The following is a 47895-nucleotide window of genomic DNA, read 5'->3' as shown; positions in this document are numbered from 1 at the left end:
CCTCGAAACCTTAATTTTATTCTGACCCAGAACAGGATCGAGCCATTATCACTTCCTCAAAAGTGGAAATATATGAGGCTAAATAAGAAAATTCCGTTACAACGCAAATGGCTCATTTCCTGTTTACCTTTGAACCAGAAAAGGGTATTTTTAGATGGTCTAGGTGTGTCATCAAAAGGAACAAAGAAGTATCACGATATGACCGAGATACGTAACTTCAGCATTATCGCCCACATTGATCATGGTAAATCCACCCTGGCCGACCGCCTCATTCAGCGGGCCGGTCTGGTGGAAGAACGGGATTTCCGCGACCAGATTTTAGACACCATGGACCTGGAGCGAGAACGAGGCATTACCATAAAAAGCCAGACCGTCAGCCTGCCTTATAGAGGCAAAGACGGGCAGGAGTATATCCTCAACCTGATTGATACTCCCGGGCACGTGGACTTTTCCTATGAGGTCTCCCGGGCTCTGGCTTCATGTGAGGGCGTGCTCATCCTGGTGGATGCCTCCCAGGGGGTGGAGGCCCAGACCGTGGCCAACCTCTATGCCGCTATGGAACACGATCTGGTGATCATTCCGGTGATTAATAAGATTGACCTTCCTTCGGCCGATATCGAGCGGGTCAAGGAACAGATAGAGGTGGACCTGGGGCTGGATGCAGACCGGGCCATCCTGTGTTCCGCCAAGGAGGGGATCGGGATTGATGAGGTTTTTGAGGCCATCGTTCAGGAGATTCCTCCGCCGGATCGAGACGAGGACGCCCCGCTTAAGGCCCTGATTTTTGACGCCAGCTATGATCCGTACCAGGGTACGATTATCAGCTGCCGGATTTTCAGCGGGACCGTTCGTCCGGGTGACACTATCCAGCTCATGTCCAATGGGGCGACCTACAGGGTCGAAGAGGTGGGCGTTTTCAAGCTGGGCCGGGTGTCTCAGAAAGAGCTTTACGCCGGATCGGTGGGTTATATGATTTCCGGCATCAAGACCGTAAGCGATACCAGAATCGGCGACACCATTACCCTTGATTTGCGGCCAGCCCCTGAACCTCTGCCCGGTTTCAAAGAAGCCAAGCCCGTGGTCTTTTCTTCCATCTACCCCATCTATGCGGACGATTACCTGTCGCTGGCCGAGGCACTCGAAAAATATAAACTCAATGACGCCTCCCTGGTCTATCAAAAGGATTCCTCAGCCGCTCTCGGCCAGGGCTTTCGCTGCGGCTTCCTGGGGCTTTTGCACCTGGAAATCGTGGCCCAGCGCTTGGAAAGAGAATTCGGCCAGGGTATCATCATGACCGCGCCCAGCGTCAGGTACCGCCTGGTTCTCCAGGACCGAGCCAGCGTTGAGATTGACAACCCGCAGTATTACCCGGACCCGGCCGCCATAGAGCGGGCAGAAGAACCTTATATCAGGACCAGCATCCTCATCCCGGAACGCTACATGGGCACGGTTATGAAACTCTGCCTGGAGCATCGCGGCGTTAATTCCAGGTTCCACTACCCTACGCCCGGCCGGATCGAAATCAACTTCGATATACCGCTGGCTGAAGTGGTTTATAATTTTTACGACAGACTCAAAACCGTGACCCAGGGTTACGGTTCCTTTGATTACGACTTCCTTGATTTCCGTAAAAGCGACCTGGTCAAACTCGATATCCTGGTCAACGGTGAGAGGGTGGATGCCCTGTCGCTGATCGTGCATCGCGATCGTGCCCGGCTGCGCGCGGTTCAGATCTGCGAGCGGCTCAGGGACGAAATCCCGAGGCAGCTTTTTAAAATCGCCATCCAGGGGGCCGTTGAAGGCAAGATCATCGCCCGCTCGACCATCTCGCCCTTTAGAAAGGACGTCACCGCCAAATGCTACGGCGGGGATATCACCAGAAAGCGGAAGCTGCTGGAAAAACAGAAAAAAGGCAAAAAACGCATGAAAGCCGTCGGCGCGGTCATGATTCCCCAGAGCGCCTTTCTGGCCGTCCTGAAAACCGACCATGAATGAAAACCCGCTTCCCGGTTTATATGTGCACGTCCCTTTCTGCAATTCAAAATGCCCTTACTGCGACTTCTACTCGGTAACCGCGACCTCCCTTATTCCAGCATGGCTGAACGCCCTTGAAAAAGAGGCCCATTTTTATAAGGATAGATTTGAAGCCTTTGATACGCTCTATTTGGGGGGAGGCACTCCAACGATCCTTGATGACCGCCAGCTGACCCTGCTTATGGAAACCATTTTGCACGCGTTTCATTTTGCCTCGGACGTGGAAATCACGATTGAGGCCAATCCTGAGGGAGTCACCCCTGAAAGGCTAAATCATCTTATGGAACTGGGTATCGGGAGAATCAGCCTGGGGGTGCAGTCCTTTGATCAAGACGACCTTTCCTTTTTAGGAAGAAGACATGCGGTTCGGGATGCAGGGGAGGTCCTGGAAAGGATTCGGTCCGCAGGGGTTGCCAACCTTGGGGTGGACCTCATGTATGGATTTCCCGGGCAGGTTGAAGAAAAATGGCTTCATACCCTCCAGAAAACGCTAAGTTATAAGCCCGAACATCTTTCCTGCTATCAATTGACCTTTGAAAAAGGGACGAAGTTCGGACAGATGAAAGAAAAAGGTCTCATCAGGCCGCTTGATAAAAAAGAGGCCGGAAACTTATTCCTTCTCACCTCCCGCTTCCTTGAAGAAAACGGCTACATTCACTATGAAATCTCGAACTTCGCTTTGAAGGAGGAGTATCGTTCCCGTCATAACCAGAAATACTGGCGCCACGTGCCTTACCTCGGACTGGGGCCTTCGGCCCACTCGTTTGAGGCTGGTGTGCGGTGGTGGAATGTCCGGTCTGTCAAAGTCTACTGTCAGAAGCTTAATCAGGGTAAAGCCCCGGTTGAAGGCCGGGAAAATCTTTCTGAGGAACAGCTTGGGCTGGAAAGGGTTTACCTGGGTCTCAGGACCAGGGAAGGGATAGGCCTGTCAGATATTGATGATCACCCCCGCCTGGGCCCGATACTGAATCAGTTATTAGGAACCGGGCTGGTGATGCTGATTGAGGGTCGGATCGTGCCCACTGTGGAAGGGTTCCTGGTGGCGGACAGCCTGCCTCTTCAGCTTGTGGACTAGATTTAATTTAAGATTAAATATTTTCGCAGGGTTGACAGAGATCGCCGAGAAATTTCATTTCCCATGGCTCTCAAGCTGGAAATTGAAAACGAGAATACTGTCTCTTAAGCTCTGCGCCTTCTGAGCGATCTTCACGGTGAGTGTTTTAAGCCTGATTTCCCCCCTGAGGGGCCGTCATATGCACCGTGACCTGCTGGAAGGGAATGACCCAGCCGTAAATATTGCAGGTGTCCACGCAGGTCCGCTGAATGGCCCGGCGAAGGAGTTCATACTGAGACCCTTGACCTTCCCTGACACGGGCCTTGATGACGATATTCATGGAGGAAGGCCCGACCTCTTTAAACTGAACCTGGATAGAGTCTAAAACCTCGCCATACCCCTCCTGTTTTAGCCCATCCGTAACAGCTTGATCGAAAACCTTGGGGATCTCGGTCGTGACGATCGGCTGATGCCGGTAGTCTATCCCAAAGGTCACCGCGAGCTCGAACCCGCGAGAGAGGCTCGTGGGGGCCTGGGCCAGATAATCCTGGGTGCGAAAGGTCATGGTTCCCCCTTCAAACAGGTCCAGCTTCACCATCTCCGGTGTTTGAATTTCTACCTGACCGTAAGACCCATCCGCCAGGACGACCCAGTCCCCCTGCCTGGAGGGAAACCAGGGTTCGTCCGGGGCGATTGGGCGGGACCGGAGTTCCAGGAGGTCTTTTAAAGGCAGCCTGATCTGACCGCCGGACAGTTCCCGGTTGTTCAGGACCGAGAAGATGTTTATACTGGAAGCCTCGTAAGGGATGCCCTTATAGATCACTCTTTCGCCCTCTCTGACTGGTCCGAAATTGAGGATCAGCCTGGCCTGATTCCAGACCAGAGGGACGGCCTGCTTGGAAGCCCAGGCCAGCCCGACCAGGAAAACGATGGCCAGGGAGAGAAGCACCCAGTCCCCGAAAAAGTAAAGCACGGCCAAAAAGGCCAGGAAGGATAGCAGGGCGCTAACAAAAATAAACAATAGGTCAAACAAGCGCACGGAAAAAGTGCGGTTTGCCTGATGAAAGGGGCTGTGCTTCTGGATCAATCTGTGAATCGAGTGTAAGACAAACCAGCAGAGGATAAAGGCCAGGAAGGACAGGATCACATTGCGGCCGCGGCTCTTGAAAAAAATCCGGAGTATCTCCCGCAGGGACACAGACAGCGGCTTTTTTTTGCCCAGCTCCCACTCCATCTGCCGCGAGGCAATGTTCACCCGGGCTTTGGTTTCATGGTACCTCATCTCCCAGTCTTTCTTCAAATCATTCAGAGCCAGCCTAAGCTCCTGGCTGTCGGTCTGAGTCAAAAGCGTTTCGATATGGTAAATCGCCTTCCGGATGACCGGAAGCTGCGACTTGAGTGTTTTGATCTCACTTCGTTTTCTTTCAAGTTCACGAGGCCGGGAGGTCATTTTTTTCAATTCTGTGATTAACGGCCCTAGGAGTTCGGTCAGCTCTTCACTCCAGTTCAGTTCTTCTTTTTCCTTCTTCTTAAAGGCATCCAGGTTCACCTCAGTGGCAGCCTGATTGAAACTGTTCACCAGGTTCATTTTTTTAAGGCTCAAGGCATTTATCTGCCTCTTCAGGTCTGCCTCCCGCCCCACTCCCTGCGGACTCTTCAGCTCGTGCTGCACCGAGGCGATCTGGGCGGAGATTTCATTGATTGACTTAAGCAGTGAATCCAGGCTTTGAATTTTTTGCTGATATTCTTTTTCCTTATCAGTCGGTTCAGCCTGGACGGCAGCGGTTGAAAGGCCCAAGAGCAAGAAGAAGATAGCGACTTGAAAAAATATTTTTTTCATTGCTTACCCCTTAGCCATAGTGTTTCTAATGATTATGGACATGATAGCCGACCTGGCGGCCCTGTTACAAGAGGCATCTGGCACTTTTAATCCTTTGGGTTTACTTCTAAGAAAAAATCAATATATATTACATCAAAGGAGTCTTCTTTGGGGGAACCATTTTAAAAGTCCCTTCAAATCCCCTCCTAAAAGAACGAGCAATGAAGCGATGACGATCACTTCAAGGATTTGGCTTTTTCACCTGGTCATCCCTTTTCGTACTTCACAGGAAATAGTCACGGTATGCCGCAGTCTGATCAAGTCATAATCCAGAAAGAACAATCTCCAGGGAAGGGTGTCGCTTCATCCAGCGATCTGCTGGACATCCCGATCAGGCGGGCCATTTTTTCTTTGGCCTGGCCCATAAGCCTCGCCGTCCTGCTCCAGAACCTTGCCACCACGGTTGACCTGATCATGGTCGGGCGGCTGGGCACGGCTGAACTGGCCTCAGTCGGCTTCTGCGCCATGATTTTCTGGACCATTTCAGCGCTGGTCTTCGGGATTGAAATCTCAGTCACGGCCATCGTGGCCAGAAACATTGGCGCAGGCAGACCAGAAGAAGCAAGCCTCGGGCTGGGAATGGCTCTGACCCTTGGTCTGGCTGCCTCGGTTGTGACGGCAATTCTCGCAGCCCTTCTCACCCCCTCGATTTTAAGGCTCTTCGAAGTTGAACCGGATGTCTTTCGCCTTTCGGTTTCCTACTTCCGAATCCTCAGCTTCGGCCTGATATTTCTCGCTGTCATGGCCATCTGCTCCGGTGCCTTACGAGGGGCCGGGGACACGCGCACGCCCATGTTTATCGGCCTGATTGCGACCCTCATTCACATCGGGCTGAATTACGTGCTTATTTTCGGTAAGCTCGGTCTGCCGGCGCTGGGCGTCAAGGGAGCGGCCACAGGCACACTGCTTTCTTATCTGGCTGCCGCCATTCTCGGTCCGGCCCTGCTTTTCTCAGGCCGCTTAAGGATCAAGCTCTCTCGGCAGGATTTCGGGTGGAGTTCCCGCCGCGCCCGTCAGGTTATCCGTCTGGCCGTACCTGCGGCCCTGGAGCAGTTTGTCCTTCAGATAGGTCTGCTGGCTTACGCCAAGTTCATTGTAGCCTACGGGACACTCGTGCTTTCCGGTTATCAGGTCGGGATGCAGGTTCTCTCGCTTTCCTTTATTCCTAACGGCGGCTTTGGCATGGCGGCCGCGACGCTGGTCGGTCAAAACCTGGGTGCCAATCGCAAGGAGAACGCCAAGAAGGCGGGCTGGCTTTGTGCCTTCTGGGCCGTATCTGCCATGTTTATCCTCAGCGTGGTTTACGTCCTGACCGCAGGCCGCATTGCCTCAATCTTTGTCAGCGATCCTGAGGTCATCGCTTACGCCGTGTCATTCATTCGGGTCGTGGCCATATGCCAGGTCGGGATAGCTATTAATTTCACGCTTGCAGGCTCCCTGCGCGGCGCGGGGGACACCCGGACGCCGCTTTTAATCACGCTTCTTGGCATGTACGGTTTCCGGATTCCAGCCGCTTATATCCTTTCCGGTCCAATGGCCATGGGAGTTGGAGTCGTTTTCAGCCTGCTGATTTACGATTACATCATCCGGATCATAGCCATTCTGATCCGGTATAAACGCGGTCGGTGGCTGGAAACAAAGCTCTAATCTGGGTTGGAAGTTGAATAAGTCAGGGGGGAACTTTTTAGTCAAAGTTCCCCCCTGAAAAAAAACAACCATCCTTACCTGACAGGATAATCATGCCCCTGGCAAGGCAACACGAAGCCCTTGCCTCTTTCAACCACGTATTCAGCCAATTGGTAGTAAGCCCGGCGAAGAAAGCGGGCCGGGAAGCGGCTGGATTTGACTCGAGCGTAGATCACGTTCTCCTGGCCGATGGTCAGAGCGGCGGGGTCCAGTTCCTCCTGGCTGCCATCGTTGAGAGTAATGAGGTATCTCTCCGGCACTTGATCGTCAGCCGGGCGATAGTCAAGACGAATGATGACGAAAAAGGTATCTTCCACTTCAACGAAGCATCGCTGTCCCCTGAAATTAATGATGTACCGGCCCTTTTCGTCCAGCTCGACGTGATCCGTCAGGAGGCGGTTGATGCCTTCATGGATCATCTCGGCGCCGAAGTGCCACATGCGGCCTTCCTTGTCCACGTGGATAAGGCACGGCGGGAGATTATCCGGCCAGTCTTTCGGGTCCATGCTGAAAGGTTCGGCTTCTTTGTTCATAGTGAATATTTTCCTGGGAGTTATCGCTTCTGGCTATCGAGTACTAAGGTGACCGGGCCGTGGTTGACCAGGTGGAGCTGCATCAGGGCCCCAAATCGCCCGGTGGCGGTGGTGACGCCTGTTTCGCTTACTTTTTTGACAAACTCAAGGTAGAGCTTTTCGGCCAGCTCGGCAGGGGCGGCCTCGACAAAAGAAGGCCGGCGCCCTTTGCGGCAGTCGCCCCACAGGGTAAACTGGGAAACAATCAGGGCCTGGCCGCGGGTGTCCAGGAGAGAGCGGTTCATTTTGCCAGCCTCATCGGAAAATATACGTAAGTGGACGATTTTCGAGGCCAGGTATTCCACATCCTTAACAGAGTCCGCCTGACCGACGCCCAGAAGGATGACCAGCCCGGGACCGATGGCGCCAACCTCTTCGGCCTCAACCAGAACCCTGGCCTGGCTGACACGCTGGATGACGGCCTTCATATGCCTGCTCCTATGTAAAGACCACGGCCTTCAGCCGCAACCCTGCTTACTCGCTGGCCAGGTCTTGCTCCATGACCCTGATGATATCTAGGCTCAGCATCTCCTTCATGGTGCGCAGGCTCTCCCGGTCCTTGTTGAACGCCTTGGCAAAGGCAAGGACCTCGTCCATGAGATCATCGAGATGGCAGGCCTTTACAACGATGTGGTGCTCCTCACACTCCCGGGCCGTGAGCCGTTTCCCGGTGTACTGCATCTCGATGAGCTTATACATGGGAATGGCTTTTTTCACGAGCGCGTTGAGGGTCTGGGTAAAGGGTATCTTGATGTCCACTTCCGGGAAGCAGAACCAGCCGCGATCCGAACGCATGAACCGGAAATCAAAGGCGCAGGCCATAATGGCCCCGCCGGCAAAGGCATGACCGTTTATGGCGGCCACGGTGATCATGGGGTAGGTGAGTATGCGCCTAAAGAGGGCGTACATCTGAGATTGAAACTTCTTATTTATCGCTGCGCCGCCTTTCTGCACGGCCGGGATAAGCCAGTCAAGGTCAATGCCATTTGAAAAGATTTTTTCATGGGCTGATGTAACTACCAAGGCACTGGCCTCGGTCTCTCTCTCGATCTCATCCAGCATCTTGAGAAAGGCCTCAAAAAAGGAGAAGTTGAACCTGTTTTCTCCACTGTTCATGGTCACCACGGCCACGTTTTCATCCAGAGTCAAGTCAAACAAGCCCATTTATTTTTTCCTCCTTACATTTCTCCCTGCGCCAAAGGCATTATTTAACGCTGGCCTGAATAAAAGCGATGATATCCTGGGTGTAGGTTCCAGGGCCGAAGACGGCGGCAATGCCTGCCTCCTTGAGGTCGGGAATATCTTCCTCGGGAATTATCCCGCCGCCGATGACCAGTATATCTTCAACACCCTGTTCCTTTAAAAGCTCCATGACCCTGGTAAAGAGGTAGTCATGAGCCCCGGACAGCACGGACATGGCGATGACGTCCACATCCTCCTGAATGGCGGCGGAAACAATTTGGGCCGGGGTTTTTCTGATGCCGGTATAGATCACTTCCATGCCCGCGTCCCTAAAGGCCCGGCTAATGACCTTGATGCCTCGGTCATGACCGTCCAGGCCTGGCTTGGCTGTGAGCACGCGTATTTTTTTTTCATTTGTCATGTAAGCACCTCGCCGAACGTGAGAGAAGCTTCCGGGTCATATCGTGACCGAGGCTTCATACTCGCCGAAAACTGAACGAAGGGCGTTGCAGATTTCGCCTAAAGTGGTGTAAGCCCTGACCGCCTCGATGATGGGAGGCATCAGGTTGGCCTCACCCCTGGCCGCCTTGACCAGGATTTCAAGGCTGTGGTTCACGGCGGCCTGATCCCGTTTGGTTTTGAGTGTCTTCAGCTTTTCACATTGCTGCTCTCCCACCACCGGATCAACCCGCAGCAGGTGCGAGGGCTGAGCCTCCTCGGTCTGGAACTTGTTGATGCCCACGACGACCCTTTCGCCGTTCTCGACCGTCTTCTGAAAATGATATGAGCTTTCCTGGATCTCCTTCTGGATATAACCGTTTTCCACCGCGGCCACGGCCCCGCCCATCTCCTCAATTTTCTGGATATACTCCCTGGCCTCAGCCTCAATCCGGTTGGTCTGGTACTCAATGTAGTAGGACCCGGCCAGGGGGTCCACGGTGTCGGTCACTCCAGTCTCATAAGCGATGACCTGCTGGGTCTTGAGCGCAATGGAGACCGCTTCTTCGGTGGGCAGGGAGAAGGCCTCGTCCATGGAGTTGGTATGCAGGGACTGGGTCCCGCCCAGGACCGCGGCCAAGGCCTGAAAAGCGACCCGAACGATATTGTTGGCCGGCTGCTGGGCCGTCAGGGTGCACCCCGCGGTCTGGGTGTGAAACCGGAGCATGAGAGAGCGGGGGTTTTCCGCCTTGAAACGTTCTTTCATGATGCGCGCCCAGAGGCGCCGGGCGGCGCGAAATTTTGCAATCTCTTCCAGGAAGTCCAGATGGGAATTGAAGAAGAATGAAAGCCGCGGCGCGAACTCATCCGCCTTCAGCCCGGCTTTCAGGGCGGCTTCTACATAAGCAACGCCATTGGCCAGGGTGAAGGCCACTTCCTGGACCGCGGTTGATCCGGCCTCCCGGATATGATAGCCGCTGATGGAGATGCTGTTCCAGCGCGGAACCTCCCGGGTGCAAAAGGCGAAAATATCGGTGATGATACGCATGGAAGGCTGGGGCGGGAAGATGTACGTCCCTCGGGCTGAATACTCCTTCAGGATATCGTTCTGAATAGTCCCGGTCAGTTTCTCTCTGGACACACCCTGCTTCTCTCCAACTACGATATACATGGCCAGCAGGATCGCAGCCGGGGCATTGATGGTCATGGAGGTGCTGACCCTGTCCAGAGGGATGTTGGCAAACAGAGTCTCCATGTCGGCCAGGGAGTCAATGGCCACACCGACCTTCCCGACTTCACCCCGCGCGACTTCGTCGTCCGAGTCATAGCCGATCTGCGTCGGCAGGTCAAAGGCCACCGACAGTCCGGTTTGGCCCTGCTTGAGAAGGTACCTGTATCGCTCGTTTGACTCCTCGGCCGTACCAAAACCGGCATACTGGCGCATGGTCCATAAGCGTCCCCGGTACATGGTCGGCTGGACCCCTCGCGTAAAAGGATACTCACCCGGGAAACCCAGGTCCTGTTCATAATCGAATGCAGCCAAGTCGTCTGGAGCATAAAGCCGATCAATAGGAAGTTCCGAGAGGGTAGTAAAGTTTCCCTTCCGTTCCGGCCTCTTGGCTAAAGTCTTTTCCACCTTAGCCTGCCAGGCTTCCTTACTTTTTTTAATTTCGCCATTGTCCATGGTTCTGTACCTGCTTAGATTCTCAGTGCCTTTGCTTTAAAGTGGAATATTACCATGCCGGCGGGCGGGCCGACTGGCCTTTTTCCGCCTCAGGGATTTCAGGGCCCGGATGAGTTTGAGCCTGGTGTCTTCTGGCATAATAATCTCGTCAATATAGCCTTTTTCAGCGGCCTTGTATGGGCTGGCAAAGGTGCGGCGGTAATTATCAACCAGTTCCTCTCTGATCTTTTCCTGCTCCTCGGGCGGGGCATTCTCAATTTCATGCCGAAAGATAATGTTGACCGCGCCGTCAGGGCCCATGACAGCGATCTCAGCGGTGGGATAGGCATAATTGATGTCCCCGCCGTGGTGTTTGCTGGCCATGACGTCGTAAGCGCCGCCGTAAGCCTTGCGCGTGATGACCGTAATTAAAGGCACGGTGGCTTCACAGTAGGCGTAAATTATCTTCGATCCGTGCTTGATAATCCCCCCATGCTCCTGGGCCACCCCGGGCAGATAACCTGGCACGTCAACAAAGGTCACCAGAGGAATATTAAAAGCGTCACAAAAACGGACGAACCGAGCGCACTTATTCGAGGCGTCAATATCAAGGCAGCCGGCTAAAAATCTGGGGTTGTTGGCGACGATACCCACGGGATAACCGTCCAGGCGGGCGAAGCCGGTGATCATGTTCTGGGCATGACGGCGGGAAACCTCGAGGAAGTGACCGTCGTCCACCACGGCCGTGATGATCTCCTTCATGCGGTAAGGCTTCTTGGGATTGTCCGGGATGATGTCCCTCAATTTCATCTCCACCCTTTCAGGGTCATCGCGACACTCGATCCGTGGCGGTTTCTCCGCGTAGTTTGATGGCAGGAAGGCCAGGAGATCCCGGACCAGCTTCAGGGCCTCTTTATCATTGTCAGCCAGGAATTGAGCCACACCGCTGGTGGTATTGTGCCGCATCGCCCCGCCCAGGTGCTCTGCATCCACCTCCTCGTGGCTCACCGTCTTAATGACCTGGGGTCCGGTAATGAACATATGGGAGGTCTTGTCAACCATGATCGTGAAGTCGGTAATGGCAGGGGAATAGACGGCCCCTCCGGCGCAGGGCCCCATGACCACTGATATCTGGGGGACCACTCCCGATGCGAGGACGTTGCGTTTGAAAATCTCGCCATAGCTGCCCAGGGACTCAACCCCCTCCTGAATCCGCGCTCCGCCCGAATCGTTGAGACCAATGACCGGCGCGCCGTTAGCCACGGCCATGTCCATGATCTTGCAGACCTTCTCACCAAAGGCCCCGCTGAGTGAGCCGCCGAAAACGGTAAAATCCTGCGAAAAAACGTACACCAGACGGCCGTCAATCGTGCCATAGCCTGTAACCACCCCGTCTCCAGGTATCTTTTTCTTGTCCATCCCGAAATCGGTGCAGCGGTGGACTACAAAGCGGTCAAATTCTTCGAACGTTCCATCGTCCAAAAGGAATTTTACCCGCTCCCGGGCGGTCATCTTGCCTTTCTTGTGCTGGGCGTCAATTCTATCCTGGCCGCCGCCCAGAAGGGCCTCTGCGTCACGCCGTCTTAATTCCTCATATTTATCGCTGTTTGCCATTTTTTGGCTCCTATCTGACTGTTGTATAAAGCCTTCCAGCAGAGTTTAGCATAATCAAATCATGTTCGGCCAAATTATAAAAAAAAGGAGGCTGTGGCAAGTTTTTTTTAGAGGCCGGCAGGGAAAGGAAAACACTGGCAAGGCCACCGCTGCTTTCGCAGCCGCAGACCCGTTGCAAGTTTTGTAAGGGAAAATAAGACCTTTAAAACAACTGATGAAAATAGGATAAGAAAAAACCGCCTGCTACGGCAGACCCGATAACACCGGCTACGTTCGCTCCCATGGCATGCATGAGCAGGTAGTTCCGCTTGTTTTCCTGCTGGCCCATATGCTGGACGATCCGGGAGCTCATGGGCACCGCTGAAACCCCAGCCGCGCCGAGCATGGGATTGAAAGGCTCCTTTGAAATCCAGCTCATGACCTTACCGAGCAGAACCCCGCCGGCCGTGCCAATGCAAAAGGCGAGCAACCCTAGGGCAAGCACCATCAATGTCCGGGTCTGGAGAACCTTATCCGCTGGCATGGAGGCTCCAATACCCAGCATGAGCAGGATGGTGATGATATTGACCATCTCGTTTTGAGCGGTCTGAGAGAGGCGCTCGACCACTCCGCTTTCCCGGAAGAGGTTGCCCAGCAGGAGCATGCCGACCAGGGGAGCGCTTTTAGGAATGAGCAGGATGATGATGATGGAGGAGTAAATAGGGAAGAGGATTTTTTCTGTTTTAGAGACTTGCCGCGTCAAGGGCTTCATCAGGGTTTGTCTCTCTTTTTTGGTGGTTAAGGCCCTGATGATGGGCGGCTGAATGATGGCTACCATGGCCATGTAGGAATAGGCCGCCGTGGCGGTAATGCCCATGATTGCCGGGGCCAGCAGCCCGGTGGTGTAGATGGTAGTCGGGCCGTCCGCACCGCCGATAATGCCGATGGAGCAAGATTCCCGGAGGGTGAACCCCAAAAAGATGGCCCCGGCAAAGGCGGTGTAAATGCCGATCTGAGCGGCCGCCCCCAGGAGAAAGGCCCTGGGGTTGGCGATCAGCGGCCCGAAGTCGGTTAAAGCCCCGATCCCGAAGAAAATGAACTGAGGCAGGAGCGTCCAGGTGTAGAGGCCGTACTTGAGGATGATGCCCAGCACGCCGGCCATGCCCGGTGCCAGGCCCGGCTCAGGCTGGGTGGTCAGACCGGTCAAAGGTAAATTGGCCAGGAGCATCCCCGCGCCGATGGGCAGCAGTTCATAAGGCTCCCACTCCTTTTTTATGGCGAGGTAGATGAATCCCAGACCGACCAGAATCATAACGATCTGGCCCGGGTTCTCAAGCAGGGAGGAGAAACCGGTCGTGATTCCAAACATGGCTAACTACCATTTTCTTCCTTTTTCGAGTTTTCGATTTTCTGTATGAACTTGCCCATGGCCCAGGTGACGGCGGCCAGAAGGATCATAATAAAAAAGACCACGAATAGTCCGTTGCCAATGATTCTCAGCGCCTCGGGCCACACGTTTCGGCTGAATTCATACGCGGCCAGTTTGTAACCGTCCTCAGCCGAGGTCAGGACGACAGTCTCTCTGGTTTCAGCCTGGCCGGTGAAGGTCGTCTCGTAAACCGCCAGAAGGTAATCCCCTTCTGGCAGATTGGCAAAGGCGTCCGCCTTCTCCACTTTGGCTAACCGGCGCGATTTGAACTCCCCTACAGATTCTCTTTCAGAAGAAACCCGGTCGCGCCACTGAGGCTGGGTTTCGGTCTGCCTGAATTGCGGGGCAATAAGCTCATATGCCTGGGTATATTGATGCTGATCCATTAACTCCAGAAATGACTGGCAGAGTTCATCGGCCGCTTCTGGTAAAGAAGGCTCCTCAGCCATAACCGATCCTGAAAAAGCCGATAAAAAAAGCCAGATCAGAAAGATGAATATAATTCTTGGGGTCATATCAAGCACACAAGTTATAAAAAAAAGCAGTCGCCCGAAAGTCTCTTTAAGTAAGATTGTTTCAGGCGGCCACTAAAAAATGATTAAGTAAACATTAATACTGGGGTTTTACCGGCCAGGGGTTACTCCAAGGTCATGAGGACTGCATCGGCCTCAACCGAGTCGCCAACCTGGACCATGATCTCCTTAACGGTGCCGTTATCCGTAGAAACAACCGGGATTTCCATTTTCATCGCTTCGAGCGTGACCACCTCATCGTCTTCCGCTACCTGATCGCCAACCTGAACTTTAATCTCCAGTATCTTTCCGCTCATCGGTGAAGTTATCTCCGTCATTTACTCGCCTCCTCAATGGTGTAATCAGGCTCTCAGGTTATTCTCCATATTCAAGCCATGCAGCGCTCACCATGAGGCCGAGGCTGGTTAGAGAACCCTGTAGCTTGTTATCTATATCTTTCCGTTTTGTCAAGCATAAATCGTTTGCACCTTCCATAAATGAGTGATTTGATTTCTTAATTTTTAGAAAGAACCTCTTGAAATACCCGGTGATGCAGCTCGTGGGGAACGCCGCCTGGATCGAGGGGTCTCAAAGGTGTGAATATATCGAGGGACGCGTCCCTTGTTTTGAAAAACGATCCCCCGCGCTTTTCAGTAATTTTCGCTGACTTTGGTGGACAGGAAACAGAAAAGAATATAAATTATGCTTTCACGAATATCGAGAAAAAAGGAGGAGGGCCATGAGTTCCAAGGTATTGATGATCATATCTACAGGCGAAGCCGAGAAGGCATTGACCGGGTTGATGTATGCCTTCAACGCGATACGTTTCGGCTGGCTGGATGACGTCAAGGTCATCTTTTTCGGGCCATCACAAAAACTTCTGGTGGAGGATGAGCGTGTCAGCCGGGCGGCCCAAGAGATCAAGGCCAAAGAAAAGCCATCGGTCTGCAAGTATATTTCCGACCAGGACGGAACCTCTGAAAAGATAGAGGAGCTTGGATTGGAGGTAGTCTATGTTGGCCCGGTAATATCTGACTTCATCAAGGATGGATATGCCCCCATGGTCTTTTAAAAGTTGTAAGGCGCTCCCGAAAAGACCCTTGACCGTGATATTTCGCTGCGGCGGTGATATCTGACTCTTCAGATCTTACCTTGACATTGAAATGACCTGATCTTACTATTTTTTTCGTGAGGTCAGACAGCTGATGAGTAATCCTGATCCATATGAGGCCCTGGGGGTGTCCAAGGATGCTTCTCAGGAGGAGATAAAAAAGGCCTACCGCAAGCTGGCCCGGCTTGAATTGGAGGTCAAAGGGCGAGGCCGCAGGGGCCGGAACCCGGATGATTAAAGGCTGGCTCCGCCCCCTCCTGCTCCGTCCTCTTCTATTCCTACTGCTATTTTTTCTGGCCGGTCTTTCATGGGGCCCCAGGCTGGTTCCGCTGCCCTTTTGGCTCTGGCCCCTCGCCGCTCTGGCGACGTTATTTTTTATCCTCTGGGTCCTGAAGCGCTACCGCTTTCCCCTGGCTGTTGCGGCCATGGCCTTTGTCCTGATTAGCCTGGCGGCCGCAGCGACCGTCTTTACCCCTCCCGAAGATGCAGGCCATGTCTATCAGTACCAGGACCAACCGGGGCTGGTCTTTGGCGGCTGGGTGGCCGAGGCGCCGAGGCGGACTTATAGCCGGACGCGCCTCGTGATATCGGCCCGGGAAGTCCTGGTTCCGGGCGGTCACTCGGCCCCGGTAAGCGGCCGGATCTATCTGACCGTTTCGAGCGAGCATCTGATCGTCAAACGAGGAGATTGGGTTCGTTTCCCGGCAGTCCTGAGAAAGATCAGCGGTTTCTCCAACCCGGGCGGGTTTGACTACCAGGCCTTTTGGGCCGCTCGGGGCATCTGGGTCCAGGGATTTTTAAAGGACCCTCGCCTGCTGATTGTTATAAAAGCCCCGGATTGCATTCCTTCTCCGATCCTTCTTCTCGACAGATTTCGAAATAACTCGGCGCGCTTCCTTGATCAGGCGATGGCCCAGCCGGCCCGCGGACTGGTCAAGACTATGCTGCTGGGAATTCGGGACGATATCGAGCCGGAGGTGAAGGAGGCCTTCAGACGCCTGGGGCTGGCCCACCTTCTGGCCATCTCCGGTCTGCATATTGGCCTGATTGCGGCTGCATCCTACTGGCTCTTTCTGAAGCTGCTCTTGCTCTGGCCCGGCCTGGCGCTTCGCTTGAACCTGTTGGGTCTTTCCATTCTCCTGTCCCTGGGGCCGGTCATCCTCTATACCGGCCTGGCCGGGGGAAGGCCCTCCACCGTACGAGCCGCCATCATGGTTGGTGTCTTTTGCCTGGCTTTTCTTCTTAGTAAAAGGAGAGACCTCCTGACCGCCCTGGCCGCGGCGGCCTGGGCCATCCTCATCTTCCAGCCCGGGGCTGTTTTCAGCGTCTCCTTTCAGCTCTCCTTTGCCGCGGTCGGCGCCATTATAATCATAGCTCCACGCCTCACGGATTTCTCCCAGGCCCGTGTGGACCCCACGGCCGGAGACGCGGTCCGAAGGCCTTTATTGGGCCGGGTGCGGGCCATGGCGAGCATTACCATAGCAGCCTTTCTAGGCACGGCCCCCATTGTGGCCCACCATTTCAACCAGCTGCCGCTCCTGACCTTACCAGCTAACCTGATCCTCACCCCCTTGATCGTCCTGATCATCATCCCGCCGGGACTCTTTGGCCTGGTGCTGGCGCCGATATTCCCCTGGGCCGCGAAAATCATCTTTCTGGGGATCGAACGGATGCTCTGGATTCTTCTGGCCACCATCGAGGGCGCGGCCTCCTGGCCCTGGGTCAACCTGACAGTGCCCAGCCCTGGTCCGGTCTTTATCATTGGCTATTATCTTCTCCTGATAAGCCTCTTTTTGATCCGACCCATAAAAAAAGCGGCCCTGGTTTCCATTCTAATCATGGCCGCCTGTATCCCCATCCTGCTCTGGCCCGATATCTCCCGTTCCATCAACCCTCAGCTCACGGTTACCATGCTCGACGTCGGTCAAGGCAACGCGGCTCATGTTTCATTCCCTGACGGGACCGAGATGATGATTGACGGCGGCGGCTTCCCCGGTTCTAGTTTTGACCCTGGAGAAAACATCATTGCCCCGTACCTGCTTCACCAGGGTGTGACTCGCTTGAATATCCTGGTCCTCAGCCACGCCCAAGCGGATCACTTTTGGGGTCTTACCTATTTGGCTCAAAACTTTAAGCCAACAAAGTTCTGGTCTAATCATGAGCCAGGCGCCTCAGACCTTTACCAGGAGCTGATCAATGTCATAAACAGCCGGGGTCTGAAACAGCCGACCCTGGCAGACCTTTACCGGCCCCGGCATTTCGGAGCGGCCAGGGTGCAGGCCCTTCACCCGCCCCCGGACTTCTTAAAGCTTCAAGCCATGGGAAAGCGCCAGCCACACCTCAACAACAACTCCCTGACCATCAGAATCCAGTTCGGTCAGATAGCCTTCCTCTTCCCCGGGGACCTGGAAATGGAGGGCGAGGCCGAAATCTTATCCCGGCAGGGGGATAAGCTTCGAGCCGATGTGCTCCTGGCCTGCCATCACGGCGGGCAGACCTCCTTGACTCCGGCTTTCCTCAAGGCGGTTAAGCCCAGGCATGTCGTTTTTTCAGTTGGCCGGTATAACCGCTTCAGCCAGCCTGCGCCGGAGGCCTTAGCGCGCGTCAGAAAAATCGGGGCCAGGGTCTTTCGCACTGATCGGCAGGGCGCGGTGATCTTTGTTACCGATGGAAAGACACTCAAGGTGAAGACGTGGAAATGAGAGGTAAGCGCTGGTTATATTTTGAGATTATATGATAAAATAGTACCTGAAGGGGATAGTAGCCTAAACCACTTGACATGTTAAGTTTACTTTTTATAACATCGGTTTTGTAAAATAGTGGGTGAGAGAATCTAAAATCGGAACATGGATTAAGAGACACATGACTCAAGAAAACACTTGACATTTTTTAAGAATTGACTTTAATTGAATTTAAATTATAATCTTTTATATAACTCTTGATTCTAAATTCACTATATTGGCCCGAGATTCATCACCTAAATGTTTTACTCCTTAAATAAAGTGGCGCATATTGATAATAATGGGTAATTAGATTTTTCAAATATTGTGGTGAATCGCATGGGAACAACACAAAAAAGCCTGATCAATTATGAGAATCCGCCTGTCGTTGAGGTGGTATGCGGCATCCTCTTCGAATCCATTCATAATTTTCTTGCCCCCCATATTGGTCTTCTTTGGGAAAAATTTAGACCCGAATATCCTGAATGTAGGGAAGCCCCTCCTTTAACCCCAACGATTGAGACGTTTGAACGTGAACCCAGTAGTCGAAAACTAAAATTTGAAATTTCTGAAACACCACCTCTTCCAAGAATTTGGTTCGTACATGAAAATGAAAATGGACTAATTCAGGTACAACGTAATCGGTTTTTATACAACTGGCGGAAAATACGGCCTAGTGATGAATATCCACGATATTATTACGTTATCGAAATGTTCCGCAAGCAGTTATCGCAGTTTAAATCATTTTTACAAGAAAATAACCTCGGCGAAATTTCTCCCTTGCAATACGAGATGACTTACATAAATCATATTCCACAAGGAGATGGCTGGGACTCAATTAAGGACATTGGAAAGCTATTCCCGGATTTCGTATTCAGAAGAAAACGAGGGCGATTCTTGAATGAACCGGAGGCGATTAATTGGCGAACAAGTTTTATTTTGCCTAATCAGGCTGGTCGTTTTCACGTTACTATCCAGAAAATCAGAGAAAGCGAGACGAACCGTCCAATATTAGTATTAAACTCAACTGTTCGAGGAATCGGAAATGATAAATCTACTGAAGGAATGTGGGAATGGTTCGACCTCGCCCACGAATGGATAGTTTATGGCTTTGCAGATTTAACTGCTAAGGAGGTACAAAAAACAATATGGGGCTTGAAAGAATAGAGGAATATGAAGATAAAAGTCAAACATTGGGGTATTCACCAGGAGTCGAGAAAGATCCTGAAAAGACCTACACTGTAGGCGAGGAAACTAAGCCTGAAGAACCAACATCCAGTTCCATCCATTGCCGAGCTATACCTACGGATGCTTCCCTAAGAGAACAAAGCTTATACGTTATAGAAAAGAGCTTTTGGATTATTACACAAGGGTATCAACAACTTTACAGCAGGTTCTATGACGCACCCGAAGAAGACACTTTTTTTCAACGTAATAGTATAGCAACGATGGACTGTGAAACTGAGCTTCAGCAACATGAAAAAGAAGAGCCTATTACCTTCCGAGGTATTTTTAACCCTCCTTATAAAAGAAAAATCTTGTTCTCAAAAAGAATTAAAATAAAAACGGCTGATCTGCCTCGCTGGAAACCAAAAATAACTATCGATAGACGTAGCCTTGAAATAAATAATGACTGAAGGATGGTATGAATTAGTTAATGCAGATGTCCCTATTACCCAGGGAGATTTAATATTTAGTTGTCCCGTGATTGGTTGGCAGTCTGATACTATTGATTTACAGGGTAAAGAGTATACAGAAGTTCTTGATTCAGCATCGGATGTCATAAGTGCCGATGTTGTGGTTCTGACTCAGGCATGTGATTTAGAACATTCCAAAGTTGCTAATGTAATTCTTTGCCCTCATTTTTCGTTAAAAGAATATAAATCGGCATGGGAAACTGAAATGAAAAACAGGAATAACAATCCTTCCCCAAAAGCATGGCGAAGTCACTGTAGTGACATTTGCGATGGTTTTATATGGAATCTAGCCATGCTGAACAGTTTTGAGAATAAAGATTATAAACTTGATATTCGCGTAGTTGATTTCCATGACATTTTTACTATCCCTCGCATTTTCCTTGAATCTTTGCTCAAACAGCGAGATGAATATAGGTTTCGTTTGCTTCCACCTTATAGAGAACATTTATCACAGGCCTTTGCACGTTTTTTTATGCGTGTAGGTCTTCCAATTGAAATCAGTAAAGAAAAATTTACTATTTCATAATAAAATATTGTGAGTTATCTGTCTTTAAGGCCCACAAAATTTTCTTAAGAAAATCAAAATAACAACAATCGGCTGAAGGTTGACCTGAAATCCCTCCACTTCAGCCAGCCTGCGTCTGAAGCCCTAGCCCGCGTCAGAGAGGTCGGGGCCAGGGTCTTTCGCACTGACCGGCAGGGCGCGGTGATCTTTGTTACCGATGGAAAGACGCTCAAGGTGAAGACGTGCCGATGAGAAATAGGGGGGAAGGATTTTAAATCTCACCTGATTATGACCACGATATCGAACTGGGAGGACCAGGTTATGGGGGCCAGTTTTTTAAGTTCCGGGATGCGGTCGCCCAGACGGCGCGCCCGGGCTTCTGCGGTGGGCTTGTAATAGATGATCGTGACACCGGCCTTTTGGGGTTTATCCTTGACCAACGTCACCGGGTAGCCCATGGCTTCGAGGACGTCCCGAAAGACCTGGCCCATGCCACTTTTACCGCTCTCGTTGATGATCGCCAGATTCAGACCGGTCCTCTTTTTAACCTTGGATGCAACCTTGACGGGCTTGGGTTTGCTGATTTTTGGCGGGCTGGGTTTCTTTTGAGGCGATGTTTTGGCCGGAGTTTTCTTGGGCGGCTGAGGCTTCTTGAGAGTCCTGGTTCGCACGGTAGCCACGGAAGGCGTTTTACCCGCGGGACCAATCTGCACCTTTTCCGCCTGTCCCAGCTCAAGCTGCTTCCATCCAGCGCCTGCCAGATTTGATTTGTCCAGTTGAGGCGGCTTGACGGGTTTCACCTTGTCCCAGTTTTTATCCAGCGTCTGCCACTTTGGTGGAGGAAGCTCGAACTTTTTAGCAGCAACCTTGACCGCTTCACCGGGCGCCAGGATAATGGTAGGCTCGGTGGTGGTAGTGGTGGAAGTGGTGGAAGTGGTCATTTGACCTGGAGCCGAAGCAGAAGGCAGGGCCGCCCTTTGAGCCTCTGCTTCCACCGATTCTGCTGAGGCAGGGTGTTGAACCGGCTGAGAAGTGGTCGTGAAGACAGGTTCGGCCTTGGCCGTCTTGACCTCAAACTGACCGGGCAGCAGGATGACCGGCTTGGAAACCTTATTCTGAACCGGCGCCTGAGGAAGGTCCGGGCTCGGCTTTGACCGCAGCAGCCCTAAGGCAATAAAAGATAGGGTCACCGCTGACAGAAGGACAATCAAAAAAAGGTTGAGACCGATTCCAGAAAATAGACGGCTTGCCGGTCTTTGGCCTTCTGGATCGTCCTGATGCGTCATGAAAAGGCCCTCGGGAAATTGAATATAATTTTAGATTGTTGTATCATGAATATCCTGATATAGCAAGGATAAAGAGAAGTCGGGTTAAGTAGGAGGCTTGACTCTTTTTGCTTCTTGCCTTAAATAAAAAACGAGCATTTAAACTCATGACCCAAGAAACATTCGAAGTAAATAGCCACATTGACGGCATCGAGGAGATGAAAATCCCGGACGAACTCCCTCTGCTGGCTGCCAGGGATGTAGTCATTTTTTCTCAAATGATCCTGCCTCTCTTTGTGGGAAGGGAAGCCTCCATCAAGGCTGTCGAAGAGGCCATGTCCAGAGACCGCCTCCTCATGCTGGCCACCCAGAAAGACCAGACCCTCGAGGACCCTGCGCCGGAGGACATCTATGACGTCGGGACCGTGGCCATAGTCATGCGGGTGCTCAAGCTGCCAGACAGTCGCCTGAAAGTCCTCATCCAGGGCCTGGCCAGGGCCCGGATTACGGAATATATTCAACATGAACCTGTCTCCCTGGTTCGCATCCAGCGCTTCCCGGACGTGGAAGACCCCAGGATGACCCTCGAGGTCGAAGCCTTGATGCGCAATGTTCGGGAGCAAAGCGAGCAAATCCTCTCCCTCAAAGGCCTCCTGTCGCCCGAGGTCGAGGCGATTCTCGATGACGTCGAGTCCCCGGGCCGACTGGCAGACCTGATCGCCTCCAATCTCAGGCTCAAGGTCGAGGCGGCGCAGGAGATTCTCGAGATTCTCGACCCGATTGAACGACTGAACCGGATTAACGAATACCTGAGCAAGGAACTCAAGGTCTCCACCATGCAGGCCAAGATTCAGTCCGAGGCCCAGGAGGAAATGAGCCGCTCGCAGCGGGAGTACTACCTCCGGGAGCAGATGCGGGCCATTAAGCACGAACTGGGAGACTCGGAAGACCGGACTGAAGAGACCGGCGACTTTCGGGAGAAAATAGCCAGGGCCAGGATGCCTGAGGAAGCCAGCAAGGAGGCGCTCAAACAGGTGAACCGGCTGGAGCAGATGCACCGTGACGCGGCGGAAGCCTCTATGGTGCGGACCTATCTGGACTGGCTGGTTGAGGTGCCATGGTCCAAAGGCACGCGGGACAAGCTGGACATCAGGAAGGCCAAACAGGTCCTTGATGAAGATCACTATGGCCTGGAGAAAGTCAAGGAGCGCATCCTGGAATTTCTGGCGGTTCGCAAGCTCAATAAGAAGATGAAGGGGCCGATCCTCTGCTTTATCGGGCCTCCGGGGGTGGGGAAGACCTCCCTGGGCCAGTCCATTGCCCGGGCCCTGGGCCGCAAATTCACCCGCATCTCTCTGGGCGGGATGCGGGATGAGGCCGAGATTCGCGGTCATCGCCGCACTTACATCGGGGCCATGCCCGGACGAATCATCCAGGGTTTGAAAAACGCGGGCACCAACAACCCTGTCTTCATGCTGGATGAGGTGGACAAGATCGGGAGTGACTTCCGCGGCGATCCGGCGGCTGCCCTCCTGGAGGTCCTGGACCCTGAACAGAACCACTCCTTTTCAGATCATTATCTCAATATTTCTTTCGACCTCTCCAGGGTCATGTTCATCACCACGGCCAACGTGATTGACCCGATTCCTCCAGCGCTTGAAGATCGCATGGAGACCATCCATCTGGCCGGGTATACCGAGGATGAAAAGCTGGCCATCGCCCGGAACCACCTCCTGCCTCGGCAGATACAGGCAAACGGTTTGAACAGAAGCCACCTCATCATTTCAGACGGCGCCGTCCTGAAGATTATCGCTCAGTATACCGAGGAAGCCGGGCTGCGCAACCTGGAACGGAAGCTGGGGGCCATCTGCCGCAAAGTCGCTCGCCGCATCGCTGAAGGCGAGAAAGGGCCTTTCAAGATCAGCAGCGGCAACCTGCATCAATACCTGGGGGTGCCTGAATTCCTGCCCGAGCCGGGCCAGGAAAAAGGGGAGATCGGCGTGGCCACCGGAATGGCCTGGACTCAGGCCGGTGGAGAGCTGCTTTACATCGAGGTTACGACCATGCCGGGCAAGGGAAACCTGACCTTGACCGGCCAGCTTGGGGAGGTGATGAAGGAGAGCGCCCAGGCCGCGTTGAGCCTGGCACGCTCCCGGGCCAAGAAGCTCGGGCTGGACCCGGATTTTTATGAGAACCTGGATATTCACATTCACGTGCCAGCCGGGGCCATTCCCAAAGACGGACCCTCAGCCGGGGTGACCATGACCGCCGCCCTGATTTCCGCCCTGACCAAACGCCCGGTGCCTCGGGATATCGCCATTACTGGTGAGATCACCCTGCGAGGCAAAATCCTGCCCATCGGAGGACTGAAGGAAATCCTGCCCATCGGAGGACTGAAGGAAAAATCCCTGGCAGCCCTTCGGGCCGAAAATATCCATGAGGTCATCATTCCCGAGCAGAACCGGAAAGACCTGGCTGAACTGCCGCTAAAGATCAAACGCAAACTTAAGTTTCATCTGGTCAGGGACCTGGACCAGTTCCTGGATATGATCTTTCCGCCACAGGCGCAGAAGAAACCCGGGCCCACAGCCTCCAAAGGCAAAACCCAGAAGCCGGCGGCCACAGCCTGATTTTATCTGCGGACTCAAGGAGGCATTTCATGACCACCATCGCCTTTGCCGGCGGACTCAAGGAGGCATTTCATGACCACCATCGCCTTTGCCGACTGTCTGGCCGGAGTCAGTGGAGACATGTTCTTAGCGGCCTGCCTGGACCTGGGACTGCCTCTTAATACACTGAAACAGGAACTGGCCAAGATCGCCCTGAGCGACTACCAGCTTGAAGCCTGGACCGAACTGAAGCAGGGCCTGTCCGCGCACCGCTTTCAGGTCCGCCTTGAAGCCAAGCGCCATCACCGTCCGTATAAGGAAATTAAGGCCCTTGTTTCAGAAAGCGGCCTTTCGGACCGGGTCAAATCCAGCGCCCTGGCCGTCTTCGAGCGCTTAGCCCGGGTCGAGGGCCGGATTCATGGTATCGAACCCGCTGAAGTCAACTTCCATGAAGTCGGGTCGGTGGACTCGATCGTGGACGTGGTCGGCGCGTGTATAGGCCTGGAATACCATGATATTTCCCGTCTTTACGCCTCCACCCTCCCCCTGGGTTCCGGCTGGGTTCAAACCGCCCACGGCCGCCTGCCTCTGCCCGCTCCGGCGACCCTGGCCCTCCTCGAAGGCGTTCCGGCTTACGGAACCGGGATTGAAGCCGAACTGGTCACGCCGACCGGCGCGGCGATCCTGGTCAGCCGTGTGGCTGAATTCGGCCCCATGCCAGCCATGACCATCACCAGGACCGGGTACGGGGCTGGCGCGCGAGACCTGCCAGACCGGCCTAACCTCATGCGCCTCGTTCTGGGAGAGGCTGCGGAGGATATCCCCCGGGAGAGGCTCATCGTGGGTGAAACCAACCTGGACGATATGAACCCTGAGATCCTGCCTTATATCATGGACCGCCTTTTCGAGGCCGGGGCGCTGGACGTCTGGCTGACCTCGATCCAGATGAAAAAAGGCCGGCCCGGCGTCAAGCTCTCCCTGCTGGCAAGACCGGGGGACATTCAGAACCTCCTTGGGATCGTCCTAACCGAATCCTCCACCCTCGGCGTCAGGACCTTTCCGGTGGAGCGTCCGGCCCTGGCCCGCGAAATCCAGACCCTGACCACGCCCTGGGGCGAGGTGGCGGTCAAGTCTGTCACCAGGGGAGACCGGATCGAGCTGATCCCTGAATACGAGGCCTGCCAGCGCATCGCCCGGGAAACCGGCCTCCCGCTGAAGGAGGTCTATGACCGCGTCAAGGCGCTAGGCATCAAGCCCCAGGAAAAGTGAAGGCGCATCCGGGGGAACCCTTTGTTTAAAATAGAGCAATTGCCAAAAAAATGTTCCGAAACAGGTTCTGAAGCCAGGAAGCCAAAAGGAACATATTTTCATATAATTACTATAACTCCTCAATCGAATACATTTCTCACCACCGCTTGCTCAATAACGACATCAGGGATCCATATATCTTCTCCTGCATGTCCTCATCCGCAGTGCGGTGTTCGATCATTTCCCAGATAAAGTTTTCACGCTTCTTTATAAAATTCTCAAACTTATTGAAAATGCGTTTGCATTCATCTTCTTCATGCGGAATACGAACCAGGCCGCGCACGCCAGAATTTGCAACTAAGATTACAAGTGAGTCCTGCGCTGGAAGCTTTGTTTCAACTAGAGCAAGACGCTTCTCGCCTTTCATAAAAGCAACACCATGCTCGGCGAAAAGGTCGCGATAAGGCCTTGGCGAGCCTTCGAGCGGAAGATCAAAAGTATCGAAAGATTTAGATTTGTTAATGAAGTCAGGATCGTACTGTTGGAGTAAGTGGTTTTCTGTTTCCTTAATTTCCTGATAGATTTGGGCCGCAATTTCACCTGGCCGGGCTGGACCCCGCCGCTTGGCTTTCTTCTTATTGGCTATGGCCTTTTCTTCCTTCTGGCGGGTTCGCTCGAAGAACTCGCGAAGGTAATCGTAAAGCTCGTCTATTAGCTCCTGGCGGCGTTTCTTGGACCGTACCCCCAACATTTGAAGAACCGCGTCATCCAATTCCCGACGGTCGGGCATATCCAGTTCGGACTCGTTAGAGAGCTTTCCGAGTTCATCTATTTTCCCCGCCTGGGTATAGGACATTTGCCGGAGACGACGCTCGGAGAGGAAATACAGGGCTTTGCGCTGCTTGAGCTTGGTAAATGCATTGGCTACTCTGTTTCGTGATTTTTCTGTGGCTTTCGTAGGGTCGGGAATTTGCATAATGTTCATGTCAACTACTTCGGTTTTTAGACTACCCTCAACGCCAACCGGTCTACCGTACTGGAATTTCGATAAGACAACGATAGACGAATTAAGAATCCCTGCAATAACCGATGCTTCTACTTTAGCAGACAAATGAAGATCATATAAATTGCAATTACATTGGAGGTTATAATCATTGATTGGAGTGATGTGCTTATATTGCTGTGCCTTGCAAATAAGATTCTGATCATTTACTGGGGCAATATGTCTGTATTGTTGTGCCATAGGCCAAAACAGGCTACCTCGTTTATGGCCCGTTAGATCATACCATTCTCTTTCAGCAGTAACGCGTGCAGCGCACGTTGATCCTTTGTGGTAACCTTTTTCTTCACCCCACTTTATGTAATCGAGGACATACGTTCCTTTAAGCTGTGAACGTTTCTTGCTTACAAGGAGAATTTGACGGGCGCAATTTTCAGGTGTAACGGTAAAGCCGTCTATTTCCATGAGGCTGTGCACTTCCGGTTCAAGATATTTCGCTTCGATAGGTCTGATTTCGCTGTAATCTTCCCCGCAAAAGACGAGTTTAACCTTGCCTGATTCAACCTTTTTTCGCGGCACTCCAAAAGTGTCTTCGAACTCAAACGAATCTTCATATCTTGACAGGCATTCTGCACTCCAATCTTTAGGAAAGAAGAAAACGTCTTTTCCGCTTTTCACTCCAAATCGTACTTCGGCTAGCTCCCCTAATGGCATAAAGCGCGTACCATAGTTATCAATGATCTGAAACCACAGGTCAGGCGCTCTAAGGTACATGCCCCATTTGCCGCCGTAGTAATCCCCTATCTGACTTTCTGGATCATCGTTTCCATGGTCTTTAGATTTTCCCATGATTACGCCTAGCCGGACACCCTCATTCCACAAATCACCCTGCCGGACCAGGCGAGCGCGGTATCGCTCATTGACGGTGTTCTTTTTTAGGGAAAGGATTTCATCCCGAAAGCTATTGGCAGCTTGAACCGCTCCGGCCGTGGTTCCATCATGGGCAAGGATTTCGCCAATTGGACGGCGAAGCTGAACAAAGCGGATGATGTTGTTCATACGTTTTTTTTCGTCATGCTGGCGGCGTAAGATAGTAACCGTTGTGGCAACGCGGGCCCCAACAAACCATGGCTCTTCGATACTTTCAAAGATCGCCTTAATCTCAAAATCCTGGAGAATCCATTTCTGCAAACGGAAGCCGTATTCCACATCTAGCCACTGGCTGGAGGTTAGGAGGCACAGATAACCGTCTTCCTTAAGGAAACTTGAGGCATGGGGCCAGAAATAGCAGTGAATGTCGCTTCGCAAAGAAAAATCTGCGTGACTCTCTTTTTTAACAAGCCCTTGATAATATTCTTTAGTGCCAGGTTCTGGTCCCCCGTCTCCTTTTTTCTTTTTGGCCTTTGGAATATCTTCCTGCCGAAGGTACGGAGGATTCCCAATTACAGCATCCAGAAGCGGGATTTCTACTTTTCGGTGCTGGATGGCCCCCATACCGTGTGTTTGAATACTGCCACCGATATGTTTTGGCAAAATAAGAAAAGGGTTTTTGGGGGATACATTGAAAAAGTCATTACGGGCGATTTGAGGGTAGTTTTCCTCATCAATCAGGTCGCGTGTGGCTAAGTTAATTGTAGTCAGGTGCGTCGCAAAATGGGATATATCAATGCCAAATAGGTCCATAAGAAGTTGGCCGTGTTTTCGGGTTGGGGAAAGCTCCCGCTTTCGCGCATAGGCTCGCACAAGAAATGTACCGCCGCCACAAGCTGGGTCCATGACTTTCTCCTCACCGCGATGGATGCAAAAGCTATTGATAAGGTCAACGACTTCCACACGGGTGTAAAATTGACCGTACTTGTGTCGTTCTTCAGGAGAAATCAATCGCTCAAAAATATTGCCGATGATTTCATAATCAAGCTTACTAAAGTCGAACTCATGAATCTGGTTGATCAATTCCCGCCAGTGAGGGACAGCGTTATCAGAGTAAAAAGGGATACGGTTTCCAATTAGCGTGTGGTCTTCTCCGAAGACCGTTTCATAATCGCCTGTAATTTCCTTGGCTTCCTCAAAGTACATTTCGAGATGCAATCGTAAGTCTTCCGCCCTGTCAATATGCGCGGGTATGGCGAGTTTTCTAATCTTGGCTCCATAACGTCTAAGAAGCGCCTCATGAAAAACCAGCTTGTTTACCAGGGCGTAACAGGAAAATTTAGAGGCCCGTTCAAGGTTGTCGCGAATACCTTCTGGATCGCCAAGGATGATCCAGCCTTGGTCCTCACGCATCCATTTATCGAGTTCTGATTTAAATTTTGGTTTGTTATATTTTTCCGCCAATTCTTCAAATGTGAAAAGAATTGGCAACCTGAGCGATGACTCCAGCGCCTCTATAAATTTCTCATCCGGAGTTTGAAGAGCGAAAGGCACTGTGCCGTATAAGATTTTGGTAAAGTCCTTTAAAAAATCAGGCAGCCACTTTTGAATGGCATGCTCTGTCATGGGGAGTTCAAGGTGCTCTGGTTTCAGGACCTCGGTTATGAGCCATGACTTATACTTGCGGTCTTTCCACGCGGTCTTTGCCGGAAAAGTCTCCCACAGGACAAACTCATTCACGTTCCAGGTAAAAAAGAACCTTGCATGAGAGCGCGCAGCCTTTTTACGCGCATCTTGGATTAGTTCATGGTTGTATGGGCTTCCGCCATTGGGGCGATAGGGAAGTTTGACTTCTCCGGCGAGAGCAACGGCCTTATTCTTGTCAAGAAGGGTCAGATCACGACGCTTTTGCGAGCCTGTCCCTTTTTGTTCGACCTTGGCCCGTGAAAAGGGTAAACTGTGATCTTTAGCAAGGATTTCGTTGATCCAACTTGCTACATCTGCCGTAAATTCCCATTCAGTGATTGAGCTTGACATAGTTATCGAAGTGAAGAACGAACAATTTTCTTTACATAGCTTCTTTATAAGCTATTAGAAAAAGAAGAAACATCAAAAGGATATTCTTTTCAAGATGTTAAATGTATCAAATCTGAACATGAAAAGAAAGAGAAAAGGGCTTCCCTGATTCTTTGAAAGGGTCCGGAAACAAGTCAAAAATTCCTCCCATTTTAAAATCCCCTTTTGACAGCAGGCTGCTATATTGGTATGGTCAGGGTGATTCCCTTGACAGGCGGTTATATGTGTGGCAGGTTTTCTTTTTTTAACGGAAGGCAGGTTGGAATTTGACAGCAGAAAAAATATTTGTCGAGGATATCCGTGAAGGCCAGGAGGTGCTTTCCCCTTTCCTGGTGGAAGGCCTGCGCCTGGGCCAGACCAAAAGCGGGCGTCCCTATGTCAGCCTCAAGCTGAAAGATCGCACCGGCCGCATCGAGGCCCGGGTCTGGGAGGCGGCCGAGGCTTTTTTTAAGTCCTTTCATGATGGCGATCTGGCCCAGATACGCGGGCTGGGCGAGTCTTTTCAGGGTCAGGTTCAGCTTAAGGTCATTGAGGCCGGAAGGCTTAAAACGGCTGACGCGGACCTGAGTCTGTTTCAGGCGGCTTCGCCGTTTGATCCGGAGGAGATGTTTGCCGAGCTTCTGGCCCTGACCCAAAGTGTTATTGATCCGCATCTCAAGGGACTCCTGGAAGATATATTTGCCGATGAGAAGCTGATGAAGCGCTTCAAGCAGGTCCCGGCGGCCAAACGGTTTCATCAGGCCTATGTCGCCGGTCTGCTGGAGCATACGCTGGCCGTGGCCAGGGCGGCCGAGGCCGTGGTGAGGCTCTATCCCAGACTCAACCGGGACCTGCTCCTGACCGGGGCCATCATCCACGACCTGGGAAAGGTCAGGGAGTTTGACCTGGAGCCGGGCGGGGATTACACCACTGAAGGCCGGCTGCTGGGTCATGTGGTCATCGGGGTCGAGATGCTTCAGGCCAAGCTGGCCGCGCGTCAAGATTTTCCAGAGGAGCTGGCCCAGCTTCTCAAGCACCTCATTATCAGCCATCACGGGGATTATGAATTTGGTTCGCCGAAAAAGCCAAAGATCCTGGAGGCCCTGGCCCTGTATGCCTTGGACGACCTGGACGCCAAGCTCAGCGGCATCGGCGGCTTTATCGAACGGCACCTTCAGGAAAATGGATGGACGGATTATAATCGGCTCATGGAGAGATATTTCTACAAACCAGGCCCTAAGGCCTTGCGGTCAGAAGAAGAGGAAATAACGACACCGGAGTCGGCGGCAGGGCGGGAAACAGAGCCGGAACCAGAACCGGCGCGAGACCCCGACCAGATGAGTTTATTAGAGGAAAAGCCTTAAGACGCTGGGAGAAATTTCCGCTAATCTCCTTTAAGCCGCGGGTGGTATAATGGGTTTTGAGCAACTGATCGGGCATGAACGGCCCTTGAAGATGATTCGAGCCATGCTGGTTCGGGAGCGGCTGCCTCACGCCCTGCTCATCACCGGCCCGACCGGTGTGGGCAAGCACACCTTCGCCCTGGCCCTGGCTCAGGCGGTTAACTGCGAGCGGCCGGAGTCTGGGGAAGCTTGCGGAGTCTGCTCGGCCTGCGATAAGATCGGGCGAGGCGTTCACCCGGATGTGGTTGAAATCGAGCCGGAGGGTCGGACCCAGGTCATCAAGATTGTTCGCATCCGGGAGCTCAGGACCCAGGTCTCTTTTCGGCCTTTTGAAGGCCGGACCAAGGTTTTTCTGATTCGGGAGGCCCAGAAGATGCACGAGGCCTCGGCCAACGCCCTGCTCAAGACCCTGGAGGAACCGCCTCCGGTCAGTTTGATTATTTTAACGGCGCCGGAGGAGGGGGACCTGTTGCCCACCGTGGTCTCCCGCTGTTTGCGCCTCGGCCTGGCCCCTCTGTCTCGCGGCCTGGTTGAGGATTGGCTCGAACGTAAACGAGGGCTGACCGGGGCCGAAGCCCGTCTGCTGGCCTCTTTTTCCGGGGGGTGTCTTGGCCGTGTGAAGGACCTTGAGCCTGAAGCGATCTTTGAAAAGCGGCGGAACACGCTTGAAAAGTTAGAGCAGCTTGAGCCCGGCCGCCCCTTGGCCGCCCTTAAGTGGGCTGATGATCTGGCCAAGGCCGAGGACGAGCGGACCATGCTCTTTGATTTTCTCAGGTTCTGGTACCGCGATTTGATGATTCTGGCCAGCCAGGGTAGCGGTCGCCATGTGGTAAACTCCGATCTTCTGGATGAGCTTGACACCTTCAGGGCGGGCCGGGGGCCGACGGCCTTTTTAACCGCGCTCGAGAAGATTGATCAGGCCGAGGAGGCTCTGGACAGGATGGCCCGGCCGGACCTGGTCATGGAAAACTTGCTCCTAAACCTGAATGAGTCTCGGGAGGTATAGATGAACAAGGTCGTCGGCATCCGCTTTCGCCGGAACGGGCCGATTTATTTCTTCGCGACCGGCCACTTTGTTCTTCATAAGGGAGACCGGATCATCGTCAAGACGGAGCAGGGGGTCGGCCTGGGCGAAATCGTGACTCCTCCCTGGACCCAGAACCCGGAAATTCACCGCGACTTAAAGAAGGTCTTCCGCATGGCCAATAAAGAAGACCTTTCGCAGCATAAAAAAAATATAGAACTTGAAGGGGTCGCTTTTGATTTCTGCCTTGAGCGCATCAAGGCCCGGAACATGGAAATGAAGCTGGTCACTACCGAAGTCCTGTTCGATGGCTCCAAGATTATCTTTTACTACACGGCCGACGGGCGTGTTGATTTCCGTGAACTGGTCAAGGACCTGGTGGCCAGATTCCGAACCCGCATTGAGATGCGTCAGATCGGAGTGCGCCATGAGGCCAAAATGATCGGCGGTGTGGGCTGCTGCGGCCGCGAACTTTGCTGCGCCACCTTTTTGAGTTCCTTCGATCCGGTTTCCGTCAGGATGGCCAAGGAGCAGAACCTCTCCCTGAACCCCGCCAAGATTTCCGGGCTGTGCGGCCGGCTGATGTGCTGCTTAAATTACGAGTTCCCGACCTACATGGAACAGAAGAAAGGCCTGGCCAAAGTAGGCAAGCGCGTTATGACCAAGTCCGGGCCGGGTAAGGTCATCCGGCAGAATATCATGGCCCGCACCTCGATTGTCCTCCTGTCGGAAGGCGGTGAGATTGAGATTGGGCCTGAGGATATTATCCCTGCCAAACCGGGTGAGAACGAACCTTCATCAATATAATTGCCGGAGCTTAAAACATGAAGCCCAGATACTACGTGACCACACCGATTTACTATGTCAATGACAGGCCCCATCTGGGGCATGCCTATACGACTATCGTGGCCGACGCGCTCAAACGATTCCATGAGATCATGGGCTATGAAACCTATTTCCTGACCGGGACTGACGAGCACGGAGACAAAATCCTCCAGGCAGCGCAGGAAAAGGGGGTGTCACCCCAGCAGTTCGTGGACGGGATTGCCGCGCTTTTCGAGGAGATCTGGCCTGAACTGGACATCTCGAATGACGACTTCATCCGGACGACTCAGGAGAGACATATCAAGGTCGTTCATGAAATTCTCAACCGCGTCAATGACGCCGGTGACATCTACTTTGGGAAGTACGGCGGTTACTACTGTTACGGGTGCGAGCGTTTTTACACAGAAAAGGAGCTGGTTGACGGTCTCTGCCCTGATCATCTTGAACCGCCGACCTTTATCGAGGAAGAGAACTACTTTTTTGCCATGAGTAAATACCAGGACTGGCTCATTGACCATATCAAGACGCACCCTGGCTTTATCCGGCCGGAGCGCTACCGCAACGAGGTCCTTTCCTTTCTGAAAGAACCGCTGGAAGACCTCTGTATCTCCCGGCCAAAATCTCGCCTGAACTGGGGCATCACCCTGCCTTTCGACGAGCGTTACGTGACCTATGTCTGGTTTGACGCTTTAATCAACTATGTCTCCGCGCTGGGCTATCCGGAAGGCAATCTGTATAAGCGTTTCTGGCCGGCGGCCCACCTCCTCATCGCCAAGGACATCCTCAAGCCTCACGCCATCTTCTGGCCGATCATGCTCAAAAGCGCCGGAATCCCTCTCTATCAGCATCTCAATGTTCATGGCTATTGGAAGATCGGTCAGAGCAAGATGTCCAAGTCGGTGGGTAATGTGGTCGAGGCCCTGGCCATGAAGGATGTATACGGCCTGGACGCCCTTCGCTACTTTCTCCTCAGAGAGATGGTCTTTGGCCTTGATTCGAACTTTTCTGAAGAGGCTCTGGTGGCGCGGATCAACGCCGACCTGGCCAATGACCTGGGCAATCTCTGCCAGCGAAGCCTGACCATGGTCCGGAAATTCAACCAGGGCTTGATTCCAGAGGCCTCGCGCCTCCGTAAAGAAGGGGGCGAGATGCGCGCCGCCGGACTCAAGGTCATAGAGGAGTATACCCGGGCCTTTGAGGAGATGGCCTTTCACAAGGCCCTGGTGGCTGCGTGGAGCTTTATCAACCGGGCCAACAAGTTCATTGATCAACAAGCGCCCTGGGCCCTGGCCAAGGAACCCTCTCAAAAAGGGAAGCTTGAGGAGGTGCTTTATGAAATCCTCGCGGCCCTGGGCCTGGTGGCTGGAATGATCTACCCGATCATGCCAGCAATGGCGGCCAGGATGCGTCACCAGGTAGGTCTGCCTCACGACCTGCTTACCTTCGATCCGGTCAAGATCGAGCAGGCCCTTAAACCGAAGGCGCCGGTGCGGCAGGGCGAGGCTCTCTTTCCCCGCGTTGAGCTGGGCGGGGCCCTGGCCGGAAAGAAGGCCAAAACCAAGACCAAAGCCAAAACAGCGGAGAAGAAGGAGGCAGACGAAATGGGGGTCATCTCTTTTGAGGAGTTTAAGAAGCTCGACTTACGTGTCGCTCAGGTTACGGCCGCTGAAACAATTCCCAACTCCAAGAAGCTGCTTAAACTGACCGTGAACCTGGGCCGGGAAAAAACCATCGTGGCTGGGATCGCTGAAGACTTTGCCCCTGAAGACCTGGTCGGCCAGCAGGTTTTGGTGGTGGCCAACCTTGCCCCGACCAAGTTGATGGGCATAGTATCTGAAGGGATGCTCCTGGCCGCAGAAGACGGAGAAGGGTTGGTCCTGGTCAACTTCAGCCGCCCGGTTGAGCCAGGCAGTAAAGTTTCATAGAAAAATAGTCCTGACTCTGGATGAAAATAATGGCTGCGGCCTTTACAAGCAGCCGCAGCCAGGGGAAGGTTTCACGACTAAGCTTTTTGTCAGAAAGTTACGCTCAAGACGCAGCTACTGCGTTTTTTTATCCACGAAAAAAAATTCCACCCAATTAGGATCACCGCCCCAGTAGGCGACAAAGTGATACGGCTTTTCGGCCGTGAATACCAGGTAGTATTTATGCCTGTAAAAAAATCCAATTGCCCCTGTAACCCTGACCTCATAAACAAGGTATTCCTCTTTCGATTTCCACCGCTCTTTGAGTTTTTCAGGGTAGTCATACTGTGGGGCCAGCTCCTGAACGTTACGCGTTCTGATCAGCTTAAAATCCACGTTTAACTTCCAGGCCTTGTCCTCGAGGATGACGTCACAGTTGAACTCCTTGATCCCTTTCAGCAGCAAAGCCTGAGCCGTTATATGAGCCATGGCAAGGTCTAAAGTGAGATAATCGTAGCCAACCTCTTTTTCTTTGACCTTTTCCCCTTCCAGAAAAAATTCAATGCGCATCTGATCCTTTGATTCCGTCACGAGCCTGGATACACGTTTATCATGCTTAAGCCTTTTGATGGCGTCTTTATCCTTGGCCGTGAAGACACATTCTTTTATCCGTAAAGCCTGGTCCATTGTGGCCCGAAGCTCATAAATATAAGAAATGAACTCAAACTCAACCTCCCCGCTTTCCGGATCGGTTTTGGCAATGGCGTTGAATTTATAATTATAATTTCTCTTGGAAAAATAATGATAACCGGAATAAACTTGAAATTCAGGCAGAAATTTGCCTAATTCATCTTGAGGCGTAATTATCCGGTTTAATTTTTCCAGGGGGTAAGCAGGCGAGCTGATCAGCGTCATGATCAGCCACAGGACCGCCAGCTCTGCCAGCCGCAGTCGGTTTTTGTTTATTCGCATCTTAAAAATTCCTCTACACGAGCGATATCAGAAGGCACGTCCACATCAGGGGAAACAAGGTCCGTCAGAATGACTTTGATGGCGCAGTCGTTCTCCAGGGCGCGAAGCTGCTCCAGCCTTTCCAGAGCCTCCAGCCGGCCGTGAGCTAGCTTTACGAAACGGCGCAGGAATTTGACCCGGTAGCCATAAACTCCGATGTGTCTGTAAAAAGCCGTTTGGCCGCCATCTCGCGGCCAGGGGATCGGCGCCCGGGAAAAATAGAGGGCCTGGTGGTTATAATCGAAGACCACCTTGACGATATTAGGGTCATTGGCTTCCGAAGGATCGGTCAGGGGCGTGGCTAAGGTGGTCATGGGCAGGGCGGGGTCATCCTCAAGCGGCTGGATGATATCCCTGATCAGCCGGGGGTGAAAGGCAGGCTGATCCCCTTGGATGTTGACGACGATGTCATCAGGGGCTGCCTTTAGGATATCAACGGCCTCGGCCAGCCGATCGGTGCCTGATAAGTGGTCGGTGCGGGTCATGACCGCCTCTCCTCCAAAATCCTCGACCGCCGTCCTGATTCGTTCGTCATCGGTGGCGACCACAACCCGATCCACGCCAGCCCCGGCTGCGGCCCGTTCGAATACATGCTGGATCATTGGTTTGCCTGCGATCATGGCCAGCGGCTTGCCTTCAAACCGCCTTGAACCATATCGGGCCGGGATTATGGCGTAAACCTTCACTTTTTATCTTCACTTTGTTGAAAACGCCTACAGTTTTATTTTTTCAAACTCAAGCATAACATGCCCGCCCAGAGATGACAAACCTATGATTCGGTCTGCCGGTTGATCAGCTGGACTAAGATCAGGGAAATAAAGGCCAAGGCCATACCGCCGAAAAAGGTGATCTTGTAATCAACCATCCACAGGAGTCCGCCGACAACGGGGAGCACAACCGCGGCGATATGGTTAATGGTGAATCCAACGGCCATGCTTGATCCAATGTCAGCCGGGTGAGCTATTTTTTGGAAAAAGGTATTAATGGCGATTGAGAAGTTAAAAAAGAGATGGTCCAGGACATACGTGATCCCGATTATCAGTTTACTGTCCGTAACGGCGTAAACAAAGAAGATCAGAATGAGGCTGCCATATTCAACGGATAAAACTTTCCTTTCTCCAAACCTGACGACAGCCTTACCAATTAATGGACTCGAAAAAAAGGTTATCACATTCGTAACGATAAACAGCAGGCTTATCTGCGACACGGTGTAATGAAATTTTTGCACGAGCAAGAATACGGCGAAGGCAACAAAGATCTGCCGCCTGGCCCCGGACATGAAAGTCAAGGCATAAAACAGCCAGTATTTTGTCCTGAAAATCATCTTTTTATGCTGAGGCACGAGGTCCTTATCGGTGGGGTCCTGCATGAGACACCAGAGTCCGGCCGCTGAAATACAGAATCCTATTAAGGCAAACATCGCGGAGAAGCCCAGACGTTTTGAGAGAAAATAAATGACAATGGCCATGGCGATACTACCGGCGGCCGCGTAACCTCTAAGTTTGCCAAAGACGACGGGCGCGGCATCCTGGTCGTAATACTGTAATCCCAAAGACTGGCCTAAAGCGGCGTAGAAATGAAAACCAAACGACATGATCAGGGTGGTGGTGAGAATGCCGAAAAAGTTCGGCATCACGCCGGTAATTCCTATACCGATTCCAAAGATGACGATAGACAGAGAGGCCATTTTGACCTCTCTGATTAAGAGCAATATGTATATGACCAGTAGAGTCAGGAAGCCCGGGATTTCTCGAAGCCCTTGCAGGATGCCGATCTGATAGCCTTCGATCCCGAGCACCTCAACGGCGAAATTGTTGAGAAGCGTCCTCCAGCCTAACAAGCCCGCGGTTGAAGCTACGGTGAGGACAAGTAAGAATCGAAACATCTTGTCATGGTTATCGGCTGGTTTTACGGTCATGATCCACGGTCTTTAAAATAGGATGTTTCTCGGCCTTTCCGGTTTTCACCTTAAGCCGTAGTCCAAGAAGAATAGGAGATAGGCCACTGGCTGTCAAGCAGGAAGAAAACGGATTAAACAGCGGCTGAACCCGAATCAACCTGCGCCTCCAGAGTCCTCTCTAGAAAAAACAGCCAGCCCCGGGCCCTGGTCAGTTTGCCAATGTCCGGGCATTATAGTAAACTAAGGGCGTTATGGTTGAACAATTAAACTGCCAAAGGTTTTGATCGGATTCATTTCAAAATCACCGGGGGATCGGTCCTGAGTGGTCGTGTTTTGTGAGCAGAATCCGGAAGGGAATGAATAGATGATCGAGGAACAGAGTTCACTAGAGCGTTCACTTTCCTTAAGGAAAGGTTACCTTCCTTTCATGCTGCTCCTGCTGGTTTTTTCTTTGCTTCTAGCCTTCCTGATCCTTCGTTCTTTTGCGCAGCCAATCATCCTGGCCATCATCCTGGCTTCGCTTTTTCATCCAGTGCAGGTTCGCCTGGTGCGGTGGTATCGCGGTCGAGAAAACCTGTCCGCTTTGACCGTGGTCGTTCTGATCACCTTTCTGATTATTTTTCCGGCGCTGCTTTTCCTTTTAGCCCTGCTGGCGCAAGGGGTGGAGTCATTTAACCGTATATCTCTCTGGCTCAGCGAGGGGAATATTCAAAAGATCATAGACAGCCCCAGAGCGGCGGCCTACATCGCCTGGGTGCAGCAGAACCTGAGTTTTATAGATTTTGACGAGCTGGACCTACAAGGCAGCCTTATGGGACTCAGCAAGAGCCTGGGCCAGGTCCTCCTCAAACGCGGCGCGGATCTGCTCGGGAACCTTACCGGGATGATTACCAGCTTTGTGATCATGATTTTCATCGCTTTTTACTTCATAAAAGATGGGGAGAAGCTCATCGAGCGCATCAAGTATCTTTCTCCGCTGCCCGAGGAGCAGGAGGAGCAAATTTTTGGAAAGATTAGAAGCGTGGCGCGATCGGTGCTGGTGGGGAGTTTCCTGACCGCCTGCTGTCAGGGGCTGGCCGGAGGCATTGGGCTGGCCATCGTCGGCATTCCTGGCCTTTTCTGGGGAACCGTCATGGCGATCGCCTCCTTTATTCCGCTGGTGGGCACGGCCCTGGTCTGGGTGCCCGCGGCAATCTACCTGATTGTAACGGGGCAATTAATAAAGGCTGTATTCCTGGCTCTGTGGTCCATGTTTTTTGTCGGGAGCATTGATAACTTCCTCAGGCCTTACTTTATGAAAGGTCAGGCCGAGATGTCTCCCTTCGTCATCTTCCTGGCCATCGTAGGCGGGATCAAGTATTTTGGCCTAATGGGTCTCCTGTATGGCCCTTTGATTATAAGTTTTGCCGCGGTGATGCTTTATATTTACAGCATGGAATTTAAAGGCTTCCTCGACAGGACCTCCGAGATGAGTTCTGCAGAGGATGACTAGCGTCCCTGGTTCATTTTTTCTGGAAATTAATACTAAGTTGCATTTAAATATATACAAAATTCATCTTTCTGTCATTGCGAGCCCTCGGCCCTACAATACCGATATAGAGTAGGGGCGGGGTTTATCCCCGCCCGTATCTTTTTTCAAAAAGGATTTTTCGGAAAGTTATTTTGCCAACTGCCTTGGCGCCTTCAGGTCTAGGGCTTGAAGATAGTCTTGCCTTGTCTGACCATCTTGGCCTCACGGGATTTGGGGTACTTCTTGAGGAGACTTTGGAGGTGGGTCATGGCCGTGTTGCCTTGTTTGAGCATGGAGTGGGAGTAAGCGATTTTAAGCAGAGCCGCCGGGGCCTTGGGTGAGCGGGGGAAATCCCTTATGACCCTCTCAAACCTGGCGATGGCCTGGTCGTACTGTTTCTGGGTGTAGTAACATTCTCCGAGCCAGTAGAGGGCGTTGGGGGTGAGTTTGTGGTCGGGATAATTCTGGACCAGGTAGCGAAAGGTTTCAGCCGCCCCGACATAATCCTTGTTGAGGTATCGGGATCGCCCCTCGGGGTAAAGCTCTTCCATTTTTTTCGCGGGCGATGGGGTTGAGGCGGGCGCGGGCTGGACTCTGACCTGTTTCAACCTGTTCAATCCCTCCTGCTGCAAGTTGATTTCTCTCTGGAGCTCTCTGATCTCCTGGGTGGCGGTCTTTTCCACCCGCTCGATCTTGCTTTCCAGGGCGATGTAGTCAGAATTGCTTCTAAGAGGGCGGCGGGTACAGCCGCCGAGAAAGATGAAAAGACAAACCAGAAGAACGCACAGCTTCCAAAATAGGTTCTTATGCATGTTCTCTCCTTCAGGATAAGCTTTCAGATCTTTCACTTCTAAACTTTATTAACCGGTTTTTTTCAACCTTTCCGTTTTTTGCCTTTGTTTCGAGGGCCGGTTTTTGTTTTTCCTTTGGCGGCTGGGACCTCGGGCGGCCAGAGCAGGAGAATGGGGCTGGCGACGTACATCGAGGAGTAGGTCCCGATCAGGACGCCGATGATGATGGCCAAGGCAAAGTCAGCGATAACCGGCCCGCCAAGCAGATAGAGGCAAAAGACCACCGTCAGGGTCGTGCCCGAGGTAAGTATAGTCCGGGACAAGCAATCATTGATGCTGGTGTTGATGATTTCATCCAGCTTTTGACGCCGAAACTTCCTCAGGTTTTCCCGGATGCGGTCGAAGACAATGATGGTGTCGTTGAGCGAGTACCCGACGATGGTCAGCAGGGCCGCCACGATGCTCAGAGTGATCTCCATGTCCAGAAAGGAGAAGATTCCGATGGTGATAATTACATCGTGGATCAAGGCCACGATGGCCCCCAGGGCGTACTTGAGCTTGAATACAAAACAGACACCCAGGGTCACCAGCAAGGCAATAATAATGAGGTAGGTCACTCCGGCCCCGATCATGGTCCCCAGGTAAACAGTCGCCGCCAGGACGGCCGCCACGGCAATGCTCATGAGCCACTTCAGTTCAAAGCGGCCGGAGATATAAATGACAATGAAAAGAATGGCATAGAAGATGGCAAAAAGCGCCTTGTCTCTCAGGTCTTTCCCGACCTTGGGTCCGACCATATCCACCCGTCGGACGTCAATGGACCCCGGCGGAAATCTCTGCTCCAGGCTTTTTTGGATATTCTGAGCCAGTCCGCCCAGATCAATATCCCCCTGCTCGGTGCGAATCAGGTATTCATTATGACCGGAGGCCCCGAAGCCTTGAATGATACTATCCTGCATATTGACGTCAGCCAGGCCGCCTCTGATTTCCGCGGGGGTGGTCTTTTCCTTGAATTGAACCTGGACCAGGAGGCCGCCGGTGAAATCCACTCCCCAGTTGGGGCCGCGGTGGATGAGAAGCGAGATGACCGTCACTAGGATCAGGGCCAGGGAAACTGCATAGGCCTGACGGCTCCTGCCCACGAAATTAAGATGTGTTCCCGGTTTGATGAATTCCATTTCAACTCCGATGTAGGCCTAGACTCCTTTTCAGATACTGACCGTCTTCATTTTGACCTTAACGAGCAGATAATCAAAGACAAGACGTGAGACAAAGAGGGCCGTGAAGAGACTGGCTACAATTCCGATGGACAGGGTAACGGCAAAGCCCCTGATCGGCCCGGTCCCGAACTGATACAGAACCAGGGCGGCGATAAAGGTGGTGATGTTCGCGTCGAAGATGGTCCACATCGCCTTGCTGAAGCCGCCGTCCACCGCGGCCCGTGGGGTTTTACCCATCCGCTTTTCCTCCCTGATGCGTTCAAAGATCAGGACGTTAGCGTCCACGGACATACCGATAGTCAGGATGATGCCCGCGATGCCTGGCAGGGTCAGGGTGGCCCTGAAGGCCACCAGAACGGCCATGATCAGGAGCATGTTCAGGAGCAGGGCCAGGTCGGCGATGAGGCCGGAGGCGCGGTAGTAAAAAGCCATAAAACCGAGAACCAGAATGCCGCCGATCAGGATAGAGAGGAGACCCCGGTTGATCGAATCCTGCCCCAGCGAAGGGCCGACGGTCCGTTCCTCCAGGATCTTGACCGGAGCGGGCAGCGCCCCGGACCTGAGAACGGTAGCCAGGTCCGTGGCTTCCTCCTGAGTGAACCTCCCGGTAATGACGGCCCGGCCGCCGGGAATCTTATCCTGGATAACCGGAGCGGATTTGACGATGTTATCCAGAACGATGGCTAATCTTTTTTTAATATGGGCTTCGGTGATACGTTCAAAGAGCCGCGAGCCCTTGGCGTCAAAATTCAGAGCAACATAGGGGGTGTTGTACTGGTTGTCAAACCGCATCCGGGCGTTGGTGATATACTCACCGGTCATCAAGGCCCGCTTCCTCAGGAGGTAAGGTATCTTTTTTGTTCTGCCTGTTTCGTGGTCAACCTCGATATGATAGGCGATCTCGGTCCCTGGCGGAGGGCCTTCGGCCAGGGCCTTAGTCGGACTATGATCCTCGTCCACCAGCTTGAACTCGAGGCGAGCCGTCTGGCCGATCAGTTCCACGGCCCGTTTGGTGTCCTTGATCCCCGGGAGCTGAACTACGACTCTATCTTTCCCCTGGGGCCGGATATCCGGTTCGGTTACGCCAAACTGGTCAATCCGGTTGCGGATGGTTTCAAGGGCCTGCCGCACCGAGAGGTCCTCGATCCTTTTGGCCTCTCGATCATGGATTCCCAGGGTCACTTTAACCCGGCCCTCATCCTCCCTGGTACTCTGCGTCACCAGGTAACCGAAGTCGTTATCAAGAATTTCATTGAACTTGTCCAGCTGTTCGGGCTTGACCAACTCCACCTCCACGGTGCGGCCCTCTATTCTCTCTATGACCTTGACCGGGATACGGGCCTTGCGCAGGTTGTATTTGAGTTCTTCAATGGTTCGGTCCAGAGAGCTTTCGACCGCCTTTTCGGTCTGAACCTCGAGCATGAGGTGCATTCCTCCCCTGAGATCGAGCCCGAGATGGACCTTTTCCGAAGGCAGGATTTTCTGCCACCAGGTGGGCAGGCTGGGAGCCACTGAAGGATAGATGTACATCAAAGCAGCCACTATTACGGCCAGGACGATGAGCAGACGCCACTGGAAGTTTCGATCCACTACGTTACTCCTGAAGGTGCGGTTTGAACGCTCTTAAAATCATTCCTTTTATTTTTCATCGGCTGACGAAGTCACGGGCTGCTCCGGCGCTGTCGGGCCAGCAACGGCGCTCCGGGAGACCTTGACCCTGATTTTCGGCGCGATCTCAAGAGTAACGACCGTATCGGTTATACCGGTGATCTGACCGTGCAGGCCGCCGCTGGTGACGACCTTGTCTCCCTTGTTCAGGCGTGAAAGCCAACTGCGCTGGTCGCGAGCCTTTTTTTGTTGAGGCCTGATAAGTAAAAAGTAAAAAATGACGAACATCAAAATCAGGGGAAAGAGGGCGCTCAGCATACTGGAGCCTCCTCCCTCGCCTCCGCTGCCAGGCAAGCCGCCCATGGCGTATACCAGATCTACGAACATTTCATCTCCTCCTCGAATATTATCATGCCTTTGACGGGAGTTTCTCACTCTCGCGTAAGCTATGAAAATCGTTGTAAAACATTTTAAATCGTCCCTGAAGGAGCGCTTCACGCGCCTCCGCCACCAGGGAAAGATAGTAATATAAATTATGAATCGTATTGAGCCGAAAGGCCAGCAATTCTTTTGAAACGAACAGGTGCCGCAGGTAGCCGCGCGAGAATCGGCGGCAGGTGTAACACCCGCAGCCTTCCTCCACCGGGCGTTTGTCGTCTCTGTACTGCGCCTGCTTGATCACCAGCCGGCCTTTCCGGGTAAAAAGCTGCCCATTACGGGCGTTCCGGGTCGGCAAGACGCAATCAAAAAGGTCAGCCCCTCGAGCGATGCCTTCGACCAGGTCTTCAGGGGTCCCCAGGCCCATGAGGTATAACGGCCTGTCTGGCGTGATAACTTCAACGGCCGCCTCTATCATCTCCATCCTGACGGCCGCCTCCTCCCCCACGGCCAGCCCGCCGAGAGCCAGGCCGGGGAAGCCCAGGTCTGTCACGGCTCGGGCCGCCTCGCGCCTTAAATCCGGGTACATTCCTCCCTGGATGATACCGAACATAGCTGGAGATTTCTCAGGGTTCTGTGCCATAAGACAGCGTTTGGCCCAGCTTAAGGTCAACTCCGCAGAAGCAGCTGTCTGATCTCGGCTGGCCGGGTAGGGTGTGCACTCATCCAGGGCCATCATAATATCCGGGTCCAGCGTTTCCTGCACTGCCACGGCCTTTTCCGGGGTCAGGAAAATTTCTGACCCATCGAGGTGAGACCTGAAAGTGATCCCTTCCTGGCTGACCTTTCGCAGGCTGGTCAAAGAGAAGACCTGGAAACCACCGGAGTCAGTCAAAATCGGCCCCTCCCATCCCATAAAGGCATGGAGGCCTCCCAGGCGGCGGACGACATCCGGGCCGGGACGAATGAGTAGATGATAGGTGTTGGCCAGAAGCATCCTGGCGCCGACCTTGATCAGGTCGTCCGGTCCCACGGCCTTGACCGTCCCCTGAGTGCCCACGGGCATGAAACACGGGGTCGGAATCTGACGGTGAGCCGTATTAATTACTCCGGCCCGAGCCCGGGTTCCTGAATCTTTGGCCAGGATCGTGAATGTCAAAGAACGTTGATTTACGATGACCATAATCCATGATTTAAAGAATCAGCATCGCGTCACCGTAACTGTAAAATCTGTAACGCTCAACCACGGCCACCCGGTAGGCCTCAAGGATCGTTTTAAGACCGGCAAAGGCGGCCACAAGCATCAATAGGCTGGAGCGAGGCAGGTGGAAATTCGTCACCAGGTGGTTGACCATTTTAAACTTAAAGCCTGGATAGATAAAGAGGTCGCACATTCCCTGGAAAGGTTTAAGCAGACCGTTCTGACGGGCCGCGAATTCGAGGGAGCGGACCCCGGTTGTTCCGACCGTGGTGACTGCCTGGCCTGTAGCCTTGGCCTGGTTCACTTTATCTGCTGTTTCTGCTGGCAGGATGATCCCTTCAGCCTCGATCCGGTGCCGGGTAATATCCTGTTCGCGCACCGGGGCAAAGGTGCCATACCCGACCAGCAGGGTTAAGGTGACGATATTAAATCCCTGGTTTTTCAATGCCTCAAGTAATTCCTCGGTAAAATGCAGGCCCGCCGTCGGCGCGGCCACGGCCCCTGGAGTCCTGGAGTAGACCGTCTGGTACCGTGTGCGGTCCAGTTCAGACTCCTGCCCGTCATCGTTTGTGCGGTTGATGTATGGCGGCAGAGGCATATGGCCGATAGACTCCAGCGTTGGTACGGGCGCCTCTTTGAAACAGAACCTGAAGATTGTCCGGCCGGATTTTAGGACACGAACCACCTCTGCGCTCAGCTTGAGCCCAAAATAAAGCCGGACCCCCGGCTTTAATCGTCTGGCGGGTCTGGCCAGGCATTCAATTTCATACTCCCCCGGCTCGGCCTCTGGCGGAGGCGGCTTGAGGATCACGACCTCGATTCGGGCTCCGCTCTCCTTCCGGCCCCAGAGACGCACCGGAACCACCCGCGCGTCATTGACCACAATAAGGCTGCCCGGGGTCAGCCATCTGCCCAGGTCGGCGAATCGGGCGTGCTCAATGTCCCCTGAGGCTCGGTCCAGGACCATTAACCTGGATTCGTCTCTCCGGCCGGCCGGCCTCTGGGCAATCAGTTCATGCGGGAGGTGAAAATTGAAATCATCGAGTCTGAGGCTCATCCATTGACCACCAAGAATCCTTTTAAAGACAGCAGTTAAGCAGAGTTTACAGCATAAGTCAAACAATATTGAACTGACAAATTGTATGGATAACCATCAGCCGTGCTTATTTGTTCACGTCGTTTGAAAAACGGTCATAACCGAAGTGATTTTAGGCCAGACTTGAAGGATACCTCATGGTTCGTTAGAAATATTAGCCGAAGCCGCCTGATCTGCCAGCACCTGGAAGGCCCCAGCCTACCAATCATTGAGTTTAATCCTAAAATCTGATAAGAGTAAAGGCCGATCCAGAATGGAACAGCCCCCTTCATTTTCAAGGCACAGGGGAAGACATTCAAGCCTTATTCAAGCCTAAAGAAGAGGATTTCATGAAAGTAGTCGCCGTTTCCATCAGTCGAGCAAAAGGGGTTAAAAAAGAGAATGTCCCTTTCTCCAGACTCATCGTCAACCACGGTCTTGAAGATGACGCTCATGCCGGTGACTGGCATCGTCAGGTCAGCCTTTTAGCCCAGGAAAGTATTGACAAGATGAAAGCCGAAGGCCTGGACCTGGCCCCAGGTGACTTTGCTGAAAACATTACCACCCAAGGCCTTGACCTGACCGGCCTGAAAATTGGGACCCGGGTCCGAATCGGACCTGAGGCCGTACTGGAACTGACCCAGATCGGTAAGGAATGCCACTCCGGGTGCGCGATATTGAAAGCGGTCGGTAAATGTGTCATGCCGACCGAAGGTGTGTTCTTCAAAGTCATTACTCCGGGTAAGGTAAGACCCGGGGATGAGATCGTAATTCTTTAGCCCTCCTGACAGGTCCTTTTTTTCATTTTATTCCTTCTGGCATGTTAAATCATCCGACAATCTTGTCAGTTTATGGTATAATCTTCCTCATTAGAGACTCCGGGGTCTTCCCCCGGTGAATATTGTATACTATGGATAAAATTAATAAAAACAATGAACCAGAGGCCACAAGTCCGGAGGAGCTTACCACGCTCTACGAGGTGGCCAAGGCGGTTAGCGCGACTCTTGACTTGCGGCAGGCCCTTTACGATGTTCTGGACATCCTGGACAGGCGGATGGATATGCACCATGGCATGGTGACCCTGATCAGCCCGGATGAAGACCTGGTTCAGGTTGAGGTGGCTCATGGGATGTCCGTTCATGCCGCCCGCCGGGGCCAGTACAAGCTGGGTGAAGGTATCACCGGCCGGGTCGTGGAAACCGGTGAGCCGATGGTTGTCCCTCACATCAGTGAGGAGCCTCTTTTCCTGGACAAGACGCACGTTCGGCGTCAAAGACCTGATGAGGACACTTCTTTTCTGTGTGTGCCTATAAAGTCAGGAACTAAAGTCATTGGTACGATTTCCGCAGACCGGATCTTTCAGGGCGAGACGGCCCTGGGGGCTGATCTGCGGTTTTTAACCATCATTGCTAGTCTCATTGCCCGCATTGCCGTCAACCTGGGAACCCTGAACCGGGAAAAAGAGCGGCTGCGTCGAGAAAATTTACGCCTAACGCAGGCCCTGGCCGATAAGTACGCCACGACCAATATCATAGGCAACTCAAACAAGATGCGGGAGGTTTTCCATCTGATCGAGCAGGTCTCAGGCTCAACAGCCACTGTCCTTATTAGAGGCGAATCAGGCACAGGCAAGGAGCTGGTCGCCTCGGCGATTCACTACAACAGCCCGCGAGCCAAAGGCCCTTTCATCAAAGTGAACTGCTCAGCCCTGCCTTCCTCCCTGATGGAAAGTGAACTTTTTGGACATGTCCAAGGGGCCTTTACTGGCGCGGTCAAGGACAAACCCGGCCGGTTCGAGTTAGCCAATCAGGGAACTCTTTTCCTCGACGAGATCGGTTCTGTTCCGATCGAAGTTCAGGCCAAGCTGCTGCGGGTTCTGCAGGAAAGGGAGATCGAGCGGGTTGGAGGCATCAAGCCCCGCAAGGTGGATGTGCGGATCATTACCGCCACCAACAGGAATCTGGAACAGGCCATGGAACAGGGTGAGTTTCGGGAAGACCTTTACTGGCGGCTCAATGTCTTTCCTATCTTTCTGCCGCCCCTTCGGGAGCGCCCGACTGACATTCTTCTGCTGGCAGACCATTTCGTCGAACATTACGCTCAACGCCACCAGAAGGATGTCCGGCGACTCTCCACGCCTGCGCTCGACGCCCTGACGAGCTACCACTGGCCGGGCAACGTCCGCGAGTTGGAAAACTGTATCGAAAGAGCGGTTCTCCTGTCAACTGAGGCGGTCATTCACGCCTATCACCTGCCGCCTTCCCTGCAGACGGCTGAGGCATCTGCCACCGAAATCTCGACCTCTTTAGATAAAGCAATCGCCAAGGTGGAAAAGGACCTCATCACCGACGCCCTTAAATCCTCTCAGGGGAACATGGCTAAAGCCGCCCGCATCCTCCAGAGCACAGAACGTGTCATTCGTTATAAGGTCAAGAAATACGGCCTAAGCCCCCGACGTTTTAGATAGCTCTCAGTAAAGAGAAATTATTGTAATAGGCAAATCTTCATTTCACATCTTTAGTTTGAAATTTTAAATCCAATTCACAGAGGAGACTATACACGGCGTCATATGTATCTGCGAATCTCAGGCCTGCTATGCGTCTTCGAGCTCCGAGTGGATTCATCGGGCTATCAGCCGTCAGCTGAAAAGGATGGTATATGTTTCTATTTTTAGCTGAAAGCTAAGTGCAGACTGCTGAAAGCCTAAATACATATGCGCAATTACTTATGTCGCTATGTATACTTTAAGCCCATGTTCCAGAATTCATTGGTGAGATTGGATGGTGTATCTTATTGATAATATTTATTATTTCGAGGAATAAATCTTGGCGTTGTAGTGCTACAACATAGATAAGTAGCTGATATTGCAGGGAAAATATTAAACGCTAACCTATTGATATTATTGGATAATCAGGGAGTGTAG

38 protein-coding genes and 1 pseudogene are annotated in these 47895 nt (G+C 52.7%); 18 read left to right on the top strand and 21 right to left on the bottom strand.

Annotated elements, in window-relative coordinates:
• Positions 1-198 precede the first annotated feature (198 nt).
• Positions 199-1995, top strand: coding sequence for an elongation factor 4 (gene lepA, locus JRI95_09815; GenBank protein MBW2061843.1), 1797 nt, complete (start codon positions 199-201; stop codon positions 1993-1995).
• Positions 1988-3109 carry a radical SAM family heme chaperone HemW gene (hemW, locus tag JRI95_09810; GenBank protein ID MBW2061842.1) on the top strand — a complete coding sequence of 374 codons (1122 nt, stop codon included), beginning with the start codon at positions 1988-1990 and terminating at the stop codon, positions 3107-3109. The genes lepA and hemW overlap by 8 nt, the downstream gene beginning before the upstream one ends.
• Before the next feature lie 145 nt (positions 3110-3254).
• Here the strand turns inward: hemW and JRI95_09805 are convergent, their stop codons facing one another.
• On the bottom strand, positions 3255-4928 hold the full coding sequence (locus JRI95_09805; protein MBW2061841.1) for a hypothetical protein: 1674 nt from the start codon (positions 4926-4928) through the stop codon (positions 3255-3257).
• Between the two features lie 282 nt (positions 4929-5210).
• On the opposite strand from JRI95_09805, the gene JRI95_09800 reads away from it, so the two are divergent.
• Positions 5211-6614 carry an MATE family efflux transporter gene (locus tag JRI95_09800; GenBank protein MBW2061840.1) on the top strand — a complete coding sequence of 468 codons (1404 nt, stop codon included), beginning with the start codon at positions 5211-5213 and terminating at the stop codon, positions 6612-6614.
• A 74-nt stretch (positions 6615-6688) separates the two neighbouring features.
• On the opposite strand, the gene JRI95_09795 is transcribed toward JRI95_09800, so the two are convergent.
• The 9 genes from JRI95_09795 to JRI95_09755 form a co-directional block, all read right to left on the bottom strand.
• Positions 6689-7186 carry a DUF1285 domain-containing protein gene (locus JRI95_09795; GenBank protein MBW2061839.1) on the bottom strand — a complete coding sequence of 166 codons (498 nt, stop codon included), beginning with the start codon at positions 7184-7186 and terminating at the stop codon, positions 6689-6691.
• A gap of 20 nt (positions 7187-7206) precedes the next feature.
• Entirely contained in the window at positions 7207-7653 is a 447-nt protein-coding gene (locus JRI95_09790) for a D-tyrosyl-tRNA(Tyr) deacylase (GenBank protein ID MBW2061838.1), read from the bottom strand.
• A 46-nt stretch (positions 7654-7699) separates the two neighbouring features.
• Positions 7700-8389: an enoyl-CoA hydratase/isomerase family protein gene (locus JRI95_09785; protein MBW2061837.1), complete on the bottom strand. Its 690-nt coding sequence runs from the start codon at positions 8387-8389 to the stop codon at positions 7700-7702.
• A 40-nt stretch (positions 8390-8429) separates the two neighbouring features.
• The gene (locus tag JRI95_09780; protein MBW2061836.1) at positions 8430-8828 is read right to left on the bottom strand and encodes a cobalamin B12-binding domain-containing protein; all 399 of its coding nucleotides are present in this window, start codon (positions 8826-8828) and stop codon (positions 8430-8432) included.
• Positions 8829-8864: 36 nt separating this feature from the next.
• Positions 8865-10529, bottom strand: coding sequence for a methylmalonyl-CoA mutase family protein (locus JRI95_09775; protein MBW2061835.1), 1665 nt, complete (start codon positions 10527-10529; stop codon positions 8865-8867).
• Between the two features lie 36 nt (positions 10530-10565).
• The gene (locus JRI95_09770) at positions 10566-12122 is read right to left on the bottom strand and encodes an acyl-CoA carboxylase subunit beta (GenBank protein ID MBW2061834.1); all 1557 of its coding nucleotides are present in this window, start codon (positions 12120-12122) and stop codon (positions 10566-10568) included.
• Between the two features lie 202 nt (positions 12123-12324).
• On the bottom strand, positions 12325-13470 hold the full coding sequence (locus JRI95_09765; protein ID MBW2061833.1) for a sodium ion-translocating decarboxylase subunit beta: 1146 nt from the start codon (positions 13468-13470) through the stop codon (positions 12325-12327).
• 2 nt (positions 13471-13472) lie between these two features.
• Entirely contained in the window at positions 13473-13979 is a 507-nt protein-coding gene (locus JRI95_09760; protein ID MBW2061832.1) for a DUF4019 domain-containing protein, read from the bottom strand.
• 188 nt (positions 13980-14167) lie between these two features.
• Positions 14168-14380, bottom strand: coding sequence for an acetyl-CoA carboxylase biotin carboxyl carrier protein subunit (locus tag JRI95_09755; protein ID MBW2061831.1), 213 nt, complete (start codon positions 14378-14380; stop codon positions 14168-14170).
• A 401-nt stretch (positions 14381-14781) separates the two neighbouring features.
• Here JRI95_09755 and JRI95_09750 point away from each other — a divergent pair, with 401 nt between their 5' ends.
• From JRI95_09750 to JRI95_09725, 6 genes and pseudogenes are all read left to right on the top strand, one after another.
• Positions 14782-15114 carry a hypothetical protein gene (locus tag JRI95_09750; protein MBW2061830.1) on the top strand — a complete coding sequence of 111 codons (333 nt, stop codon included), beginning with the start codon at positions 14782-14784 and terminating at the stop codon, positions 15112-15114.
• 133 nt (positions 15115-15247) lie between these two features.
• A pseudogene (locus tag JRI95_09745) lies at positions 15248-15337 on the top strand (DnaJ domain-containing protein).
• A gap of 46 nt (positions 15338-15383) precedes the next feature.
• Positions 15384-17855: a DNA internalization-related competence protein ComEC/Rec2 gene (locus JRI95_09740; GenBank protein MBW2061829.1), complete on the top strand. Its 2472-nt coding sequence runs from the start codon at positions 15384-15386 to the stop codon at positions 17853-17855.
• 357 nt (positions 17856-18212) lie between these two features.
• Positions 18213-19040 (top strand): TIGR04255 family protein, encoded by an 828-nt coding sequence (locus JRI95_09735; GenBank protein MBW2061828.1) that lies wholly within the window; start codon positions 18213-18215, stop codon positions 19038-19040.
• Positions 19022-19510 carry a hypothetical protein gene (locus JRI95_09730; GenBank protein ID MBW2061827.1) on the top strand — a complete coding sequence of 163 codons (489 nt, stop codon included), beginning with the start codon at positions 19022-19024 and terminating at the stop codon, positions 19508-19510. The genes JRI95_09735 and JRI95_09730 overlap by 19 nt, the downstream gene beginning before the upstream one ends.
• On the top strand, positions 19503-20096 hold the full coding sequence (locus JRI95_09725; GenBank protein MBW2061826.1) for a hypothetical protein: 594 nt from the start codon (positions 19503-19505) through the stop codon (positions 20094-20096). Before JRI95_09730 ends, JRI95_09725 begins: the two co-directional genes overlap by 8 nt.
• Positions 20097-20353: 257 nt before the next feature.
• Here JRI95_09725 and JRI95_09720 read toward each other — a convergent pair whose 3' ends face one another.
• Entirely contained in the window at positions 20354-21361 is a 1008-nt protein-coding gene (locus JRI95_09720) for a LytR C-terminal domain-containing protein (GenBank protein ID MBW2061825.1), read from the bottom strand.
• A gap of 146 nt (positions 21362-21507) precedes the next feature.
• Here JRI95_09720 and lon point away from each other — a divergent pair, with 146 nt between their 5' ends.
• Together lon and larC are read left to right on the top strand one after the other, a co-directional pair.
• Positions 21508-23970, top strand: a complete 2463-nt coding sequence (lon, locus tag JRI95_09715; protein MBW2061824.1) for an endopeptidase La — start codon at positions 21508-21510, stop codon at positions 23968-23970.
• A gap of 72 nt (positions 23971-24042) precedes the next feature.
• Positions 24043-25218 carry a nickel pincer cofactor biosynthesis protein LarC gene (gene larC / locus JRI95_09710; protein MBW2061823.1) on the top strand — a complete coding sequence of 392 codons (1176 nt, stop codon included), beginning with the start codon at positions 24043-24045 and terminating at the stop codon, positions 25216-25218.
• A gap of 136 nt (positions 25219-25354) precedes the next feature.
• Here larC and JRI95_09705 read toward each other — a convergent pair whose 3' ends face one another.
• Positions 25355-29104, bottom strand: a complete 3750-nt coding sequence (locus JRI95_09705; protein ID MBW2061822.1) for an SAM-dependent DNA methyltransferase — start codon at positions 29102-29104, stop codon at positions 25355-25357.
• 305 nt (positions 29105-29409) lie between these two features.
• Here JRI95_09705 and JRI95_09700 point away from each other — a divergent pair, with 305 nt between their 5' ends.
• Genes JRI95_09700 through metG form a run of 4 tightly spaced genes read left to right on the top strand, consistent with a single transcriptional unit; the run spans position 29410 to position 34299 of the window.
• A complete protein-coding gene (locus tag JRI95_09700) occupies positions 29410-30486 on the top strand; it encodes an HD domain-containing protein (protein MBW2061821.1) in 1077 nt (358 codons plus the stop codon).
• Positions 30487-30535: 49 nt separating this feature from the next.
• Complete coding sequence (gene holB / locus JRI95_09695; protein ID MBW2061820.1) at positions 30536-31531, top strand: DNA polymerase III subunit delta'; 996 nt, start codon at positions 30536-30538, stop codon at positions 31529-31531.
• Positions 31532-32356 carry a stage 0 sporulation family protein gene (locus JRI95_09690; GenBank protein ID MBW2061819.1) on the top strand — a complete coding sequence of 275 codons (825 nt, stop codon included), beginning with the start codon at positions 31532-31534 and terminating at the stop codon, positions 32354-32356.
• A 17-nt stretch (positions 32357-32373) separates the two neighbouring features.
• A complete protein-coding gene (metG, locus tag JRI95_09685) occupies positions 32374-34299 on the top strand; it encodes a methionine--tRNA ligase (GenBank protein MBW2061818.1) in 1926 nt (641 codons plus the stop codon).
• 114 nt (positions 34300-34413) lie between these two features.
• Here the strand turns inward: metG and JRI95_09680 are convergent, their stop codons facing one another.
• The 3 genes from JRI95_09680 to JRI95_09670 all read right to left on the bottom strand — a co-directional run bounded on the left by JRI95_09680 (position 34414) and on the right by JRI95_09670 (position 37207).
• Complete coding sequence (locus JRI95_09680; GenBank protein MBW2061817.1) at positions 34414-35250, bottom strand: hypothetical protein; 837 nt, start codon at positions 35248-35250, stop codon at positions 34414-34416.
• Positions 35241-35975, bottom strand: a complete 735-nt coding sequence (gene kdsB / locus JRI95_09675; GenBank protein MBW2061816.1) for a 3-deoxy-manno-octulosonate cytidylyltransferase — start codon at positions 35973-35975, stop codon at positions 35241-35243. The genes JRI95_09680 and kdsB overlap by 10 nt, the downstream gene beginning before the upstream one ends.
• 83 nt (positions 35976-36058) lie before the next feature.
• Positions 36059-37207: an MFS transporter gene (locus JRI95_09670; protein ID MBW2061815.1), complete on the bottom strand. Its 1149-nt coding sequence runs from the start codon at positions 37205-37207 to the stop codon at positions 36059-36061.
• A gap of 346 nt (positions 37208-37553) precedes the next feature.
• On the opposite strand from JRI95_09670, the gene JRI95_09665 reads away from it, so the two are divergent.
• Positions 37554-38681 (top strand): AI-2E family transporter, encoded by a 1128-nt coding sequence (locus JRI95_09665; protein MBW2061814.1) that lies wholly within the window; start codon positions 37554-37556, stop codon positions 38679-38681.
• A gap of 197 nt (positions 38682-38878) precedes the next feature.
• On the opposite strand, the gene ybgF is transcribed toward JRI95_09665, so the two are convergent.
• The 6 genes from ybgF to queA form a co-directional block, all read right to left on the bottom strand.
• Positions 38879-39511, bottom strand: a complete 633-nt coding sequence (gene ybgF, locus JRI95_09660; protein ID MBW2061813.1) for a tol-pal system protein YbgF — start codon at positions 39509-39511, stop codon at positions 38879-38881.
• Positions 39512-39573: 62 nt separating this feature from the next.
• Positions 39574-40668, bottom strand: coding sequence for a protein translocase subunit SecF (gene secF, locus JRI95_09655; protein MBW2061812.1), 1095 nt, complete (start codon positions 40666-40668; stop codon positions 39574-39576).
• A 30-nt stretch (positions 40669-40698) separates the two neighbouring features.
• Positions 40699-42240 carry a protein translocase subunit SecD gene (gene secD, locus JRI95_09650; GenBank protein MBW2061811.1) on the bottom strand — a complete coding sequence of 514 codons (1542 nt, stop codon included), beginning with the start codon at positions 42238-42240 and terminating at the stop codon, positions 40699-40701.
• 108 nt (positions 42241-42348) lie between these two features.
• Complete coding sequence (gene yajC / locus JRI95_09645; protein MBW2061810.1) at positions 42349-42705, bottom strand: preprotein translocase subunit YajC; 357 nt, start codon at positions 42703-42705, stop codon at positions 42349-42351.
• A 22-nt stretch (positions 42706-42727) separates the two neighbouring features.
• Positions 42728-43879: a tRNA guanosine(34) transglycosylase Tgt gene (tgt, locus tag JRI95_09640; GenBank protein ID MBW2061809.1), complete on the bottom strand. Its 1152-nt coding sequence runs from the start codon at positions 43877-43879 to the stop codon at positions 42728-42730.
• 10 nt (positions 43880-43889) lie between these two features.
• Entirely contained in the window at positions 43890-44954 is a 1065-nt protein-coding gene (gene queA / locus JRI95_09635) for a tRNA preQ1(34) S-adenosylmethionine ribosyltransferase-isomerase QueA (protein MBW2061808.1), read from the bottom strand.
• Between the two features lie 368 nt (positions 44955-45322).
• On the opposite strand from queA, the gene JRI95_09630 reads away from it, so the two are divergent.
• Positions 45323-45751: an MOSC domain-containing protein gene (locus JRI95_09630; GenBank protein MBW2061807.1), complete on the top strand. Its 429-nt coding sequence runs from the start codon at positions 45323-45325 to the stop codon at positions 45749-45751.
• Positions 45752-45882: 131 nt separating this feature from the next.
• On the top strand, positions 45883-47439 hold the full coding sequence (locus tag JRI95_09625; GenBank protein MBW2061806.1) for a sigma 54-interacting transcriptional regulator: 1557 nt from the start codon (positions 45883-45885) through the stop codon (positions 47437-47439).
• Positions 47440-47895 lie beyond the last annotated feature (456 nt).

It is taken from the genome of Deltaproteobacteria bacterium (genome assembly GCA_019308995.1).
Lineage (GTDB): Bacteria > Desulfobacterota > Desulfarculia > Adiutricales > JAFDHD01 > JAFDHD01.
Note: the sequence above shows the minus strand (reverse complement) of the source record. Positions and strands in the feature narration are given on the sequence as shown.

What these genes read in the sequence shown, in the direction of transcription:
- lepA (MBW2061843.1), top strand. Translation starts at nt 199, where the DNA reads ATGACCGAGATACGTAACTTCAGCATTATCGCCCACATTGATCATGGT.
- hemW (MBW2061842.1), top strand. Translation starts at nt 1,988, where the DNA reads ATGAATGAAAACCCGCTTCCCGGTTTATATGTGCACGTCCCTTTCTGC.
- JRI95_09805 (MBW2061841.1), bottom strand. Translation starts at nt 4,928, where the DNA reads ATGAAAAAAATATTTTTTCAAGTCGCTATCTTCTTCTTGCTCTTGGGC.
- JRI95_09800 (MBW2061840.1), top strand. Translation starts at nt 5,211, where the DNA reads ATGCCGCAGTCTGATCAAGTCATAATCCAGAAAGAACAATCTCCAGGG.
- JRI95_09795 (MBW2061839.1), bottom strand. Translation starts at nt 7,186, where the DNA reads ATGAACAAAGAAGCCGAACCTTTCAGCATGGACCCGAAAGACTGGCCG.
- JRI95_09790 (MBW2061838.1), bottom strand. Translation starts at nt 7,653, where the DNA reads ATGAAGGCCGTCATCCAGCGTGTCAGCCAGGCCAGGGTTCTGGTTGAG.
- JRI95_09785 (MBW2061837.1), bottom strand. Translation starts at nt 8,389, where the DNA reads ATGGGCTTGTTTGACTTGACTCTGGATGAAAACGTGGCCGTGGTGACC.
- JRI95_09780 (MBW2061836.1), bottom strand. Translation starts at nt 8,828, where the DNA reads ATGACAAATGAAAAAAAAATACGCGTGCTCACAGCCAAGCCAGGCCTG.
- JRI95_09775 (MBW2061835.1), bottom strand. Translation starts at nt 10,529, where the DNA reads ATGGACAATGGCGAAATTAAAAAAAGTAAGGAAGCCTGGCAGGCTAAG.
- JRI95_09770 (MBW2061834.1), bottom strand. Translation starts at nt 12,122, where the DNA reads ATGGCAAACAGCGATAAATATGAGGAATTAAGACGGCGTGACGCAGAG.
- JRI95_09765 (MBW2061833.1), bottom strand. Translation starts at nt 13,470, where the DNA reads ATGTTTGGAATCACGACCGGTTTCTCCTCCCTGCTTGAGAACCCGGGC.
- JRI95_09760 (MBW2061832.1), bottom strand. Translation starts at nt 13,979, where the DNA reads ATGGCTGAGGAGCCTTCTTTACCAGAAGCGGCCGATGAACTCTGCCAG.
- JRI95_09755 (MBW2061831.1), bottom strand. Translation starts at nt 14,380, where the DNA reads ATGACGGAGATAACTTCACCGATGAGCGGAAAGATACTGGAGATTAAA.
- JRI95_09750 (MBW2061830.1), top strand. Translation starts at nt 14,782, where the DNA reads ATGAGTTCCAAGGTATTGATGATCATATCTACAGGCGAAGCCGAGAAG.
- JRI95_09740 (MBW2061829.1), top strand. Translation starts at nt 15,384, where the DNA reads ATGATTAAAGGCTGGCTCCGCCCCCTCCTGCTCCGTCCTCTTCTATTC.
- JRI95_09735 (MBW2061828.1), top strand. Translation starts at nt 18,213, where the DNA reads ATGGGAACAACACAAAAAAGCCTGATCAATTATGAGAATCCGCCTGTC.
- JRI95_09730 (MBW2061827.1), top strand. Translation starts at nt 19,022, where the DNA reads ATGGGGCTTGAAAGAATAGAGGAATATGAAGATAAAAGTCAAACATTG.
- JRI95_09725 (MBW2061826.1), top strand. Translation starts at nt 19,503, where the DNA reads ATGACTGAAGGATGGTATGAATTAGTTAATGCAGATGTCCCTATTACC.
- JRI95_09720 (MBW2061825.1), bottom strand. Translation starts at nt 21,361, where the DNA reads ATGACGCATCAGGACGATCCAGAAGGCCAAAGACCGGCAAGCCGTCTA.
- lon (MBW2061824.1), top strand. Translation starts at nt 21,508, where the DNA reads ATGACCCAAGAAACATTCGAAGTAAATAGCCACATTGACGGCATCGAG.
- larC (MBW2061823.1), top strand. Translation starts at nt 24,043, where the DNA reads ATGACCACCATCGCCTTTGCCGACTGTCTGGCCGGAGTCAGTGGAGAC.
- JRI95_09705 (MBW2061822.1), bottom strand. Translation starts at nt 29,104, where the DNA reads ATGTCAAGCTCAATCACTGAATGGGAATTTACGGCAGATGTAGCAAGT.
- holB (MBW2061820.1), top strand. Translation starts at nt 30,536, where the DNA reads ATGGGTTTTGAGCAACTGATCGGGCATGAACGGCCCTTGAAGATGATT.
- JRI95_09690 (MBW2061819.1), top strand. Translation starts at nt 31,532, where the DNA reads ATGAACAAGGTCGTCGGCATCCGCTTTCGCCGGAACGGGCCGATTTAT.
- metG (MBW2061818.1), top strand. Translation starts at nt 32,374, where the DNA reads ATGAAGCCCAGATACTACGTGACCACACCGATTTACTATGTCAATGAC.
- JRI95_09680 (MBW2061817.1), bottom strand. Translation starts at nt 35,250, where the DNA reads ATGCGAATAAACAAAAACCGACTGCGGCTGGCAGAGCTGGCGGTCCTG.
- JRI95_09670 (MBW2061815.1), bottom strand. Translation starts at nt 37,207, where the DNA reads ATGACCGTAAAACCAGCCGATAACCATGACAAGATGTTTCGATTCTTA.
- JRI95_09665 (MBW2061814.1), top strand. Translation starts at nt 37,554, where the DNA reads ATGATCGAGGAACAGAGTTCACTAGAGCGTTCACTTTCCTTAAGGAAA.
- ybgF (MBW2061813.1), bottom strand. Translation starts at nt 39,511, where the DNA reads ATGCATAAGAACCTATTTTGGAAGCTGTGCGTTCTTCTGGTTTGTCTT.
- secF (MBW2061812.1), bottom strand. Translation starts at nt 40,668, where the DNA reads ATGGAATTCATCAAACCGGGAACACATCTTAATTTCGTGGGCAGGAGC.
- secD (MBW2061811.1), bottom strand. Translation starts at nt 42,240, where the DNA reads ATGTACATCTATCCTTCAGTGGCTCCCAGCCTGCCCACCTGGTGGCAG.
- yajC (MBW2061810.1), bottom strand. Translation starts at nt 42,705, where the DNA reads ATGTTCGTAGATCTGGTATACGCCATGGGCGGCTTGCCTGGCAGCGGA.
- tgt (MBW2061809.1), bottom strand. Translation starts at nt 43,879, where the DNA reads ATGGTCATCGTAAATCAACGTTCTTTGACATTCACGATCCTGGCCAAA.
- queA (MBW2061808.1), bottom strand. Translation starts at nt 44,954, where the DNA reads ATGAGCCTCAGACTCGATGATTTCAATTTTCACCTCCCGCATGAACTG.
- JRI95_09630 (MBW2061807.1), top strand. Translation starts at nt 45,323, where the DNA reads ATGAAAGTAGTCGCCGTTTCCATCAGTCGAGCAAAAGGGGTTAAAAAA.
- JRI95_09625 (MBW2061806.1), top strand. Translation starts at nt 45,883, where the DNA reads ATGGATAAAATTAATAAAAACAATGAACCAGAGGCCACAAGTCCGGAG.